This window comes from Pseudomaricurvus sp. ABR4_320 (assembly GCF_056159445.1).
Genome location: NZ_JBSWVF010000005.1, coordinates 288,357 through 346,027 on the forward strand (window position 1 = coordinate 288,357; position 57,671 = coordinate 346,027).

Genomic DNA, 57,671 nt, shown 5'->3' on the forward strand with positions numbered 1-57,671 from the left:
TCGCCGATGACCACTACCGTATCGGATTCATACCTGTAGGGTGGAACTTCAAGATTAATAGGTGCAGGCACGCCCTGGAAAACACGTCCGGCCAAATCGAACTTGGAGCCGTGACAGGGGCAAAAGAAGCCGCCCAACCATGCGGAACCGCCCAAATCTGCCGCGCCAACATCTGGACGAAACATGGGCGCACACCCCAAATGCGTACAAAGTCCGAGTATCACCGCATATTGTTCGTGACCCGGAATCGAGCGGGCTATGCCTTTGACATACTCTGGCTGCTGCGGAACTTCAGCATTCGGATCTCTCAAGCGATCGTTCAACTTGGGGAGGTTTTCAAGAATTTCAGGGGTTCGGTTGATGATGTAGACTGGCTTACCCCGCCACTCAACAACGATCATCTGCCCTGGCTCGATTTTACTGAGATTGGCTTTAACTGGAGCGCCCGCTGCTTTCGCTTTCGCACTCGGGTTCCATGACGCTACAAATGGAACTGCCGCACCGACAACTCCCGCAGCTCCGACCACTGAAGTCGCCGCCGTCAGAAACCGACGCCGGCCTACGTTGACTCCGTCACTACTCATGACGTTATTCTCCCTTAACAGCTAACAGAGGCAGTAACCACTAACCCACTGAAATTCAAAGATTTAGAGGCTTTTATAACGGTGAATTGAAAAATCGCCACATATTAAAGAAGTCTAAAGACCGATACAAGGTAATGCACGGCCCGAACTCCGCTTTACTTGATTCTGGGCAAAAAAAAGCCCAGATTGTCGAACAATCCGGGCGAATACTGCTGAGTGACACCCACAACAGGGAGCCACTGCGATTAACGCTTGGAGAATTGTGGCTTCTTACGAGCCTTTCTCAAACCAACTTTCTTACGTTCAACTTCACGTGCGTCACGAGTTACGTAACCGGCACCACGCAGAGTCTGGCGCAGACCTTCATCATATTCGATCAGCGCACGAGTCAGACCATGACGGATAGCGCCTGCCTGACCAAAGCTGCCACCACCTTTAACGGTGACTTTGACGTCAAAGTTTTCTGACATATCAACCAACTCAAGTGGTTGACGAACGATCATACGAGCCACTTCACGACCGAAGTAGTCATCCAGGCTCTTGTCGTTGACAGTGATAGAGCCACTGCCTTGAGAGATGAACACCCGCGCCGTTGACGTTTTGCGGCGACCTGTTCCGTAATATTGTGTAGCTGCCATGTGATTTCCCCTGGATTTAGATGTTCAGCGCTTTAGGTTGCTGAGCGGCATGTGGATGCTCGGCACCCGGATAGACTTTCAGCTTCTTGAACATGGCACGACCAAGAGGGCCGCGAGGCAGCATGCCTTTAACAGCACTCTGAATAGTTCTTTCCGGCGCCTTTTCGATCAGCTTCTCAAAGCTCATGGACTTGAGGCCACCAGGATATCCTGTGTGACGATGGTACATTTTGTCCTTCGCCTTATTACCTGTCACGTGAACTTTCTCAGCGTTGATAACAACGATGTAGTCACCGGTATCGACATGAGGGGTGTATTCGGGTTTATGTTTACCGCGCAGACGAGTTGCAATCTCGGCAGCCATACGGCCGAGAGTTTTGCCTTCTGCGTCGATAATGAACCAGTCGCGTTCGACTGACTCAGGCTTGGCACTGATAGTCTTCATGTTGTATTTGCCTTCGACGTAGATAAAATCGTAGATGAACCCCTAAAAAAGGGAGGCCGGATTCTAATTGGCCCGGCCTTCAAATGCAATGTTTTTATGGTTTATGAGGCCTCGCCAGATAGTCACGACTCTGCATTTCCAGCAGGCGGCTGGTGGTGCGCTCAAATTCAAACGTCAGCTTACCTCCAGCATAGATCTCCATGAGCGGTTTTGCCGAGGAAATGATCAATTTCACCCCCCGATCATAAAATTCGTCCACCATATTGATGAAACGGCGAGCCTGATCGTCCTTTTCTACCCCGAGCGGCGGAACATTTGCCAAGAGTACCGCGTGAAACTCCCGCGCCAAGGAGATATAGTCGTTCTGCGATCGCGGACCGTCGCAGAGCTCCCTAAAGTCAAACCAGACAACATCCTCGCCTTCGAATCGTGCTCTTATGGGACGCCCTTCCACATTAACGTCAACATTTGAGCGAATCTCTTCCGGGTCGGGCACCAGACTTTCGAAGCTTTTAAGCAATTTGGCATCCGTTGCCTCATCCAGAGGGCAGTGGAACAACTCTGCCTGCTCGAGCGTTCGAAGACGGTAATCCGTGCCACCATCTACATTCACCACTTGAGTGTGGCGCTTTAGCTGCTCAATCGCAGGAAGAAAACGAACTCTTTGCAAACCGTCCTTATAAAGGTTGTCAGGAACGATATTTGACGTCGCCACCAAAGATACGCCCCTCTCAAACAATGACTGCATTAAATTTCCGAGGATCATGGCATCGGTAATATCCGAGACAAAAAATTCGTCAAAACAGATAACGACCGCCTCTTGGGCAATACGATCAGCAACGAGATCAAGAGGGTTTTTCTGCCCGTCTAACTCCCGTAAATCCTGGTGCACGCGCCGCATAAAGCGATGAAAATGTGCGCGCATTTTATTTGGAAACGGCAGGCTTTCGTAAAAGTTATCCATGAGATACGTTTTACCGCGCCCCACTCCGCCCCAGAAATACAGACCTTTCTGCGGCTTTCTGACCTCGGGCTCGGAAAACCGCTGCTTCATTTTAGCCCACACACCCTTAGGCTTCTGTCCGCCTCGCCAATCGGCAACCAAGCGTTCGTACAGATCCTGCAACAATGTTACGGCGTGTTCCTGGGTCGGGTCATAACTGTACCCGTTGTTTTCAATGTCGTTGCGATAACGTTCTAGTGGGGTACCCTGCATAACTGTACCTGATAAGCCGACAACTGGGTCGGGAAACAAAATTCTGAGGAGCTAATGATGGTGGTTTAGATTACCGCGAGGACAAATCCAAGGAGAGTTCCTGCTGCAAGAGTTGCGACAAATCACTCTTCAATTCCGAGAGGTGGCCGTGAAAAAAGTGCGTCGCCTCCGGGTAATTCAGCAGTCGAGTATGGCTCTTTAACCCCGCCTGCCACTGTATGACACCAGGAACGTCAACCAATTCATCTTTATCACCAATAACAACTACAACGGGACAGGGAAAATGGCCATCCTGATCAAACGCATAACGTTCAATGGGCGGTGCGACCAACGTTAACTGGTTTACGGTTTGGCCATCCAATCTATAGGTAGCGGCTGCGGCGATTGCTGAACCAAAGGAAAACCCCGCCAGCAGTAATTTGGCATTGGGTCGCTGAGATTCGGCCCAGGCGATGACAGAGAGTAAATCGTCAACCTCCCCTTTCGCTGAATCGTGGCTTCCCTCGCTGGCACCAACACCACGAAAATTAAACGTGACGGCATTCATCCCGAGATCGCGATACACGCGCAACAGTGTTGTCACCACTTTATTGCGCATGGATCCTCCGTGCAGAGGGTGAGGATGGCAAACAATCGCCAGATAATCCTCTTCCGACACGTCACCCCGCGTTTGGGCTCCGTACACAAGTAGCTCCAACTGCCCTGCAGGACCAGGGATCAAAACTCGGGATTCCCGCTCTAAGAATGGACTCGCAGGGTTTGTCACTTGGCTACCTCATTGAACAGATGATGTAAATTTGAGCAGCCACTCGGAGATAGTCGCCCAGTTAACAAATAGGCACACATGGCTGCACAAGGTGCGTATAATACATGGTTATGCGCACGGCGTTTACTCGCCAAATGGCCAACCTGCTTTGCCATTGTCATTAAACCGAGGAGATTGATGTGTTCAATACTAGCGCCCTGATCCTGACAGCCCTTGTGGCAGTCATTGCCGGAGGTCTTATAGGAGCTCTACTGGTACGGGCTTTTCACCCCAAGCAAAAAGAAGCAAAAACCCTTGAGGCACGCCTGCAAAAAGCAGAAGAAGAGCTCAAAGAATATCAACAGGAAGTCACTGAGCACTTTGTTGCCACTTCACAGCTGGTGAACAACCTCACTCAAAGTTACAAAGATGTTCACGAACATCTCGCAAACAGTGCGTTAAAATTAACCAATCCTGACGTTAGCCGCCAATTGATCGAAGCTGGCGACGGTAAGCTCATCGAGGGTTCATCAGCCAGTACGCCAACGGAAACCTCAGACGTCATGCACAGTGAGCCTCCAAAAGACTGGGCTCCTCGCAACCCTGGCGACAAAGGTCAACTGAGTGAAGAGTACGGTCTGGATGACTCTCACAAAGAGGAGTCTGAAATCAAAAGCGGAACACATGGCTAGTGACCACTATCGCTTCATCAGCATACTGTCAGGCGCCCCGGGGCGCCGACACCACCCGTCAAAAAATCAACAGATGCCTCTTCACTCCCCCATTCGTTCATTGTTTAATTACCCAGCGGCATGGCTTCCTCTTTGGTAACCATGCCACCTAACCCCGGAAGATCGTTAGCAGGGCCGGAGTCCTAGACGTGCGTTTTCAATCATTGTTTCGTTTTGCCGGCTGGCCAGTCATAACCGGCATTTTATTTGGCATGGTCATTTTGCTTTGGCTCGGTCGGGAGCCCTCGCAACCGAGAACCGATACCGCCGATGAAGATCCAACCCCGCGCTTTCATTTCGGTGACTGGAGCCCAGGAACGGAAGAATGGGTGCCGGTCAGCTATTCCGACGCAGTTGCAAACGCAGCACCCGCTGTCGTGAATATTTATACCCAAACATCTTCTTCGGCCGAACAGCGGGCTCACCCGAGATTTAAAGACCCTCTATTTCAGCACTACTACAATAATTTCGGCCCCAACCGTCAACAGCGCATGCTCGCCGCGTTGGGCTCCGGTGTTATTATGAGCAGTGATGGTTACATTCTGACCAACAATCACCTCATATCCGGCGCAGAGCAGATATTGGTTCTACTGCAGGACGGCCGCGAGGCCCAAGCGCAGTTAATTGGGTCGGATCCAGACAGTGATCTCGCGGTACTTAAAATCGAACTGCCAAATTTAACCACCATTGAAATTGGCTCCCCGACAAAAGCAAGAATCGGCGATGTTGTGCTGGCGATAGGAAACCCCTATGGCGTGGGGCAGACAGTGACTCAAGGCATTTTAAGCGCAACCGGCCGCTATGGCGTCGGAATAAATACCTACGAAAACTACCTGCAGACAGACGCAGCAATCAATCCAGGCAATTCGGGAGGCGCTTTGATTGATACCCAGGGCAACCTCCTTGGGATCAACACCGCAATTCTCGATCAACAAGGCGCCGCCGTTGGCATTGGCTTTGCGATTCCCGCTGACTCAGCACTGAAAGTAATGCAGGACCTGGTGGACTACGGCCAAGTCGTGCGCGGTTGGCTGGGCATTGAAGCCCAGGAATTGAGCACAGAAACAGCCACAACGTTTAATTTGCATGACGTCGACGGCGTATTGGTCAAAGCCATCTATAACAATGGCCCAGCGCACCTGGCCGGCCTTAGGCCTGGCGACATCATCCTCAAAATAAACGATTCCGTAATCAGTGATGGCCGACTCAGCCGACTCCAGATTGCGGGCGGTCGCCCAGGAGACAAGGTTAAAATTGAATTCTTGCGCAATGGCCACCGTGAAACCGTCATTGTCATTCTCGGCGTCAAACCAACTACCACCTAATTGGCTCGGATGCAAAAAAATGGCGCCTCGCAGGCGCCTAATATTTCTATCCAACAGATTCGTCTGGTACGAGCCCAGTCACCGCGCAGCGGTCACCACAACCCTAAGCGATCCTCTACCTTTGGGAGCCTTCCGTAGAGGGACGGTAAACGTTAATGAGTAGCCCATCCACGCATACAGCCTTTAGCAATAAAAAAAGGGGTCCGGTCGCCTGTCCAGGTACGAAATGGACCCCTGGACACATACAATAGCAATTACAGAGAAAATCACTTTTCTGTCAGTACAGAAAACTTGACTATGAGTCCAGAAACCACCACGCTTTGATATTAATAACAACAACAAAAGTAAAAATGAGGTAGGCAAACATGCCCCGTCGCTTAGCCGCTGCCCGTGCCACACCGCGTTTATTGGTTGAAAACCGAGTTTCTTTCGCCGGCCCGCAATCTGAATTAAGCATCTATGACACCTTTCTCCCTGCGGCTGACGTTCAGCTCAGCGCAGATCAGCTGCTGTTTTGCGGAATGACCAGCGGCAAAAAAGTTCTACGGAACAACAATGGTTTTGAAGTCGACTTCTTACCCAACGAATGTTTCGTCATGTCTCCCGGATCTCGTATCAGCATAGACTTTCCCGAGGCGACTACAGACACACCTACCACCTGCCTGACCATTGAAATAACGCGCGAACGCTTGCAGCAAGTCTGCGACCATCTAAATCACAAAGCACCTCTCCAAAAAGATTACGGGGACTGGCAATATCGAGCCGAGCAGATGCTTCACACCCCTCACAACCCAGCAACACAAGCGCTCCTGAGTCGATTGATTGAGACCTTTAGCGAAGACCCCATCGATAGGGATATTTTGATTGACTATGGCATCAGTGAACTGCTGGTGCGCATGCTGCGACAGCAGACTCGCGACTTTTTGCTCCAGACAAACCTGACACTCGCAGACTCGAATGGGATAGCCAATTGCCTCCAGGACATTCAAAAAACTCTGGACAAACCACTAGATATCGATCGCCTAAGTCGCATTGCCTGCATGAGCCGAAGCCGGTTTTTCACCGAGTTTAAAAAGCACCTCGGCTGTTCCCCTGCTGAATTTCAACATCAACTGCGCTTGGACACAGCGTGCGTTCAGTTGCGTCGAGGACAATCAGTGACCAGCACCGCGTATGCTGTCGGCTACCAAAACCCAAGCCACTTCAGTCGCCGTTTCCAGCAACGTTTTGGGGAAAGCCCACGTGCTTTTCAAGAACGAGAAGCTGGCAAGACGCCACCACCAGCTTAATTCTGGGCGTCCCACAATCGCTTGTAGGCAGTGTCCAGCCCGCTCAAGCGAAGATCCGCACACTCCAGCGCCTCCCGGCCTGGAAATCTCTGCCCTGTGCGCTGTTCGTACCAGTGATGCATCTCAGATTTCAGCCGATCACGCGCTTCAACGACTTGCGCAATCTCTCCTTTGAGCCTCTCCAACCGAGACACACTGACATTTGCCAAGGCGTACCTGACCGCCCCGTCAAAAAGACGCACGCCGCCGCCCTCAGCAGCAACACGAAACGCCATATCGGGGTCGAATACCTGCACGCCAGCAAGAAAATCAATATCAAACATTGCCCAGCCGGAGAGCCAGGGCATCGACGGCCCCATCAACACTGAGACGGATTGGCGAGAAAGTTCAGCTAAGCGGGGGAAGGTTTTATTGATCAACGAAGTGGCCGTGATAAACACCCAATCCGCTTTCGGAAGCACATATTCCGCGGCAGAATCTGGCAAATCCCCCGGCCCAGGCGCTCGCTCCAGGACGGTAACATCAAGCCCCTCCAACACAGAATCCAATTTCGGATAACGTCCAATCACCACGACCTGCTTTCCCTCCAACCGAGGTCGAAAATGGCGGAACACAGCCAGGTTACCGTCTCCGGGTACCGCCAATGGCTGCGCTTCCTTCAGCAGAGAATTGTCGTCTTGATTAATCAGCGCGTTGCAGGCTGCCAGCCCAACTGCCGCACCATGCAAATCCCATGATCGAACCCAAGATGCAATTTCTGGCAGCGGACGTTCCGTCAAGGTTCCTGGCCAGGGAAGCGTTCGCGCGGCCAACCCCGGTGTTTGCGCAAAACCAATCCCTCGATCGCTTTGGCAGGCTGTCCAGGTTTGCCCCAAACACACCGAAGAGAGCTGATCCGTCTTGCTCTCAATGGCGGACTCGATCATCGAATAAGGTTTCCAGGGGTCCACAAGCACCTCAGCTAATTTTTTTCCAGACTGAGATACTGCAAAAAACCATCCCTCATTGCGGTCGTACTAAGTCTTTGATTCACAATACGGTAAATCAAACGTATCCCGATAAAGAGACAGAAAAGCCAGAAATTGTCGACTTTACGACAATGGTTCTGCGGAAACAGGCGCGTCCGCTCGCGGTTGCATAGACTGTCGCTGATCAACAGCAAAACCGGGCTTCTCTTGAGAGGTATTAATGGCACGAATGGGATAGGGAATAACGATGCCCTCCTCTGCGTAGCGTGCATGCAAGGCTTTCAAAAAGGCAGACTTAATAAAAAAACGATTGAAATACTCCTTGGCTCGTAGCATTACCGTAAAATTGATACTGGAGCTATCAAAGGTATGGAAAAGTACAAAGGTTTCATAATTCGATACCCCCCACTCATGGGTCTTTAAAATATGACGGGCAACCTCCAAAGTCACTTTTTCTACATGCTCCAGATCCGAATCGTAATGCACGCCAACCTCAACGGGGACTGACAGCTCTTTCACAGGATAGTAATAATTAATAATCTTCGATTGCGACAGCACACTGTTTGGCATAATCACAAAATTGTTGGGCAACATCTTGATCCAGGTAGAACGCCAGCCGATTTTTTCGACAAAGCCCTGTTCGCCAGATTCCAACTCAATAAAATCGCCGACACGTATGGGCTTATCAGCAATTAATTGAACACCGGAAAAGAAATTTTCCAATGTGGGTTGCAATGCTAGAGCAACGGCCAGAGAAGTAATTCCCAGCGACGCGATAACGGGAGTAACCGATATCCCCAGAGTCCCAAGTAAAACCAAAGCCCCCAGCCCAACAATCAAAATCCGGCTTAGTCCCTGCACCAGATTCTTGCTATTACGCAACATTTCCGACTGACCGGAATAGCGCTCAATACCGCCAAATGCCAAGCGATCGATAAACAAAACGACCGCCGCAACCAATATGATGCGAGCCCCAAGGTTTGCATAGTTGTTAACATCAGCATTAACGATATTGAAATGAGTCAACAAGGCAACAAAAAACAGTAGGTTGATGGCGATAACGACTAAGGTCAAAGGACGCGCTAATGCATGAACCACCAAACTGTCAAAATGGTAACTGGTCTTGTCGGTGAGGCGCTTAAGATTTGAAAGAATGATTCTTTTAATGAGAAACAGCAGAACAAAAGAGAGGGTTAACGCTGCAACAATGCCCGCCCATGCTGGCATTGCATCCAATAGATTCATCCACTCGCTAAATGGCGGCATACCCTCTCCTTAGGCTCTGACTGACATGGCTAACTCTTTCAAATAAATGACTGTGCTATGAGGTAAACCCCAAGCAGTATCGTTGCGACATCAAACCTACATGAACGTATGATGGTGAGCTTGTTACATCGTGCCTTCTATTCACCCTGCCCAGTCACAGTAGGCAGTTTTTCTGCATTTCATGACGAAACAGTATTGTTAACAGACAGCACCAACTTACCGACCACAGTATTTGACTCCAACAAGTCGTGTGCCTCACGAATCTGAGAAATCGGCAGAATTCTGTCGATTTTAGGAGAAATTTTACCCGCCTCAATTAATGGCCAAATCGTTTTCTGAAGTTGATTTGCAACATCCGTTTTAAACGCCGTCGATCTTGGTCGCAAAGTAGACCCCGTTAACGTCAAACGTTTTAGCATAACCGCCATGAAATTAACGTCCGCACGGCTGCCACGCAAATAGGCAATATTGACGATACGCCCGTCCATCGCAGCCGCCTTAATATTTCGACCGATATAATCACCACCAACCATATCGAGAATAACATCCGCTCCATGGCCATCGGTCAGCGCTTTCACGTTCTCCACAAAGTCCTGCTCGTGATAGTTGATCGCTGCAACCGCCCCCAACGCCACACAAGCGTCACATTTCTCCTGTGAACCCACTGTCACAATGACACGACTTCCCAATGCTGTCGCCATTTGGATCGCGGTAGAACCTATACCACTGGCACCACCATGTATCAGTAAGTACTCGTCAGGTTTGAGCTGTCCACGCATAAACACATTACTGTAGACAGTAAAAAACGTTTCGGGCAATGCCGCCGCTTGAGACAGTGAAAGTCCACGGGGAATGGGCAGGCATTGACCGGCGGGCGCAAGCACTTGCTCAGCATAGCCACCACCGTTTACGAGCGCACAAACATCATCACCGACAGCAATATCGGTCACGCCCTCCCCCAGACTGACAACTCTGCCCGAGACCTCGAGCCCAAGAATTGGGGATGCGTCAGAGGGCGGAGGATAATTGCCCTGACGCTGCAAGACATCCGGGCGATTAACGCCAGCAAAGGCAACATCAATTAAAACCTCACCCGCCCCCGGTGTCGGAGATTCCATTTCAGCGAGCGACATGACCTCGGAATCACCCACGCCATCCATCTTTACATACTTCATGTTATATCCAGATCTCTCGTTAGTTGGGTTTAACGACTAGGGCGACAAACGCTCAATGTGCCAGGCATCGTTCTCGCGACGATAGACAAAGCGATCGTGCAGGCGGTGCGCGCCACCCTGCCAGAACTCAATCGTATGAGGACGAATTCGATATCCTCCCCAAAAGTCCGGCAAGGGTATTTCCCCCTGTAGAAACTTATCCTTCATTGATTGGAACTGATGCATCAACAGTTGCCGTGAGCTGACCGGGCGACTCTGAGCGGACGCCCAGGCGGCAAGTTGGCTTTCTCGTGGGCGAGAGGCAAAATACTTCAACGACTCCTGCACAGGCACCTTTTCCGCGACACCGCAGACTTTGACCTGCCGTTCGAGAGGGTGCCAGGGAAAATGGACACTCACTCGCGGATTTTGCTGAATGTGACCGGCTTTTTCACTTTCATAATTGGTGTAAAAGACGAATCCCTGCTCATCCAGGTGTTTTAACAACACAATTCTCTGTGTTGGTTGTCCATCCCGATCTACTGTGGCCAACGTCATTGCGGTTGGATCCTTGAGCTCCGCCGTCACCGCCTGCTTCAGCCAAATCTCAAATTGTGAGATCGGGTCCGCAGCCAGATTGTCCCGCGACAACCCGCCTTGTAGATATTCTCTACGCAAATCCTCGAGCTTCATGTTGGTATCCTAAATTTCCACAGTGATGACAATGTCCGAGATTTTAACGATAAATTCAACGAAATTAACCGCCGTTGACAGGGCTTTCAACGTCGAGTCACGCGCACTGAGTTCGTATTAGGAGCAAAATAAACGTAAACTCACCGCAGTTTAAGGCCGCAGAGAACTCGAAGGTGACAAAAGACCTTACGCGAAAACACCCCCATCGGATTCTTGGGCTGGTACTCATGGGTGGGCAATCTCGACGTATGGGGCGCGATAAAGCCCTTTTGAAAATCGCCGGTGAACGCCTGCTCGATCGGGCGTTAACGCGTTTAAAACCTCAGGTTCAAGACCTGGTTGTCAGCGCGAACAGCCCATTAAGCGGCTTAAAAATACCGCAGCTTCCAGACCAATTTGCCGACCACCCAGGACCGCTTGCGGGGATACATGCGGCACTCAGCTGGAACCAACTCCAGCCCTCACCGAATGAGTGGATTCAAAGTTGTGCGGTTGATGTTCCCGTATTTCCTCTCGATTTGACAAGCAAGCTGCTGTCCGCCGCCGCCAATAGCAGCATCATCTGCCCGGTTACAGATCGATACCCTCAACCGACATTTGCGCTCTGGCACTACAGCCTGCTGGCACCGTTAGAGGCGTTTTTATCCTCGGCAACATCCTTCAAAGTGATGGATTTTATCCGCACACAACCCCACACCCTAGTCTCCATTGAAGAGCCACTTAATGCGCCTCTCCCCCCATTTTTCAACATCAATACTGAGGAAGACCTCAACTTTGCGCGCCAGCTTCTCAACCCATCCCATTGACGAGCTTTGTCGATGACATAAACTTAAACTACTGATATCTTTTTACGTCGATAGGGAAATCATTCACTCCCACACCGTAACATGACAAACCATGCCGCCTGACAACCTAGCAACCAAGCCGACCAGCGTGCAAGAGACCAACGACAATTCCCCGCCCCACAGCGATAGCTGCTGTCCCCGCTGCGGCAATACGATCGTAAAACTACGGCAATTGCAGCTGATGGTTGAGAGCCAACAGCGTGAATTAATTGCCTTGCGGGAAGCGGCGCAAACTGACGAATTGACAGGACTGGCAAACTATCGCCGCTTCGTCGATCTGCTCGACACCGAGATGGAAAGAACCAAACGAAGCGGTCAAGCAACCAGTTTGATTATGCTCGATCTGGATCATTTTAAAGCCGTCAATGATAATTACGGTCATGACAGCGGAAACAAAGCGCTGCAACTGACCGCTCGCCTACTTCGCCAGGCTGTACGTAAGCTGGATTATCCCTGTCGCTACGGCGGTGAAGAATTCGCCATCATACTACCGACCAGCGATTTGCTGACGGCCTCTCAAGTAGCAGAACGCCTACGCGCCCAGATTGAAACCACGCCTCTGTATACCCTGGGCCACTCCATCCCTCTGACCGCCAGTTTGGGTGTCGCGACCTACAGCGCAACAGATAATGACAGCGTCGAGGCTTTCGTTGACCGAACCGATCGTCTGCTCTACCAGTCTAAACAGGAGGGGCGCAACCGGGTAACTCTGGGCATACGCAGTGATTTTGATGACGCGTCTCACGTCGGCCAGGAAGAAAAAGCGGCATTTAACGACCTTTTTAAATCGGAGGATCAATAGCCTTCGCCTAATGGGTTGCAAGAAACCAGGCTTCAATCAGCACAATCAACAACAATAACGCGCTACAACTCTGCCAGAACAGCAACGGATTTCGTTGTAACAGAGGCGCACTCTGATGACTGGCTAACAAACGAGCGTTGGGCGTTTTAATGTCGGCGACAAACTCTCCAAATGCTTGATAGCGCCGCGCAGGCTGCCAAGCACACGCTTTCTCCAGTGCCAAATCCAACCACAACGGAACTCGATCATTGATCTCCCTTGCGGGTCGATACCGCCGCTCCCTAACTCGTCCAGGATTGCGACGATCCGCTTCGGAAGTGTTGTAAGGAAGCGCCCCGGTTAACATCTCATAAACAATGACGGCCAAAGAAAACAAATCAGATACGCTCGTGCCGCTCTCCCCTTGCATATATTCCGGAGCGATATAGTGCACTGATCCAACCGGCACCTCTTCGATCCAGGGATAACTGACCTCGTCCAAACCTTCCACTCGTACGGTGCCGAAATCGATCAACTTAATCCCACCATCCGGTAAAACCATAATATTCTCAGGTTTCAAATCCCGATGAACCATTCCCCGACGCTGAAAAACTCGCAGCGCCTGAACGATCTCGTCAACGATCTGCCTAATCTGGTCTAAATGTGCCTGGGGATGATCATCCATCCACTGGCGTAGAGTCTGTCCATCTATCCATTCACACAGATGGTAGAGAAAGCGAGACTCTTCAGGCCGAGGAAGAATTTTCATAATTTTGTGACTGTCGAGACGTCTTCCAACCCACTCCTCTCGCACAAAGCCCTCTAGATGCTGCAAATCATCAACGAAATTCTCGGAAGGAGCTTTGAGCGCGTATACCTGTCCGACACTTTCATCAACAACCCGGTACAGGTGGCTGCGGGTTCCGCTAAAGATCACCTCTTTCACCGAGAACTGGTCGATTCGATTACCGGGCTCCATAACCGGGGGAATGGCCAACTGGGTTAATTGTCGATGAGTCTCTGCCAAATCTGGCGTGGGCAGAGACAGGACTTTAACCATCAGACAACTGAGATTATCATCACTGCCCGCCGCCAACGCAGCATTTACCAAGCGCTTGGAATCGCGTTCAAGATTATCACTCGCCGCCGACAACGCATCTCTTGCCTCAGCAAAAGACAACCATTGATGAACTCCGTCACTGGTCAAAAGCAGCAGATCACCAACTTGAAGTGGAATCTGTTGATAATCCACCTCCAAATGGCTATCCATGCCCAAGGCTCTGGTTAACACCGACTGACCACCGGGAACATCCATGCTGTGATCTCGAGTTATCTGCTCGAAGCGACCATCGCGCAACAAGGTTAGCCGCGAATCTCCAGCATGGATGACGTGTGCTGTCGTGGACTTAATAATCACACTGGTAAAGGTCGTCACCAATCCTTTTTGGGACTCCTGAGCGACCATGCCCTGATTAAACAGCCAACTGTTGAGAGACGTAAGCACTCTGCCGCCTGCGTCGCGGACGGACCAGCTATCGGGCGCGCTGTAATAATCCTCTATAAACTGTATTACGCTGGTTTGACTGGCCAGCTGGGCGCCATCACAGGCACTGACACCATCGGCCAGACAGGCAACAACACCTTTATAGCTCAATACCTGCCCACTCTGGGGAACCTTCGCTGCAAACGCGTCCTCATTCTGAGTTTTGGCGCCCGCCGTGGTATACCCACCAATATCCACAACCAGAGCGTTTTTCTTTTCTGCCACCGCAGAGCGTCTCCTAAAATACTTTGTCGAAAAAAGGGTTGTGTACGAACAAAAAAGGGCCAAAAATGGCCCTCAATAACTCAAACTCTCAACTTAACCTTAAGACATTACGCTTTAGCAACATCAATCATGGTAACACTGCCATCCTCGTTGACTTCCGCAATTTGACCGGACGGCTCCTCCATAAACAGCAGAGTAACAAACCCCAGTACCGCGGTTCCCGCGATTACAAAAAAGAACGTACTGTAATCCACCATTGAGAGGACAATCAGATAGATAACCGCACCAACGTTTCCATAGGCACCGGTCATACCGGCAATCTGTCCTGTCATACGGCGCTTGATCAAAGGAACCACCGCGAATACCGCGCCCTCACCGGACTGCACAAAGAAAGAACACGCCATCGCGGCCACAACCGCCAACCATACCGACCAACTGCTGTCGACCTGCCCCATGGTGAAATACCCAACCGCGAGTCCCGCCGTCAATATCAAAAGCGTTGGCTTACGACCAAACTTATCCGACAACCACCCGCCACCAGGACGAGACATTAAATTCATGAAAGCGTAGGCAGAGGCGACCATTCCTGCAACAACCGGCGTCAACTCAAAGGTTTCAGAGAAAAACAGCGGCAGCATGGAAACAACTGCCAGCTCGCTGCCAAAGGTTGCAAAATACAGGATATTCAATACTGCCACCTGCTTAAAGCGATAGCGGTGAATCTCTGGAACCGGCGCCTGAAAGACGTGCTTGTTAACCTTCCAAACATGGCTTAAATCATAAAGAAAAACCAGCACCAAAAAGGCATAGATGGAATAAACAATGGTATCGCTTAACATTCCCAACTTAGGTGGTGACAAACGCCAGGCAAGCAATGCCAACGCGATGTACATTGGGATTTTCATGACCACAAGAAAGAAAAAATCACCTTTCGAGGTCACTTCCATTGCACCAAGGTTCTTAGGGCGAAAATAGGTGGATCCTTGCGGAGTATCAGTAACACTGCGATAAAACACAAAACCAAAAAACAGGCTGATCACTCCTGTCACACCAATTGCATAACGCCAGCCGTCCTCACCACCGAACAGCAATGCAACAGTTGGCAGCGTAAACGCCGCGGCCGCCGAACCGAAATTTCCCCAGCCACCGTAAATGCCTTCTGCAGTACCCAACTCGTTGTGCGGAAACCATTCCGAAACCAAGCGAATACCAATAACAAAACCGGCACCAATCAATCCCAGAGAAAAGCGCGCGATCGCCGCCTGCACAAAACTGTCTGCCAGAGCAAACATGAAACAGGGAATTGAGCAAATCACCAGCAGCCAGGAATACACCAGTCGTGGACCGTATTTATCGGTCAACATGCCAATCAAAATCCGCGCAGGAATTGTGAAGGCAACGTTTAGAATCAACAGTGTTTTAATTTCCGCCGTCGTCAGACCGAGCGATTCTTTTATGGCCTGCAACATGGGAGCCATATTGAACCACACCACAAAAGTGATAAAAAATGCGATCCAGCTCATGTGCAGAATCTTCATTTTCCCGGTAAAACTCAATAAATTAAATCTTTCAGTACTCATGGGACCAGCCTCTGGGAGTAACAATGACACATTGAGTGACACAGCAACCGGCCTGCCGATCAACAAGGCGGCCAGCCTGTGCTCATATGAAATAATTTGGCAGGGCTCGCGCAATGGGAACCCAAACCAGGGTGTTACGGATTAATTAGGCGGCGACCGAAGCCGCCATTTGAATCTCCACCTTGCTACCCTCGAGACGAACCGGATAAACCTTGATAGCCGTTTCCGGATCCTCGACACAAACTCCGGTGCGAAGGTCAAAGTGTTGTTTGTACAGAGGAGATGCCACCACAATGGCGTCGCCGATTGAACCAATCAGGCCACGACTGAGGACGTTCATTTCACTGAAGGGATCGTAATTGGAAATCGCAAAGAGTTCCTTTAAACGTTCACTGTAAAAAATCGCGATCTGTTCACCTTCGACCAGCGCACAAATTCCCACATTAGGCACTAAGTCACTTTCACTACACACGCTAATCCAGTTGCTCATCACTCATAGACTCCTAAGCTATCACGGTACTCCGGCATCGCGCCGGAGCAGGCATTTTTAAAATCGTTACGGATTAATCAGGGACCAACAACTTCAACAGCCTGAATTCGCTCCTCTTTCGTCGCGGGGCGCTTTTGACCACGCTCAATGACGTAAGCGAGATTATCGTCAACGGCATCAGAGTTAATGAATGTCTTAAAGCGCTTTAACCTTTCCGGGCTTTCGACAGTGGTCTTCCATTCACACTGATAATTGCCGATGTTCGCCGCCATCTCAGCTTCCAGCTCCTCGCAAATGCCCAGCTTGTCATCTATCACGACAGATTTAAGGTACTCTAAGCCACCGTCGAGATTTTCCAGCCAAACCGAGGTTCTCTGCAGGCGATCAGCGGTGCGAACATAAAACATAAGGAAGCGATCAACGTACTTAGTTAATGTCTCGCGATCCAAATCCGTGGCCAGCAGGTCCGCATGGCGCGGACGCATACCGCCGTTTCCACAGACATACAGGTTCCAGCCATTTTCTGTCGCGATAATTCCAACATCCTTGCATTGCGCCTCCGCACATTCACGCGTGCAACCAGAGACCGCAAATTTCAGTTTGTGAGGAGAACGTAAACCCTTGTATCGATCTTCAATATCGATGGCGAAGCCCACGGAATCATCGACGCCATAACGACACCAAGTGCTGCCAACACAGGATTTCACCGTGCGCACAGACTTGCCATAGGCGTGACCGGTTTCAAAACCCGCATCCACGAGTTTTTTCCAGATCGCAGGCAGCTGATGAACCTGCGCACCAAACAAGTCGATACGCTGCCCACCAGTCACTTTGGTATACAGATTAAACTCCTTGGCTACCTCGCCCAGAACGATGAGTTTTTCCGGGGTGATCTCTCCACCAGCAACCCGAGGAACCACCGAGTAAGTACCATCTTTCTGCATGTTGCCAAGAAAGAAGTCATTGGTGTCCTGCAAACCGGCATATTTTTCATCGAGGATATAATCATTCCAGTAGGACGCCATAATTGACCCGGCAGTCGGCTTGCAAATGTCGCAACCTAAACCTTCGCCGTGGGATTCCAATAACTCGTCAAATGTCTTGATTTTTTTCACTCGGATAATGTCAGCCAACTCCTGGCGCGAGTATTTAAAATGCTCGCAGAGATGATTGGTCACCTCATAGCCGAGATTAGCCAACTCTGAATCAAGAACTTGCTTAACAAGTGCTGCGCAGCCACCACAACCTGTGGAAGCAGCTGTCGCACCTTTGACTGCGCCCATATCCATGCAGCCAGATGCCACAGCCTCTTTAATTTGGCCTTTGGTGACGTCGTAACAGGAACAGATCTGAGCGGTATCTGGCAGAGCCTCTACGCCGAGTCCCGCGGCCACTTCGCCATCAACCGCGGGTAGAATTAGCGCTGCAGGACTTTCTGGCAGGGTCATGTCGTTCAACATCATCTGCAACAGATTACCGTAAGCAGACACATCACCGACAAGGACTGCACCCACAACTTTTTTGCCATCTTCAGAGACGATCAAGCGCTTATAGACCTGCTCGATTTCATCATTGTAGGTGTAAGATTGAGAGCCAGGTGTGTTGCCATGAGCATCACCAATACTCGCCACATCAACACCCAGGAGCTTGAGCTTGGTGCTCATATCGGCACCACGAAATTCCTCGTCGCCACCGACGATATCGGTAACCGCGACCTTTGCCATCGTGTAACCGGGCGCGACCAACCCAAAAATACGCCCCTCCCAAAGGGCACATTCGCCAATGGCGTAAACATCATCGACTGCCGTTCGACAGCTATTGTCGATGATAATACCGCCACGTTCACCAATAGGAAGGCCACACTTGCGTGCCAGCTCATCTTGAGGGCGAATGCCGGCAGAAAACAGGATCATGTCGGTTTCCAGGTGAGAACCATCCGCAAAGTTCATGCGATAGCGACACTCTTCGCCCGCAACAATTTCCGTCGTCGCTTTCTCGGTATGAACTCGAACCCCAAGGTCTTCAATTTTGCGACGCAGCAGCTTGCCGCCGCCATCGTCGAGCTGCACAGCCATCAAGCGTGGCGCAAATTCCACGACATGAGTTTCGAGACCCGCCTGCTTGAGCGCATTCGCGGCCTCCAATCCCAACAAGCCGCCACCAACAACGACACCAACGCGACTGTCCGCCGCCGACGTACTAATGGCTTCAAGGTCTTCAATGGTGCGATAGACCAGACAGTGCTCCTGGTCATTACCGGGAATAGGCGGAACAAACGGATAGGAGCCCGTAGCCAGGATTAGCTTGTCATAACCTTCTCTGCGACCACTGGCGGTGATCACGTCACGGTTGTCAAAATCCAGATCCACAACTTTATCGTTAAGCACGTAATTTACACCGTGCTCTTGATAATAAGCTTCACTCGTCAAAGCCAGGTCATCGGCCGTAGCTCCGCTGAAGTAACTGCTCAACTGTACCCTGTCATAAGCCAGACGAGGCTCTTCGGAGAAAGTTACGATATCAAAGTGCTCGGCTTTTTCGTTCTGCAACAAGTTATCAATAAACTTGTGCCCTACCATGCCGTTACCGACAACGACAACGCGCTGCTTACTCATGTCGACTCCTCAAATCAGGCTGATAATTTTTGAATGGGGTGTAGCGTTTTTTTCTGATGATTTTCTTCGGCGCTGGCGATAAATCCGTCCACGGATACAAACCAGCTCAAGCGATCGGTTAACGAAACCACCTGACCAACAACAATCAGAGCGGGCGCTTGAACATTGGCGCGAACAGAAAGCTCTTGCAGCTCATCAAGCTCGCCGATGACCACTCGCTGCTCTGGCGTGCAACCCTGCTCAATAAATGCGGCTGGCGTGGAACCAGAAAGTCCTCCTTCCATCAGCTTGTCGGCAATCCATCCTGCCTTGCTGACGCCCATGTAAAACACCAAGGTGTGCTCCAATCGGGCAAGGGCAGACCAGTCAACGTCCAAGGTCTTTTCAGCATGTGCCGTGATAAACGTACAACCCTGCGCCAGCCCTCTGTGGGTTAATGGCATACCCGCATAGGTCGTACATCCAGATGCAGCTGTAATGCCGGGCACGACCTCTACGCGAATACCCAGAGACCGAAGATGCAACATCTCTTCACCGCCACGACCAAATACGAAGGCATCGCCGCCTTTAATGCGGCAGACATTCAATCCCTGCCGTGCTTTAGCCGCGATAAATTCATTGAGTAATTCCTGAGCAATGGAGTGCTCGCCTTTGCGTTTGCCCACATAAAGCGCCGGCACATGTTCAGGAAAAAGCTCTCTTATGGCCGGGCTGACCAGCGCATCAAACAGAATGACGTCGGCCTCGCGAATACGATTCATCGCTTTGAGGGTTAACAACTCTGGATCGCCAGGCCCAGCTCCAACAAGAGCAACCTGACCAAGGATGGCATCGTGATTCTGATCTGCTGGCATTTGCGAACGCCCCATTCAGGAAGTTAGGAAAAAGGTTTATTTTTAAACAGCAAACTCAATGCCATCACCGCCCCAAAATGATGAACTTTTACTTTTTATATAATTATCAACACCTTAAATTCCATTGGAGAAAAATACGTTCGGATAACTGAATACTTGCCTAAGCATCACAGAAATTTAATGCACCCTTTAAATGCACTATCGCACCAATATGCACCTATTAAATCCACTAAAATCCTATTTAATTGCCTAATCAATATTATTAATAGCCGCAACACCTAATTAAAATGCACTTTTTTGGTTCATTTATGATGTTTCCAGGACTATACTGTCCCCAGAGCCCTTATTCTGAGCACATCAATGCCGGCAATGATTAATTTGACGCCATCGCCCTTCGTTTATGAGTTGAATGGCTTGCATCTTGCTCACCAGGACCTAAAGAATTCGTAACAACGCCTTACACTCTGCTTTACTGGAGCGAACCGTGACTGATACTGCGACATCCCCTTGGATTAAAAGCACCTGCCCCTATTGCGGCGTAGGCTGCGGTATAGAAGCAAAGCGCACAGCCAATGGCCTGCTGGATATTCGCGGTGACAAGAACCATCCAGCCAATTTTGGGCGACTGTGCTCTAAGGGTATGGCGCTTGGAGAAACGGTCATTCCAGACGGTCGACTGCTGCATCCCTCTATAGATGGAATGAGAACAAACTGGCCCACAGCTCTGGATCATGTCGCGAGCAGCTTTCAACAAACTATTGCAGAACACGGCCCAGACTCTGTGGCCTTTTATGTCTCCGGTCAGCTATTGACCGAGGACTACTATATCGCCAACAAACTGATGAAGGGCTTTATCGGATCGGGCAATATCGACACCAATTCACGTCTGTGCATGTCTTCAAGTGTTGCGGGACACAAAAGAGCGTTCGGCACAGATACGGTTCCCGGTTGCTATACAGACCTTGAACTAGCGGACATGCTCGTGATCACCGGGTCAAATATGGCATGGTGCCACCCCGTTCTTTTCCAACGCGTTAAAGCCGTTAAGCAACAGCGCCCCGATTTGAAAATCGTGGTCATTGATCCACGCGCGACAGACACCTGTGAAATCGCCGATCTCCACCTCCCGCTAAGGCCTGGTAGCGATGTCGCTCTATTTAACGGCCTATTAAGTTATCTGGCATCGAGGCAGTTGCTCGACGAAGCGTTTATCGCTGACCACACCGATGGATTTAACGCAGCATTGATGAGCGCCATGGAAGATGGCAGCGATATCGAGCAGTTAGCGGCACAGCTGCGACTCCCCGCTGAAAAAGTCACTCAGTTTTTCCGCTGGTTTGGCGAAACTCGAAAAACCATGACGATCTATTCGCAGGGAGTGAACCAGTCCACCAGTGGCGCAGATAAAGTCAACAGCATTATCAATTGCCACCTGGCGACCGGCCGTATTGGCGAGCCGGGTCTAGGCCCCTTTTCGATCACAGGGCAACCCAATGCCATGGGCGGACGGGAAGTCGGCGGCTTGTCCAACACCTTGATATCTCATATGGAATTTGGCAACGCCAAACACCATAGCTTGATCAGCAAATTTTGGCATACAGAGAACCTGGCAACGCAGCCCGGCTTAAAAGCTATCGACCTTTTCGATGCGATCGACAACGGCAAAATTAAAGCCGTATGGATCATGGCAACCAATCCCGTGGTGAGCCTGCCAGATGCTGACAAAATTCGCCGCGCGCTACAAAAATGTCCGCTGGTCGTCGTATCGGATTGCATCGCCGACACCGACACCACTCGCTGTGCCAACGTACTGCTTCCGGCGCAAGGCTGGAGCGAAAAATCTGGAACCGTCACCAACTCCGAACGGCGTATTTCTCGCCAGCGCCGGCTTCTGCCAACCCCTGGGGAAGGTAAGCCCGACTGGTGGATTATGTGCGAAGTTGCCAAGCGAATGGGGTTTGGTCAGGCGTTTGATTACTTCCATGAGGGGGAAATCTTCGATGAGTATGCTCGCTCTACGCGTATTGACCTCTTGGATAGCCACAAACGCCCGCAACGGGATTTAGACTTGAGTGGGCTGGTCGGCTTGAGTGCAGGTGAATACCACAATTTAACGCCACAACAGTGGCCACTGCGGCAGAAAGACAACCAAATTTCGCACAAGCGCCTGTTCGCAGATGGGCGCTTCTTTACCCCCAATGGCAGAGCACAGTTTTTGGCCGTCAAGCATCGACAACCCGCATCCGCAATCAGTCAGGCGTTTCCCTTAAGCCTGAACAGTGGCCGCATCCGCGATCAGTGGCACACCATGACGCGCACAGGGCTGTCAGCTCGACTGGGCGCCCACCTGCCAGAGCCCTATGTCTCGATCAGTCCCGAAGATGCGGCCAAATACGATCTCGAAACCGGAGCCATCGCCACCTTGCACAACGCATGGGGACAGGCGCAAATTCGCGTTGATGTCTCCTCGAAAATTGTGCCGGGACAACTTTTCATGCCCATTCACTGGACAGGGGTCATGTCCAGCGCGGGACGTGTCTGCAGCCTGGTAAGCCCCGATACAGACAGCGTATCCGGGCAACCCGAGTTTAAATTTACCCCCGTTGCCATCCAAGCCTGGGAATTTGCTGCAGAGGCGATGCTGTTAACCCCCTGTGTCGTTGACGCCAGCCCGTTTGACTACTGGGTGCGCCAGAAAGTCGCTGGCGGCTATCTATATCGTATCGCCAGCCAGTCAGATCCAGAAACACTTCACGCCCAACTGCAGGCATGCTGTGACGATCTGCCCGGAAGACAGCTGCACTTCGACAACAAAGCCAGTGGCCAGTACCGACAAGCGGCGATCCGGGAAAATGCGTTGATCTCCTGCTACATCATTGCGCCCAGCCTGAAAAATCAAGACCTCGACTGGATGCAATACCTACTGGACCGCCCTCTCGATGCGGAAATCCAAACCTCGCTGTTACTGGGAAGCGCCCAGGGTGCCTTGGCCCAAGGTCGCACCGTCTGCGCATGCAAGCAGGTAGGAATCAAAACCATCTGCGGAGCAATTCGCGATGACAACCTCGAAACCGTGTCAGAAATTAGCGAGAAAACCACTGCGGGCACCGGCTGCGGCAGCTGCCTGGGGGAACTGCAGCAAATACTGGATGAGGAACTACAAAAAACGCCTCTATGAATTTTGGTCATCAATGAACCAGTGGCATCTGGAGTGAACTTGGATCAGAATGGCGCCATGACACTATCAGATTCTTTTGGCCGACATATATCCTACCTGCGATTAAGCGTAACGGATCGCTGTAACTACCGCTGCGTCTACTGTATGGCGGAGGATATGACCTTCCTGCCCCGCGCCCAGGTATTGACCATTGAAGAAAGCGCAGAGATATGTCGAGCGTTTGCGGAACTTGGTGTGACCACATTACGCCTAACGGGTGGAGAGCCCCTGGTGCGCCGAGGTATTGAGACCCTACTTCAGCAAATTGGCGAAATTGACCAGCTCAACGAAATTACGCTGACGACCAATGGATCACGTCTGCAGGAATTGGCGCCAAGACTGGCGGGCATCGGTGTAAAACGCATCAATGTCAGTCTCGATACCCTTGATCCTGCACAATTCAAAGAAATTACCCGCACCGGTGATCTCGCAGATGTTCTGCGAGGAATTCAATCAGCGCGTGCCGCCGGCATAGAGACCATTAAATTAAATGCCGTGATTCTACGCAGCCGTAATCTTGACCAGGTTCTACCTCTGGTATCGTTTGCGAATCAAGAAGGCCTGGATATCAGCTTTATCGAGGAAATGCCTCTCGGCCAAATTGATGGCCACACCCGCGAGGATGAATTTTGTCCCAGCGCCGAACTCAGAGCGCTGATCGCCAGTGTCTACCCCCTGGAAATGAGTGACTATTCGACATCTGGCCCCTCCCGCTACTGGCAAATACCTGGAGGTTCAACGCGCATCGGCTTTATTTCTCCCCACAGTGACAATTTTTGTGGTGACTGCAACCGCGTGCGCGTCACTGCCGAAGGCCGCTTACTCCTCTGCCTCGGCAATGAGCACTCCGTCGACCTAAAAGCCGTAATTCGCCGCTACCCGGGAGACCGAGAAAAACTCAAGCAGTCCATTGTTGACGCCATGAATCGCAAACCCGAAAAACATCATTTTTACGAGGCAGACACCCCTCAAATTCTGCGCTTTATGAATGCCACTGGCGGCTGACCCCCAGCCTCAATTACATCCGAATCAACACAGAGCCCTTGCGCCCCATGAGCGAATCCCTGATCCCTCTTAACCTGACCGTACTGACCGTCTCAGATACCCGTACCGAAGCCAATGACACCTCTGGACAACTGTTGCGTGACGCCTTGCTTGCCGCAGGACACAGAAATGTGGATCACCGCATCGTGAAGGACGACATCTATCAGATCCGCGCAGTCGTGTCCGAGTGGATTGCCAATGGAGAGATTCATGGCATTCTAATTACCGGTGGCACTGGATTCCACGGCAGAGACAGCACCCCAGAAGCCGTCGAGCCACTGTTCGATAAAACCATCGACGGTTTTGGCGAACTGTTCCGTCAAGTCTCATTTGACCAGATCGGCAGCTCAACCATTCAATCACGGTGTGTGGGTGGTATCGCCAATCGCACCGTGATCTTTTGCCTGCCAGGATCTAACAACGCCTGTCGCACCGGTTGGGAAATGATCATCGAACCTCAACTGGACAGCCGCCAACGCCCCTGCAATTTCGTAGGCTTATTGATGGGTGAGAAATAATCACGACAATCGTTCATAGTCGTTCATTCGTGGTTCAGTGAAACTGGCAGATGATAGAGGTGAACATACGCCAAAGAGGTTCACACAATGAAAAGACTGCTGCTCACTACTGCACTAATCACTGGGACACTCCTTGCTGCCAACCAGGCTAGCGCCGCCGACGTGACGGTGATTTATAGCACCAAAGACGTCAACCGCCATCACCATCACCACGGCAAATACCGCCACTACGGCGTTGAAAAGAAATCACCGCTACGAATTCAACATCAGTTCCGCGGCAACCACTACGGCCAATGGCATTATTTTCATGGTCTGCGAGTCATGCCTCACATGAATCGAGACCACCACCCACACGACCGTTTCCGTCACGATGATCATCGCCGGGATCACCACTGGGACAACCGCCATGATCGCCGGGATTTTTCACGGGATAGGCACGATGACAAACGCCACGACGGCCGTCACCACGACGACGGGCACAGAAGCCGAGACCGACACGGAGAGAGAGACGCAGGACGCCACCACTAGATGGAAAACTACTCGGAACTGATCAGCACCTTAGCGCTGACCCTGGGAGCCTCCTGGGCGAGTGGCATCAACCTCTACGCGGTGCTGCTGGTAATTGGCCTTGGAGGCGCAACAGGTGCGATCACCCTGCCAGAAGGCTGGCAAGTTGTCACTGAGCCTTCCATTATCGCCGCCGCTGCGATCATGTTTGTCATCGAATTTTTTGTCGACAAAACACCTGCCGCAGACTCCGGGTGGGACGCACTACACACCTTTATCCGTATTCCTGCCGGCGCTTTGTTGGCGGCTGGCGCCGTCGGCGACATAGCGCCTTCAATGGAGATAGCCGCAGGCATTCTCGGCGGCAGTGTCACGGCGGTGACCCATGCAACCAAGGCCGGCAGCCGCGCTCTGATCAACACCTCTCCAGAACCGTTTAGTAACTGGGGGGCATCGCTCGCCGAAGATATTGCGGTATTTGGTGGATTATGGGCGGCGCTAAACCACCCATTGATCTTTATCGGCGCCTTGGTACTTTTTTTACTCATGGCAATCTGGCTGCTCCCCAAACTACTCCGGACTCTCGCCAGAATGTTGAGCAAGATCGGTCAGTGGCTGGGCCTCATAGATCGCTCTACTCCCCCAAATGCCATTGCGGAAACCACAGAGAGTGATAAGCAAAACGCTAAGACAGCAGGCTGCCAGGTGAGAAGGCAAACATAGAATATTTATGCTTAACGAGAACACCCTGTATTAACCATTAGAAATAAAGAAAACAGATTCTTTTCTGTGAAATCGTTCTTTTCGTCGTTATCGTACAAAAAACGACGCATAAATAATTATTTTGAGAAAAGGCCCGAGGAGAAGCCGGTATCAACCACCTGACCTCAAAGGAGCCCCGGTTTGAGTTTCTACAGATATCGAATATTTTTTAAAGAGGCCGCGCCTAATTGCTCAAGGATGTTTACGGTCTTGCTTCTTATTCTCGTCTCATGGAATAAGAGTGCAAGAATTGGCGTCTATTGCGGGTCTGGTTGTCAGGTCAAAACACATAGTTGGCACCCCCATCTGCACGGTCCTGATAAAAGCCTTCGACAATGAAAAAAACGCCATGGAGCTGAAAGAAAGTCCATGCCATTTTTTCTGAAATACGGTAGATTTTCTAAAAATCCATCATTTTCATTGGTGATTGGCACTGGATTTAGACCAAAAGGAAGTTCGCGCTCGTTCTCTGTAGACTTTATCGACTGTACAGCTATGAATGAATTTTCACGTCGTTTCGCCATTTCCGTTCGACTCTGCACCGCACTGATGCTGCCCGGTTGCTTGGTCGTGGCCACTCAGACATTCGCTGACGGCGAAACGGTAAGCAATCCGGATGCTTTAAAGACATCCGCACACACTCAACCAGAGTCAGCGAAGACCTCCCTGGCGATGGCTTTGACACCGGCGGCGCCTTCTCTCGATTCCAGCAACCAGCCAGGCCCAGACAGCGAACTGTCTTTATCCGATTCAGAAGCTGCAGCCGAAGCCTCTGCTGCACAACTCTTATCCCATACTGAGAACTATCGAGACGCCATAGACGCTCTGGAAAGTCAGTACGGCCCCTACAGCAACGAGTTACCGGAACAACTGCTAGGGCTTGGAATACACCTGCAACGCAATGGGCGCTATCAGGAAGCCCATGACGTTTTTAAACGCGCAATCCATGTAGACCGTATAAATCAGGGACTCTACAGTCTGTCACAAGTACCAATGATCGAAAAAATCATTGAGAGCAGCGTTGCCCTCGGGGATTGGGAATCCGCCAGCGATATACACCAATATCTGTATTGGCTACACAAGCGCAATTTTGCCTCAAACGATCCACGCATGCTGCCGGTGATCACGAAACTCAGCAAATGGCACCTGAATGCCTACAGTTTGGAAGCTGGCAGTGGACTGTTTCAGCATCTGATTAACGCCCACAACCTCTATTCACTTGCCGTCAGTATTATCGATCGTTATTACGGTGATAACGATATGCGCTTGATCGAATCTCTGAAAGGTATCACCCTGTCAAATTATTACCTGGCAACGTATCAAGCCCAAAATCAGGAGCGCCCGACTGGCTTTCAGACTGATTTCAACGGCTCCAATCGCAGCGAAGATGAACGCTTACGGTTGGAACAGTACATCCTTCGGAGCTATTCCAATGGCAAGGAAGCGATTACAAGAATTGAAGAAGTTTATAACAACAATCCGGAAGCGCCCGTGGGCGCCGCCATTCAGGCCCGGATTGAGCTGGCGGACTGGAATATGATGTTCGATCGTCCCTATACCGCGCTGGATCTCTATCAAGATGCCTACCGAGAAATGACGTCTACACCGGGTATGGAAGAACAGCGTGATCAGCTCTTCGGGCAACCCGTCGCCCTACCGGATATGAATCTTCTCGGCGATGATCTCGCTGAAAATGAAGACGGCAGTGAATTTGTTCTGGTTAAATTTGATGTAACGTCTAGCGGCAGAGCCAGGAACATACAGTTTGTTGAAACCAGCCCCGACAACAGCGTAAGACTGCGCAGTCGGGTAAAAAGCTCATTGAGAACGACCAAATTTCGGCCTCGGTTTGCTGATGGTGAAGCGGTCGCCACCAAAGACGTGACTCAGAGGTTTGTTTTTTCGAATTAATACACCAATGGTAACGTCCAAGTAACCATGGACGACATATGCAGGAGCCTGTCGTGCGTATCCGCAACGAGTCTAGGGAAACACCAAACGGACGCCTCTTTCGTGTCCTTATTCTAAGCCTTGCCTGCAGCAGTAGCCTGGTCTTGAGCGGTTGTTTCGAGTCCTCATCCAGTTCGAGCAGCAGCTCTTCCAGTTCGAGTAGCTCATCCTCTAGCAGCTCTTCGTCAAGCAGCTCAAGTTCCAGCGGCAGTTCCGGCTCCAGCGGCTCTAGTAGCCCAAGCAGCCCGAGCAGTGGTAGCCCCAGTCAAACTCAAGGTTCCACAGGCACCTCGGGCAGCAGCTCACCATCAGGAGCCAGCTTTCCCTCCTCCAGTCGCAGCGGCAGCAGCACGCCGTCGGGTACCTCTTCCAGCTCATCTGGCAGCACTGGCACAACCGTGTCGACCAGCACGGGTTTACCCGATTTTGGCGACAGTGGCTCGAGCAGCAGCCAGCCCTCAAGCGGTTCTCCCGGCAGCTCGAACAGCTCTGCCAGCACAGGCTCGGAGCCTTCCAGCGGCGGCCTCCCCCCATGGCAGACAGGATCTGGCACAGGCACAGGCACAGAGGATGGATCGGAAACAACCGCTACGCAATCCGGACAAGGGGCTCTGCCGGGTGAATCAAGCGAAGACAGCAGCAATGACATCGATTTTACCGAAGCATCGACCGGAGGTAACGGGACGCCAGCGATGACCAGTGCAGAACAGGTGTCCGTGTTGGACGAGCAGTTTGAAGCGTCGATGGGTGAGTATGACGGTATGATGCAACGGGAAAGAGATTATGCACTTTCCCGCGGAGGACAGGGCGATGACTCTGATGAAGGTCCAGATTACGAGGGCGTTCCCTATGACGAGACCGGTGGCAGCCAGGGTCCTTCCGAAGAAGGCGCCGGCGATGGAGAGGTGACGATCGCCGATGCCCCCCCTATTCCAAGTGGCGGCGGTTCTGCCCCATATGAGGAAGGGCCAGAGGGCGCCGCAGGCGGAGGTTATCGCCCACCGGGTCCCGGTGACGGCCGAGAGGGGGATTACAACCACAGCGGTGGCGCTGCAGCTCCCCCTGAAGATATTCCTGACGGCAGCGACGACGATGTGGTCGCCCGACAAATTCGTGAAGCCGCAATGAAAGAAACGGACCCGGATTTACGGGAAAAACTTTGGGAAGAATATCGCAAGTACAAAAATGAGCAGCAATAATTTGTACAAAGCGTCCCGGCATATGACAGGTACTGGCAAACTATGAACGCCCACCGAACTCACTTCGCGAAACGCCTGACGTTTCCACTATTGGCGGCCGCCGTCCTATTCGTACTCGGCGGCTGCGCTAGCCATACCGTTAAAACCACGGCCGTCACCCCCCTGGAACGGGAGAGTCAGGAGCTGCCTGAGGCGGAGCTGCTCGATGTCGGCATCTATTTGTTCGATCCCGGCCTGGACAGTGCCAATGATGACGATGAAATGATCTTCCCAGAAGTACGCAACGCCGAAACCCGGTACCTGCCCTTTCATATCATGGAATCACTACAGTCCAGTGCCGCCTGGGGCGCGGTAAGAGTAATCCCCGCCTCTGTTGAAACTATTGATGTCTCTGTCGCGGGCGTCATTCAACAGTCTGATGGCGAACAATTAATCATCGATCTCACGGTTTCTGACGCCACTGGCCGCGAATGGTATCAAAAGACCTACAGTGGGCTGGCAAGCAAATATGCCTACGGAACTGAAAAACGTAAGCGCCTTGTCAAAGAACCCTTTCAGGATGTCTATAATCGAATTGCCAACGACATGCTGGAATACCGTCGCCAGCACTTCGATAGCACGGCTCTAAGATCGATTCGCACCACCGCAGAACTGCGCTTTGCCCAGGATTTTTCACCGGAAGCCTTCGGTCAACATGTATCCAAAGGCGAAGACGGTCGCTTTGAAATCAATCGACTGCCCGCCAGCAATGACCCGATGCTGGCGCGAGTGCGGCAAATTCGCGAACGGGACTATCTATTTGTCGACACCCTGCAAGATTACTATGGCAATTTTGTCCGCGAAATGAATTCGCCCTATCAGGAGTGGCGCAGTCAGAGCTATAAAGAAGTGGTAGCGCTGCGCGAACTGAAACGTGATGCCCGCCGTGACACCATTTTAGGCTTGGCAGCCATTATCGGAGGTATTGCCGCAGCGGGCGGCGGAGATGGCGCCACTCGCACCGCTGGAGCAGTGGCAGTCGGTGGTGGCGGTTATCTTATGAAAAGTGGTTTCGACAAGCGCGCTCAGTCGGATATGCACGTTGAAGCCCTACAGGAACTGGGCGACTCTTTAGAAGCGGAAATCGAACCGCAAATAATTGAACTGGAGGATCGTACCATCACTCTTTCAGGCACTGTTGAAAATCAGTACGACCAGTGGCGGGATCTGTTGCGACAGATTTATACCGCGGATACCGGACAATAATTCACCACGACCAGAAGCGGCGATTACCAACAAAATCTGGTCGCTGATGTCCCATACCGTTCCCGTGTTTGAAAAACACCTCGTTAATTTGTTGCCTTAAAAGTCCAATTTTTGAATGTCTGAACCAGAAATCAAACCAGAACCCCCCAATACCGCTTCCAGTAAATGGGACGACAGTGATTTTCACCCCACGGCGGCCCCCTCCTGGTGGCAGCGCCACTGGCGGCAAACTGCCATGTTCAGCGCTCTGGCAGGCGTGCTATTGCTGGTTCTTTTCTGGCTTCCCAAGCAGACACCGGTCACCCCTGGTGACGAACCCGCCCCGCAACAAACCGCAGAAAGTGGTGAAGATACAGCGATTGAAAGTGACGGTGCTGCCGCCCAATCCAGCGCCCCCGGTAAAACAGAATTGGAATCTCCCTGGGAGCAAGCGCAACTGGCAAAAGCCCGTCGAGAAGCTCAGGAAATTCTAGCGAAACTCCTGGATCGACAGTCCGATCTCGAAGACTTGCATGTTTTGGTCTGGGCAAAAGATGACTTTTTATCCGCGCAAGAACTGGCCAGTGAAGGTGATGAGCTCTATCGGCAACGCCAGTTCAGCGAAGCCCAACAGAGTTACACCAAAGCACTTGATGCGATGGATCAACTGTTATCGAGTGTTGAAGACCGCTATGCAGCGGTACTACAAACCGGTCACGATGCCCTTGACGCAGGGAATGCGGAGAAAGCAACTGAGTCTTTTGAGCTGGCCCTGCAACTGCAGCCGGACAGTCCAGCGGCCACCGAAGGACTCGCCAGAGCAAAAGTGCTCGACGATGTAAACCGACATCTGCTCGACGCAGAAAATTTTCTCGCGCGCCAGCAGCTCGAAGACGCCAAGATCGCCGCGACATCGGCGCAGGATCTGGACGCCAAATCTGTTCGAGCTCAGCAGATGTTAGCGACCATAGACCAGCGCCAACGTGAACAAAACTACAGCAGCGCCATGGGTGAAGGTTTCGATCATATGCAACAACAGGCTTTCGCCGAAGCCGCTCACTCTTTTGAGCAAGCCATCGCCATCAAACCCGGGGATGATGCTGCCACCAATGCCCTCGAGAACGCAAAGCGGCGCGAACAGGAAAACAAAATATCACTGGCCCTCTCCCAGGCCCAATCTCTGGAACAGCAGGAGAAATGGGAGCTGGCCCTGCAAAGCTACCAACTTGCGCAACGTCTTGACGCCAGCCTGGTGGCAGCCCGCGTCGGCGTGTTAAGAACGCAAGTCAGAGCGAAACTGGATCGCGATCTGGAACAAATAATTGACGACCCTTTGCGACTGGCCGACAGCGCCGTTTACGCGCAAGCCCAGGAGCTTTTAAAAAACGCCAACTCAGTAAAACCGCGTGGCGAGCGTATCGAACAGCAGGCACACGCGCTTCAACAGGCATTAAATGCATCGACACAGCCGATCGCCGTCACGATTCAATCCGACAACCAGACTCGCGTTACCTTGTATCAAATTGGTGAACTAGGTACCTTTTCAGAACAACAACTCGACCTTAAACCTGGCCACTATACTGCCGTCGGCAGCCGAGATGGTTTCCGCGACGTTCGCGAAGAATTTACGATCGCGCCAGGACAGGTTCAGAGTTCAATCATCGTTCAATGCACGGAGAAAATTACCTTTGGCGGCTGAAGAAACTGACCGTAAACCGGCAAATGCCGAAGTTGCCTTTGACGTCATAGAGTTCGAGCCGACTGCCACTGAAACGTCCTCTACCCCAGAGGAGCCAGGCAGTGGTCGAGGCAAACAGCAGCGCTTCTGGATTCTCGGCAGTGTTGCCATCGCAGCCGTGCTACTGGCATACCTTTTAATGGCACAAACGGTCAGCCTACGACTGCTGGATGCAACGGACGGTTCACACATCGACCCGCAACAACTTGCGGGCGACATTGCGATCGACGGCCTACTGACACTGACGCTGGGTGATCGATTTCTTCTTATCCCTGGCAGCCATCAAATCACAGTTGAACTCGCGGGCTATGAACCTCAGGTTGTCTCCGAGGAGATCAATGCGGACACAGGCCCAGAGTTAAGTCTAACGCTCAATCGGCTACCGGGCTTTGTTAAAATCTCCTCCAATACCCCAGCGCAAGTTCATGTTGAAGGTCTTCTGGCCGGTTTCAGCGACGAGCCCTTGGGACCGCTTCCCCCCGGAGACTATACCCTCAGCGTGACGGCAGATCGCTATCAGACACAGACCCAAGCCATCACCGTACAAGGGCGTGATCAAACCGAAGAGCTGCAGGTGGAACTGCTCCCTAATTGGGCGGATATTACACTCTCCAGCTCTCCCGCAGGCGCAGAAATACTGATTGATGGGACGCCATCTGGAGCAACACCATCCACCCTCTCCTTACTGGCCGGGACCCGAGAAATCACCCTGAGGTTGAACGGCTACCAGGACTTTCATCAATTGCAGCAGGTTGCCGCTGGCGAACCACAAGAGCTCGACACGATTCAACTGATTGCCGCTGCCAGGATGCTGCAGGTTACGACCTCCCCCGCCGCTGCAGAGGTCACCCTGAGCGGGCAATACCTCGGAAGCACGCCGCTGCAAATTCCCTTAGCAACCGAGGCTTCAGCCACCCTGCAAGTATTCAAAGAGGGCTATCAACCCTATCGCCAGCAGGTGTCACCAGACACACTAACTGACGATACTCTGGCCATCACCCTGCAGCCGGTACTCGGCAAAATCACCGTGTCGGCACAACCCAGTGATGCACTGCTTTACGTCGATGGCCGCCTGATGGGACGCGCCGCTCAAACACTCACCCTGCCCGCCCACGAGCATGATATTCGTATTACCGCACCGGGCCACGCCGACTACACAGCAACCATACTGCCCCGCTCAGGATTGGAGCAGAGGGTAACGGCGCAACTGCTGACAGACTATGAATATCGCTGGAAAAATACGCCCAAGACCATCACCACCAAAGCTAACCAGAACCTGCTGTTATTTCGCCCTGACGTGGAATTTACCATGGGTGCATCACGTCGCGAGCAAGGCAGACGCGCGAACGAAGCGCAATACACGGTAAAGTTACAACGGGCGTTCTACCTGGGTGAAAAGTTGGTAACCAACCGTGAGTATCGCCGCTTCTCAGCTGAGCACTCTTCCGGACACGTTCAAGGTGAAAGTCTCAACGGCGACAACCAGCCCGCTGTTAATGTCTCCTGGCAGCAGGCTGCAGCTTACTGCAATTGGTTGTCTGAGCAGGAAGGCTTAACGCCCTTCTATGTCAGTACCGAGAATCAAATGACCAGTATCAACGCTGATGCCAATGGCTACCGACTACCGACAGAAGCCGAATGGGCCTGGGCAGCCCGCTTTGAGGAAGGCCAGATGCTAAAATACGCCTGGGGTGATCAACTCCTGCCGCCGGCCAATTTTGCCAATGTCGCAGATCGAAGTGCCGCTGCCGTGGCGCCTACCGTCCTGAGTCAATACAACGATGGCTACGCGGTAACCTCCCCGGTTGGTCAATTTCCTGCCAACACTAAGGGCCTTTTTGATCTGAGCGGCAACGCCGCCGAATGGATCAACGATCGCTATGGCATACGCACAGCCTCTCTCTCGCTCAAAGCTGATACCGATCCCTTGGGCCCGGAAACCGGAGACTATTACGTTATCCGCGGCAACTCCTGGGCTCAGGCGACAATGACAGACTTACGACTTTCTTTTCGCGACTACGGCAGAGACCCGCGCAATACCGTTGGTTTTCGTGTCGCTCGCTATGTTGAATCTATTGATGAGGACGCACAAACACCATGATGTTAACGTGGCAGCAACGCATCAAATCGATTGGCAAGCTGGCATGTGCGATTTTTGTACTGGCCACTGCCACAGTAATCCAGGCTCAGGATGACGAGGACACACAAACCGATGCTGCACAACCGCCGCAAACAGCGAACAGTGCTGAGCAGGAAAAAGCAGAAACATCCGACGACGAATCCGAATTTACCCCAACAGAAGAAATATCCCGCGATCTGTCTGTATCTTTCCCCGTGGATATCTAGAGCCTTGCTGTCTAACCTTCAACAACAATTACAATCACTCCGCCAGGAACATCCCGCCCCATGAAACAAAACCAAGGCTCAGAATTTTTCTATCAATTGATCGCACTGTTGATTGCGGTCATTGTTGTCCACTCAGCCTATGTGACCTGGATTCGCCCCAACGCCGATACACTTTTGCAACAGCAGGCAGAGCGTGAAGCCGCCGGAGAGCCCTACGTCGCCGAACGCAGCTTGTATATCGTTGTGAAAGATTTTGAACAGGAGGCGTGTTTTATACTGATGCTCTGGGCGATGGCGATCATGGCCCGCAAAGCCGTCCAGGCCATCGGAGAGCGACAGTTGCTGGACATGCCACTTCTCAGAGTGAGAGACGGCACCAGTATATTACCGGACGATACCATCGAATTCTCTCGTCCCATTGAAGCACTGCCCCAGGATCAGCAAGATATGCTGATCCCCCGCGCCCTCAAAGCGGCGCTCACACGATTTCACGCCACCCATAATGTCGCCGATGCAGGCAATGCCGTGAGTGAGATCTGTAACACCGAGGGAGATCGATTGGACAGCGAACTGGCCATGGTGCGCTATATCGTGTGGGCAATCCCCTCGATCGGCTTTATTGGTACCGTGCGCGGTATCGGGGAAGCGTTAAGTCAGGCCCACAAAGCCGTGGCGGGTGATATTTCCGGCGTGACAGCCAGTCTTGGCGTCGCGTTCAATTCAACCTTTGTCGCTTTGGTCATCAGTATTTTGATTATGTTTTTGAGCCACCAATTACAGCTACTGCAAGAGCGACAAGTACTGGATGCCCAGCGATATTGTGATGATAGACTGCTACGCTACTTGCGTCCCGCGTAAGAGTTTTCGCCATGCCTTTACTACTTCACGTTGACGATGCGCAACTGGTACTGATCCGGGATGATGGCTCAGTGATCAAAAGCCCAGGCGCAGCTTTGGCAACACCAGACAACATCATTAGTGGCTCACCTGCACTGGCTCAAAGCCGTATCCAACCAACGAATTTCTATACCAACCATTGGTCTGCAATAAACCTGACACCCGTTTCTTGCATCAACCCGGGTATTCGACACCATGGCGACCTGGTGTATCAGCAGCTGCAACAACTGCTGAGCTCAATTCCACACGATGAACAAGATAGCCTTACCCTACTGATCGATGGCGATCGACCGGCTCAAGAACTGGGCCTGCTGTTTGGTATTTTACGACGCTGCGGAAGTTACCGACTGACGTTACTTGAAGACAGTGTCGCGCTTTCGACGGCCGTATCGGCGACACAGATTGCCTACATTCAGATAGGACTTGCTCAAACACGATTGGATTGGGTGTCGGGCAATCAAATGGAGCTGTACACAGATACCACCAGGCGCTTTCCCGACCTGGGACAACTGGCTCTGATGCAAAAACTGGTGCGCCAAGCCTCGGAACTCTTTATCCATCAAACCCGATTTAATCCACGCCATCACGCCAGTACAGAGCAGCAACTGTTCGATCAACTTTCGACGTGGCTTGCAGATACAAGTGATAGCGCTCAACATTCTATACAACTCAACGACCACGCACTGAATCTCTCTAGCAACCAACGACAAGACTGGTTACTGGCGTTTTTTCAACCGCTATTAGACGCCCTGGAGTCTCTTCCCGAAGCCAGAATTCTGCTGGCACCACCGGCGACAGCCCAGCTACTTTACAGGCTGCCATTGCGTCATATGGTCGTCGTCGTGGATGATAACCATTTGCTGCAGACGCTCTCTCAGCTGACGCCATTTATTGATGCAGCAGGCAAAGATCCCAGATTGATCCGGCGCTTACCGTTAACGACGCAGTCGGGCGAATCCCAGCGGGAGATTGAATCACCAATCGCGACCCATCTTCTCATCGACGACCGAGTCTACAGGCTCGCAGGGCGTCGCTATTTTTTGCGTCGCTCAGAACACTCCCTGCACTTTGAGCGAGATTCCAGCCAGCATGATGTCGCCGTCCTCGACAATGGTCACTGGCAAAGCCAAGGCGAGGTTTTTCATCTCAATGGCTCACCATTGGATAAGGCTCATCGTCTGCGTTTCGGCGATGAGCTGACCCATCCCTCTCTGAACGTGAACATCCGTACAGTCGAGGTCGTGGACTGATGGCTCGAAAACGTCGCTTTTCCACGTTTAGCCTATCGTTTCTGGATATTATGTCCTGTGGTTTTGGAGCGGTGGCCCTGGTTTTCCTTATTATTAAACACGATGTTGATTCCCAACAGGGTATTACCAACCAGGACCTTAGCGCTGAAGTCAATTTGCTGGAAGAGGACATTCGCAGCGGGGAAGCCGATAAAGTCCGGGCGCGCAACACCCTTTCCGCTCTAGACCAACAGATGGCAGAAGCCGCCGGACAGGCCAGCCGCATCACTGAGGACATCAAATCTGCCCGCCAACGTATAGAGACACTTTTGGCAGATCAACCGCAGGAATCCATTACAGAGCTGCGCGAACAAGTCAGCGAACTCGAACAGGAAAAAGCGCGTCTCGAAGAGGAAGAAACACGCCGCGGAAATGACACGAGAGCCTATACCGGCGTCGGTAACCGCCAATACCTGACTGGACTGAAACTGGATGGAACACACCTTTTGGTTCTGCTTGACGCCTCTGCCAGCATGCTGGATGAACGGCTGGTCAATATCATTCGCAAACGCAATATGGATGTGGATACACGGCGCAGCTCCGGCAAATGGCAAAGGGCCTTGGCGACCGTCGATTGGCTGAGCACCCAATTTCCACAACAGAGCTACTATCAAATACTGACCTTTAACACCGGCACACAGGCGGCCATCCCATCCTCTGGCGGCGCTTGGCTGGAAGCAGCAAACGAAGCGGAACTGGAACAATCTTTATTAAATTTGCGGGAAACCGTTCCCGGCGGCGGCACCAGCCTGGCCCAACTCTTCCAAAGCGTCAGCCGCATGAACCCCCTGCCCGATAATATTTACCTTATTACCGATGGGCTGCCGACTCAGGGTTTGGTTCCCCCGAAATCCAATACCATTGACAGTCGCGCCCGCCTCAAACTGTTTAATCAGGCGGTTGAACTGCTCCCCCAAGGCATTCCAGTCAATGTTATTCTCGCCCCCATGGAAGGAGACCCCCTCGCAGCGGCCGCTTTTTGGGAGTTGGCGCAGGTTACCAACGGCAGCTTTATGAGTCCGTCGAAGGACTGGCCATGAGACGACGTCGGGAATCTGAAGAATTTAACCTCTCTTTTCTGGACGTCATCTGTTGCGGCTTTGGTGCCTTGGTGCTGCTTTTGCTGATCACCAAATCCTCGGCACCAACCGGGCTGGAAACCGCCGAGCAGGATCTCAATGGCAAACTTAAAGCTCTGCAGGAACAGCTGTTTGAGCTGCGTGGTGAGACCACGGTTTTGAACCGTGATCTAACGGCCAAACATGAACAGCTTTCAAATGAAAAACAACGTATCGCCATTCTTCGCGCTCAGTTAGACGACCTTGAAGCCGATTACGCACGACTGTCATCTGCCGCCTCCGATGAGGGTGACGAGCGGGGCAAGCTCTACTTGGCGCTACAATCTCTGACCGCAGAAATGGAGCGACTGCTGGGTCGCCAACACCAGCGAGTGAACAGTGTGATAGGCGGAATTCCCGTCGATAGCGAGTATATTGTGTTCATCATCGATACGTCCGGCAGTATGTTTAACTATGCTTGGGAGCGCATGCTGGACGAACTGATCGCCACCCTACAAATCTACCCCCAAGTGAAAGGGATTCAGATCATGAACGATATGGGCGACTATATGTTTTCCAACTATCGCGGCGACTGGATTCCGGATACCCCGGGACGTAGAGACATTATTATCAAGCGCCTGCGCAGCTGGAACCCGTTCAGTAACAGCAGTCCGGTTGAGGGAATCCAACGAGCCGTGCGTTCATTTTACGACCCAAACAAAAAAATCAGTTTGTATGTACTTGGCGATGAATTTACCGGCCCGTCGATTCAAACCGTGGTTGGCACCGTTGACCGCTTAAACCGCCAACGGCAAACTGGGGAGCGCATGGTTCGCATTCACGCCATCGGCTTTCCTGTTCAATTTGCACGAGCCCAGCATCTCCAGGGCACAGGTATTCGGTTTGCCGCATTGATGCGCGAACTGACCTACCGCAACGGTGGCACCTTTGTGGGACTCAATGACTTCCGACCACAATAGCCCTATGATTTATAGATAGCCATGTGCCACTTTCACTCAACAGCACGCGATACCCGATAGCCCAACCTATGAAAAGCGACTGCCAGAGAGTTTTCAGAAACCCCCTATCCACAATGTGCCAGACTTGTCGTTACCTGGCTCGCGCGTTAACCCGCCCGAAACTGTGGCTCATCAGCACCCTGCTCGTTGTAATGTCCGGCTGCACCAACAGCCTGGTGGTCGAAGGACGTTACCCGCATCCCCTGGTGGAACCGCTGCCCCTGTCGGTTGCCATGGTCTACGATGACGACTTCCGCCAGTTTACTTACGAGGAAAAAGCCAAAGAGCGAGGCAAGTGGATCATCGCCGCCGGCAAGTCCCAACAAGACCTGTTCGACAGCGTCTACGGCACGCTGTTTACCGAGCTCAAAACCTTAAATGAACTACCGGCAGCAGATCAGCCCAGCACCAGCGATCTGGTGATCAAGCCTGTGAATGTTGAATTTCAGTATTCTGTGCCTCGGGAAACCCGGTTCAACGTTTATGAAGTCTGGCTTAAATACAACATCAGCGCGTTTGAGGCCGACGGTGAACCCGTCGCCGACTGGATCGTCACGGCCTACGGCAAAACCCCCACAGCCTTTATGCGTTCTGGAGAAGATGCCATGAATGCTGCTGTTGTTGTTGCACTGCGAGATCTCGGGGCCAATCTGACCCTAAACACCTTTCGTGTTCCCGAAATGCGCCGCTGGCTCAAAGACAGAACGCCAACGGACAACGACGTCGTCGAAGGGGAATAAATCATGCCATCCACCCTGCCACGTCTACTGATTTTCGCAATGATGGTATTGTCCGGATGCACCACCATTACCGTTGATGAATATCGCGCGCAACAGGATATCCGTATTGGTGATGGTGAACAGGTGGTGATTCTCGGGCGCCGCCACTCCAGCGAGTACGAAACCGAACCTGAGCTCGTCAATTGCATCGGATCCTCACTGACAGAGGCTGAGTTATCGGTTATTCCTGAACGTGAGTTTGTCGACTCCCTCTACCCTTGGTTTGAACCCCGCACAGCTCCAATGCGTGTAGAGGAACTTGGTCGATTACTCAACAACCCTCCCGTTGCAGAAAAGGTCGCCGATTTAAACATTCGCTACCTTGTCTGGGTAGACGGCAGCACCCAAACCACCGACAGCAAAGGTTCCATCGGTTGTTCGATCGGCGTCGGAGGTGCAGGCTGTTTTGGTTTCGGCACCTGGGAAAAAGAATCCGATTATGAAGCCAACATCTGGGACTTCCAGCATCAACGTAGCCTTGGACAAATCAGTACCGATGCTTCAGGAACTTCCTATATGCCAGCAGTCATAGTTCCCATTCCAATCATCGCCCGCGTCCAGAAAAATGCCTGTAAAGCAATGGGCGCTCAGCTGCGCAGCTTTTTTGACAACGACTTATGAACCACAGTAAAGATATTCCCAACACCTCCAATCGTGTTAACGAGACGGCGTCGATACGCACTTCTCGCTTAAAATCCCTGCTGCTAGGAGCCAGCTTATGTGCTGGCGCTGGCGGATTGCTGCTAACGAGCGGTTGCGCCGTCAACCCTGCGACAGGAACACCAGACTTAGTGTTTATGAGCGAGAGTAAAGAACTTGAGCTCGGCAAAGAACTTCACGAACAGTTGATGGCAAGTACACCGGTTTACGCCGATGAAACTCTGGTCGCCTACGTTGAAAAAGTCGGACAGAAAATGGCCAAAGCCAGTCATCGAACAGATATCGACTACACCTTCACCATCATTGATAGTCCGGACATCAACGCCTTTGCGCTGCCAGGCGGCTTTATCTATGTGAATCGTGGGCTGCTCTCTTATCTCCAGTCCGAGGCGCAGCTCGCTGCCGTGCTGGGTCACGAAATCGGCCACGTCACCGCACGTCATGCTGTCCGGCAGGATACCGCTCGCAAAGGTTCAGGAGCAGCAACCGTCTTATCTGTTCTGGCAACGGGCAGTACCGTTGTTGGTGACGTTGCTGATCTCTATGGAACAGCAGCGGTTAGAGGCTACGGTAGAGACATGGAATTAGAGGCAGACAGTCTCGGAGCAGAATACCTTCACAACGCGGGTTATAACCCTAATGCCATGCTGGATGTCATTGGCATCTTAAAAGATCAAGAACGGTTCTCCCGACGCCAGGCGCTCGACACAGGTAAAGAGCCCGTCAGCTACCACGGTGTATTTTCCACCCACCCTCGCAACGACAAACGTCTACAGGAGGTTGTCGGAAAAGCCAGTGAGCTTTCGGATAAACAGCAAGGTGTCGATAATTTTGACGAATATCGACAGCATATTGAAGGCATGGTCTACGGTGTCAACTTTCAGGCGCAAACTGCCGCTCAAGCCGCCAAAAATACTTACAGTCACAGCAAATTAGGGTTCAGCATTGATTTTCCCAACGAATGGGAAACGGAAAACCTGAAAGAAATGATTCTTGCCAAGGCTCCAGATGATCATGCCCAAATGACGATAAAAGTCGATTTGCTAAAAAAGCAAATGTCCCCAGCAGACTATATCGAATCCGTCCTGGGCATCGAAAAGCTGGATCAATCCCAAGCCTTTAACAGCAATGGGCTACCTGGCCACACAGGACTACTCCCTCCACTGACGACCGCTAACAGTGAGCCAAGACGGTTAGCGGTCATTTTTCAGGGCCGGCTGGTTTACATCATTGAGGGAGAAACCACCGAGACAATCACCGCGCAAGAAGAAAAAGAAAACTCAAAGGAAAAAGACCAGACAACGCACCCCGACGATAAACTCTTCGTCGCCAGCATTCGATCGTTTCGACCGACAGCAGCAAGTCGCCAGCGGTCAGGTAAGAATAAGGAAATTCACTTTGTGAAAGCCAACCGACAAACGACGTTTGCCGCACTGGCAGATTTTCTTAAGCTGGGAGAATACGGAGAAGAACAGTTGCGATTGCTGAATGGATACTACCCAAGGGGAGAGCCTGAAGCCGGCGACTGGGTAAAAATTGTCATGTAATACATCACCGCCCCACTCCTTTCGCTGGAAACGATTACGGGCAGTGATAACTGAAGGAAGCGCTTTTTAGGCTTCCTCTTTCAACTCATCAGATAACTTTTGAACAACGGTTAAGGTGTTTTTCAGTTCAGATGCACTGATTTTTTTGCTCAGCGTGTCTGCCCAAGCATTTTGCACCGGAATCAAAGAGTCATACTTCTTCTTACCCGCTTTTGTCAGTATCACTTTACGTGACAAGGCGTGGGCAGGATTCTCTTTAAACTCTACGAGACCTTCCGAGTTCATGTCATGAATGACGCGCTGTACAGATTGCTTCTTCTGATGAATCAGTTTTGCAATCTCAGGCACGGTCATAGGATCCTTCGATTTCACCAAAACCCCCAGCATACGCCAGCGCGCAGGCGTTATACCCGCCTCTTTTGAGATTTTGGCATTTTCGTTCAGAAACATGACGCCATTGAGCTGATAGAGCTCAGTCATCAATTGATTGAATAATTCGCTTTTTTTCAACTTGGTTACCTGTATCTGTTCGCCTGGAGGAACAAAAATCCGTTTGCTATCCAAAGCCTAGACGGGCTCCAGATAAATGGCAACATTATAAGACGGCAACAAATCCCAATGGTTTCACAAAAGATGAAAAAATTTTACCTCTTTAGGAACATTGACCTAAAGACCTTTGAGAAAAGGGACTGCCAAATCCCAAATACCGCTCGCCAACGAAAAAATTGTCGCGTTTACGGCAGGAAGTCTGCTGGCAGAAAGTTTACCTTTTTGTGGACTGAAGCACAAAAAGAGGAAGGGAAACGCCAGCGGCACGACAGGCCGCTGGCCAATTGCGATTAGGAGTGCAGCTGTACGCTGGCAGTTGAGGAAGCGTCTTTATCTGCATCCGTCACCCTGCTGTCATCTCCAAACTGCAATTCCGGACGGCGATATTTTCGAAAGTTCTGTATGGGCATATCCCGCTCCATAATGGGAGGCATTGGGAACTTGCGTAGCTCGCCCGAAACCAGCATAGGACGGGCAACAGAATTTCGATCCACATCAATGAGCGTTTTGTGGGGAAACACTTCATTAGGGCAAAGAAACAATCCTTTGGCGCGCAACATCTTACCGAAGGTCAAACTACTGGAATAACGGACAATTGCCGTACTCAATAGCAACCCGAGCAACACTGGGCACATCCAGTAAAAAAACACGGGTGAAAAATACCAGGTCACGCTTCCCCATATTAATGCCGTAGCAATCAAATAACGTGTACGTCGGAAAGATTCGCTCCAAGACACCATTCGACCTTCACGAGGCTGAGCATTCCAACTCACTTTGCGTCCCAAAAAGACGCTGATAACAAAGTAGGCGTGGAACAACATCATTAAGGGTGCGATCAATATTGCAAAGATTGTTTCAAACACGGAACCTGCGATAAGACGAGCAGCACCACCATACTCTTCCCGCTTATGAACCAGCGCGACAATAACCCCCAAGATCTTCGGCAAAACAAGCATGGCGACCGTGATAGAAATCAATGAGAAAATCAGAGAAGTCTTGGCAATCGGCCAATCAGGAAAGAGTTGATACGTTTGAGTAAAATAGCTTTTGTTCCCAACGGCCCGGCTAACCGCATCCACCGTGCTTAACATCAACATGGATAGCCAAATGACCGACGAGATATACGCTGTGGCACCCAGTAAAAAGTGCAAACGACTGATTACCCTCGCCTTAGCCATGCGCAGCAGTGCTAAATGCTGAATGTTACCTTGTACCCAGCGACGGTCGCGCGTTGCATAATCAAGAATATTACTGGGAACTTCCTCATAGCTTCCTTCAAGATCAGCCAGCAGTATCACGTCCCAACCGGCTCGACTCAATAAAGCCGCTTCCACAAAGTCATGACTGAGAATGTCTCCGGAGAATGGGCCTTTGCCAGTCAGACTGGGTAAGCCACAGTGATCACTGAACGCTCTGACTCGGATAATGGCATTATGCCCCCAGTAGTTCGCATTATCTGTCTGCCAAAATGCCAGACCTGTTGCCAACATCGGACTGTAGAGAGTGGCAGCAAACTGGAGAAACCGACCGAAGAACGTATCCTGGCGTACGGGGATCGGAACCGTTTGAATTAAACCCGCTTTAGGGTTGTCCCGCAGCGCACGAGCGAGAGACAGCATACAGTCGCCAGTCATAATACTGTCAGCGTCAAGGACAATCATGCCCTCGTAAAGATGTCCCCAGTTTTTGCAAAAATCTGCAAGGTTACCCACTTTACGCTCAGTATTCTTTTCACGGCGCCGATAAAAAGCCTGTTCTTTTAGAGGCCCCAGACGACGTAAAAGAGCAGCCCAAGCGTCGCTTTCCTTTTGTGCGATCTCGGGATCTTGAGTATCGCTCAACAAAAAGAAATCGAAATTACCGATTTCACCTGTCTCTTCCAGCGAACGCATACTGGATTCGAACCCGGCAATGACCCGTTGAGTGTCTTCGTTATAAATCGGCATCACTACCGCAGTTCGTACTCCTCGAACGGGACCGGGTTCAGGCGTGCTGGAGCGACGCGTCAAACTCATCGGATCAATCCGAAACAACTGCAGCAAAAAGCCAAAGATCCCCGTCCAAAATGAAATGGTGATCCAACCGAATGTCAGTGAAAACAAGAATAACAGTACCGCTTCTAATAGCGTTGTGCCGTTAGCACTCAGAATTTCGTGCATCATGTAGACGCCGCCTAACGTCGACAGTATGACCAAGGTCATAAAGCCAAGTAGGCGCAGCCGCCTAAACGGCATACGTATTTCTGCGGTACGGCGCCGTTTTACCAGCGCTCGTTTTTCACTGAATGGTGTTTGGGTTCCAAACATAATTCCATACCTCGCTCAAGCGTTGGTTTCTCAGTGTCAGGTACAGCCGCATATCGACCGGCTGATCAGATTCAGGTGTCAAAATAAAGGAAGCCCGCCAAACATCACCATCGGGCAGTTGCGTCACGCGAACATCACTGGCTTGGCCTCGGGAAACCGAAAGGCTTGCCTGTACGGGAACATCAGAAGCAACATCTCCCAAAGCATCAGCTTTGAAGTCGATCGTAATGCGGCGCTGAGATTCCGGCGGTGGATTGCGCTGACCAGCGACAGCGCTACGGCCAACGCGGGTACGAATCACTTTCGCGACCTCTCCCGGGATAACATCGCCGTCGACACTGCGAATTCGATAGGCGAACGACCTATCCTGCCCCTTTTGAAGAGGTGCTTCCGGCACCCAATAGGCCACCACATTGTCATTGGTTTCAGACGCAGTGGGGATTTCGACCAATTCGACACGTCCTTTTCCCCAGTCACCCAATGGCTCTACCCAGAAGCTGGGGCGTTTTTCATAGCGCGCACCCAGATCCAAAAACGAGTCAAAGTCTCGGTCACGTTGCAGTAAACCAAAACCGCGGGGGTTTTCCATGACTGAAGACGTAATCTGCAGCGACGCAGGATTGGTCAATGCCCGCCAAATCCACTCGTCGGCATTGGTGCGCATCTGTAAGCCATCGGAGTCGTGAACCTCTGGACGATAGTCGTCGAAAAAGCGGCTGCTGTTTTCCCCGTGAAAAAACATGCTGGTTAGAGGCGCCATACCCAGTTTGTTGATGTCCTGGCGCGCAACTAAGTAGGACTTAACTTCCATACCTAATGACAGAGATGCGTCGACCTTGAACTGATAGGCTCCCACTACCGAAGGGCTATCCAACATGGCCAATATGTAAAGGCTGCTGGCGTTTGGGTCTGGCTTGATTAGCCAGAAATCGGTAAAGATCGGAAACTCCTCCCCCCCGGCTTCACCCGTATTAATTGCCAGTCCGCGCGCGGATAACCCGAAGGTTTGTCCTGGTCCGACCAAACGAAAGTAAGAGGCCCCCTGGAAAACAACCACTTCATCTTTGTAGTGGTTATTATTAATGGGGTAGTGAACGCGCAACCCTGCAAACGACAATCCGTCAGAGAGTTCCTGCGGCAGGGAGCGAACACTGTCTCCATAATTGAAAAGGTCGCCGTTAAACGATACATCAGACAGCAAAGAGTCCGGCGTTACGACGTGAACATTGACGGGCCTGTTGTAGAGAAACCCTGGATGAAATAACTGGATTTCAAAAAGTGATTCGCCTCGCCAAAGCGCTGCCTCTGGCCGAAAGCGAATATCTTGATACTGTTCAAACGAAAGGTTACGTAGAACTTCCGGCGCGCGATTACCTGGCGGAGAAAATGATTTCTTAGCCATGGCCCGAGAGCGCTCTTTGAGAATATTAAACAGGACCTCTTCCGGTTTACCATCCGGCAACTTGTTTTGTTGAGGTTTGTTCGAATCACCTGTAGAAGCCGCTTCCGGCGTTGGCTCACCACCGCCCGCCTGATTCTCGGCAGATACCGATTCATCTCCACCTTCTTGAGCAAATCCCAGAGGCGCGAAAGACATCGCGCTGATCAAACCGATACAAACAGCCATCAGCAATTGAGCTGACGGGCGTTTGCGGTGCTCGGTCACACGCATTGAAGAGATCCTCTCTGCAGAACCCTTAATTGGGCTAGAGAGGAATGCCAGAGCTGTAGAGCGCTGCGCCATTTAACAACCTTACTTTCCTTACCAAAAAATATGCAATCCAGTGGCAAACCGGAACCAAATACAACGGAAAACCGTAAACGGCCACCCTCTCATTGAGAACTGTTATCGATTGGTTCTGGAGCCACAGGCATCGACAGGGCTTCCCTGATTGATCACCCAACTCAAGCATGAGTCGCAGCTACTTTCCCTCGGAAAGACGCACCAGCCTTGATAAACATGAAATCTGCAATAACTTTGCCATGCAGAGAAAAAGAAATGTAAGCTTCGAATTCCCTTTCTTGAGTTGTGACTTTAGACCACGGGCAGGCAGGGTGAGTTCGCTGAAACACGGCCAATTTTCTCTGAGTCTTTCTAAGCCCCATTTATCTGTGATGTACGCCGTCAAATTCCCCTCGCCTCAACCACACATCCGGCAACACAAATTGCTGACAAGGCAGAGGGATTTGTACAGGACCAACGTTCATTGATACCACTGATGAGGGATCTCTAAGCTAACCATCTTTGGCACCATTTTCATCAAACAACTGTATGAATTACTTCGGCTCCGTAAAAGTTACAAGACGACAATCAACAACGAACAGAACACTAATCGATCAAGACTAGAAGCACGGATTTCGACAGAAGACGGACAAGAACACGATTTAGAAAATATCAATACTGCGGAAAAATAGAAGGTCGTTAGACATCACTCAGAAACGGGGTACCCTCGAGATGCAGGGCACTATAACAGAACACCAAAATAACGCACGAGAATTCCAGGCCGCCCAAAAGCGCACCAAAAAGGTCTATTTATATGTCAATGCGACCTTTTCTCATAAACCCTGCAACGGCGCTGAAGCCAAGGCTTTAAGGCTTGGCCCTCTCAAAGACCACAAACCAGTCCCAAATTTCTTCATCTGCCCACGGGTAGTGGCCGTAGCCGAATTTCTGCGTCAGCGCCCATGGATAGTAGACTTTAGTCGGACCTTCTACGACAGCCAGTCCCGCCAGAGAGGCCTCATTTAGGATAGATTCCGGGGTGTGGTAGCACTGAATATGAAGGCCATCATCGGCAAATGCCAAAGACCTTTCACATAAGCGGCGACGCCGATTGAATGCACGTTCACTATGCGCGACTCGGGATTCTGGCAGCCCTTGCGCCCGCAAATGGTCGCTATTCAACTCTCTCAGATACAGGGTTGTATCAAAAGAGGGCATTATCGCTAACACTCTCCCCTTATCGCTCAACAGATCAGCCAAGCGCTTTAAGATACGGACCACCTCCCCTCGCGAATCCGGCAGGATGGAATTTACACTGACGATGACATCAAAGTCGTCATTGAAAGTCTGCTTGACCAATGGGTTCACCAAACCGACAAACGACTTTATCCCTAACCGTTCCGCCTTCGATCGCGCAATATCGATCGCTTTAGCGCTTAGATCAATCCCCGTTACCTTGCCGACGTCTTTTGGCAGAAACCTCAATAAGTTTCCGGGGCCACAGCCAAAATCCAATAAACGGCAACCTTTCAAAGATGTGGCCTGTTGCCTTAGCCAGTTAACCAGGGGATTTCGGCATGGACCTGTGTCTTTATCTGGCGCCACCATAACAGGCGCAAACGGACTTAGAATGTGCTCAAAATAGTTTACCGCCAGTGCATCCCAGTCGATGCCCCCATCACAGCTGGGCACCCCTGAGATCACATCAACGCCGATTAACTTGTCCATGAATTTCCCGCTCTCTCACCCTGCGAAACTACACTTACAGAACGCCAGGGCCTTCTTGGCTCGAATGACGTATATTCCAAAGGCTGTCAGCAGTCTGACCTCTTTACAGCACGCCCCAATGCCCCATAAGACATAAATGAAACTTCCATGCATCATACCGAACTCCTGATTGCCGCTATTTTGTTACTCGCCATGTTCTGCCAATGGGCCGCGTGGAGGGTTGGGTTGCCAGCCATTCTGTTTTTACTGCTATCGGGATTGATCACCGGACCAGTGCTGAACTGGGTAAACCCGGATCAATTGCTCGGCGACCTGCTAATGCCTATGGTAGCACTGTCTGTTGCGGTCATTTTATTTGAGGGCAGCCTTACGTTGAAGGCTCGCGAGCTGCGCGGCGTTGGTCGCGTCGTGCAACGGATGATCAGTATCGGCGCCCTCGTCACCTGGATAATCGTCGCCTCCGCCACCCACTGGATCATGGGCTTTAGCTGGCAAATCAGCGCTCTCTTTGGAGCTATCGTTATTGTGACCGGCCCGACCGTTATCGTGCCCATGCTGAGAACGGTCCGCCCGAACCGCAAGATTGCCAATATTCTGCGCTGGGAGGGCATCGCGATTGATCCCATAGGTGCACTCATGGCAGTACTCACCTACGAGTTCATCATCGCCAGCGTAGAGCAATCAGCCATCCCCCATGTGCTGCTGGTGTTTTTACAGATCATTGCCATTGGCGGCCTGGTTGGAGTCGTTGCCGGCTATTTGCTGGGCCAGCTTTTGTCGCGCAACGCCATTCCCGAGTATCTGCAAAATTTGGCCACTCTCAGTGTCGTTCTCGTGGCCTTTGCAGGCACGAATGCACTGCAAGAGGAGTCCGGACTTCTCACCGTAACGGTCATGGGAATGTGGCTCGCGAACAAGAAAGATGTCGACATTCACCCTATTCTAAACTTCAAAGAAAATCTCAGCCTGCTGTTGATTTCTGTCCTCTTCATTCTATTGGCCGCACGCATTCCCCTGGAGCAAATGCTCGATATCGGCTGGAAGGCGCTTATATTGCTGGCGGTTGTTCAGTTTATTGCCCGTCCGGCGAAAATTCTGGTTAGCACTTGGGGGCTCGACATCACTTGGCCAGAAAGAGGCCTGCTGTCATGGATTGCACCACGGGGTATTGTTGCGGCGGCTATTTCCGCGATCTTCGCCGAAAAACTGGTCGCTAATGGTTACGAAGAAGCGTCTCTACTGGTGCCCCTAACCTTCGCGATGATTATCGGTACAGTCGTTCTGCAAAGTGCCACCGCCGGTTTCGTCGCCCGCAAACTCGGTGTTGCCGAGCCACTGCCCCGGGGTTTTTTGATCATAGGTTCCAATGCATTTTCCCGTGCGATCGCTTCGGAATTAAAGAAGTATGATGTTCGCTGTGTGATTGCTGATTCCAGTTGGGATGCCATTCGTCAGGCAAGAATGGCAGGCCTGGATACCTTTTATGGCAACCCGGTCTCCGAAAAAGCAGATACCCATCTGGATTTAAGCGGCATTGGTTCACTGCTGGCACTATCAGCGCAGCGTTACATCAACATCATTTCTTCGGTTCATTACCGCACCGTGCTTGGTGTTGAAAACATTTACAGCATCGGCAACTCCACAGAGAAGAACCAAACCGACAAACATCAAATTAACGGCCACTATCGAGGACAAAAACTCTTTGGAGAAGATGTCGCCTATTTTGATCTCGCCAGTCTAATCAGCCAAGGACACAGCATCCGCAGCACAACGCTCTCCGAAGAATTTAACTGGGCAGCCTATAAAGCCAAATACGAAGATCGGAGATTGCCACTTTTTATTATTAAAGACAAAAACAAAATCCAGCCCATCACCGCGGCCGGAAATCACTCCCCGGCGCCAGGCCATACCATATTGGCATTGTCCCTTGTTCCGGATGCACCCGCAGAGGCACCATCGAACGCAGCAAGCGTTACTCTGCCTGCTTAGAGATACTTTTGTGGGATCCTATCCTGGGTTCGTCTTTGTCGTATGCCTGCACTCGAAGATAATAGAAGCTCATCTTTGGTTGTAGGCCCAATCAGTAACCCCGAGGATAGGACTCTATGCCGTTATTCACACCGCGCCTGGGAACAGCACTCTTTGCTGCTGCCCTAGCCGCCTGTTCAACCAACGACCAGCAAGCACAGACTGTTTCAACACCGATGGATGTCGAGCGATTGGAATCCCACATCGCAACACTGGCGTCCGATGATTTTGAAGGCCGGCTTCCCGGGACGCCTGGAGAAGACAAAACCGTTGACTATCTGGTCAATGAGTTCAAAAAGCTCGGGGCTGAACCTGGTAATCCTGACGGCAGTTATGTCCAAAAAGTGCCTCTGGTCGGCATCACTGGAGAGCCAACGTTATCGTTAACGGCTGGCGGCAAAGACATTCCCATGGCGTGGCGTAAAGACTATGTCGCAAGCACATCTCGGTTCCAGCCCGAAGTGTCCATTGCTGACTCGCCTCTGGTTTTCGTTGGCTACGGAGTGCAGGCGCCGGAATACAACTGGGATGACTACAAAGGGGAAGATATGCATGGCAAGACGTTGGTTATGCTCATCAACGATCCCTCCGTTCCAGATGCAGCAGACCCTAGCCAGTTGGACGCTGACATGTTTGGTGGTAGCGCCATGACCTACTATGGGCGCTGGACGTACAAATATGAAATTGGCTCAGCCATGGGTGCCGATGCAGTCTTAATCATCCATGAAACCAAACCCGCCGCCTACGGTTGGAACGTAGTTGAACATTCCTGGAGTGGAGAGGCGTTTGAACTGGCCAACCCCAACGGCAACAGCGATCGAATCCCCATTCAGGGCTGGTTGACCCGAGAAAAAGCTCAACAGCTTTTGGCCGCCAGCGGTCAGGACCTGGATGCTCTAAAAGCCCAAGCGATACGGCCAGACTTTAAACCCGTTGCTCTGGATGCCACATTAAGCGGAACCATTAAAAACAGTGTTCGCGAAATTGAATCACAAAATGTCGTCGCCAAAATACCTGGCGCGGATCCCGAACTGGCAGATGAGTATGTTTTGTATTCTGCGCACTGGGATCATCTTGGCAAAGATACCAGCCTAGATGGCGACCAAATCTACAATGGCGCCCTTGATAATGCGACGGGTACGGCGGGGCTTTTGGAGATCGCAACAGCGTTTAAGACCGCGAAGCCCGCCTCTCCCCGCTCCCTGTTGTTTCTGGCGGTCACTGCAGAAGAGCAAGGTCTACTGGGTTCAAAGTTCTACGCCGAAAATCCCCTCTACCCGCTGACAAAATCTCTGGCCGTTATCAATATGGATGCATTGAATGTCTGGGGGCCAACACGTGACGTACAGGTTATCGGCTATGGGCAAAACAGTCTTCAGGATAACTTGAAAGCCGTTGTCAACGCAGAAGATCGCATCATTGTTCCCGACGTGGCTCCGGAGAAAGGCTCCTACTATCGTTCAGATCAATTCAGCTTTGCGAAATACGGCGTGCCGGGACTCTATGCGAAGAGCGGCAAAGAGATCATCGGCAAACCGAAGGGTTATGGTGCCCAAAAACGCGCGGCCTATGACGCCAACGATTATCACGGGATCAGCGATGAAATCCATGACGATTGGGATTTATCCGGCACCCTGACCGACCTGATGATGTACTACAAAACGGGGCTTTCGGTAGCATTAGATCCCGCATACCCGACTTGGTCAGAATCGTCTGAATTTCGACGGGTTCGTGAAGAAAGCCTTAAGAGCACGCCCAATCACTGAGTCCAAACTCGGGAGGTTTCTAACGATCTGACGAGCGATCACCCAACCTTATAGAACGGCACCCCACATTGATGAGGTGCCGCGCCAGTGAATTCGGTATGCTCTGGTTCTTGTTGATGAGGTCGCCGACAGCAGGAAAAATGATTGCAAAAACGCGGTTTACCCAAGGAACAATGAGCAATCTTACGCCACCTTAACGGCGCACTTCATTTACTAGAGACTCTCCAGGGTCTGCACGCAATAACTGACGAGGTATCCCCATCACTCTCACCACCTGGCTTCCCGCCGTTCTCGATCCAGTAACCGCACTGCTTCTGGTTTTATTGTCCGCTCTGACTTCAATGATGACCGCGTGCTTAGGCGCAGGTGGTGGCATCTTATTGTTGACCGTACTTTCAATTTGTCTTCCCGCCCAAGCCATTATTCCCGTGCATGGAATGATTCAATTAGGATCGAACAGCGGCCGGGCCTTAATGGCCTGGCGTCACATTCATTGGCGAACCATCCTCTGGTTTATACCGGGTTTAGTTATCGGCGCTCTGATTGGCTATCCTCTGCTGATCCAGCTACCCGCCAGTGTCTGGCAATTGGCCATTGCGTTTTTTGTTCTCTATCTCTGCTGGGGGCCACCCTTGCCAGCGGTAGTCACAGGCCCCAAAGGGATCGCTGGCGTCGGCGCGCTCACCACCTTTCTCACATTATTCATCGGTGCCACCGGGCCGCTGATCACCGCCTTTTTCAAGCGCCTGTACGAGCAACGTTTTGTCGCCGTCGCGACCGTGGCTACTGCGATTATGTTGCAGCATTTAGCAAAGGTTACCGTTTTTGGACTGTCCGGCTTCCAATTCAAGGAATGGATAGGATTTATTTTGGCCATGGTTATCAGTGGCGCTTGCGGGACCTGGGTAGGATTAAAACTACTGCACAAAATCTCTAATAAACGCTTTCAACTCTGGCTAAATATTCTGCTGACGCTGCTCGCGTTACGATTGATCTGGCAAGCACTGATCAACTGATTGGCATTTAAAAAATCTATTGGTTTATAACCATCACAAGTGACTGGATATTAATCTTCCAAAATCCCGTCAGCATGCAAAATTATTTCTCTTAAAGCGATCGATAAAAAACAATCACGCAAGATAGCACCACCCCCGAAGCACGGTATTGATAGATCCTTTCGAACTTCGCCGCGATCTTATGCGCCACCGACAGCATGAAGCAATTCAAACTCCCCTCGCGCCAAGACTCTTCTATACTGACATCAAGTAAATTGGCCAAATTCTACGTAATCAGGCCTCATAACAATCAGATCTATCAACGGCTTTTTTCGCTACCGAAGTATCCCAACGGGATGGCAGCAATTTGGTTTAGGCAGCAAGGAAACCCAGTATGTCATGGTTTAATTTCGGGACTCAGTCCAGAACAAGCAACCCAAACAGCACCTCACCACTCGAGGATGTCGTCAAAGTGCTGAGTCTGCGTAGCAGTGAAATCAGCTCTGCCACACTGAGTAGACTTAGCCGCAACGGAGAAAACGTTCCTCTTGTCTTGGCCTTTATTTCTCCTCATTTAGATTTTGAACAGGTTCTGTCCGCACTGAAGAGAGATATCCCTTTCACAACACAGTTAATCGGCATTATGACGGCAGGAGAGCTTAGCAGCCACAGCGGTACGCTCTATCACGGCGCAGATGGCAGCTGGGACAACATTGTATTACAAGCATTTAGTGAAGACGTGATCGCCAATGTCGCTGTCAGATCGGTACCGCTGCATTGCGACGATATTCATTCCGGCAACATTCGCCTTTCGGTTAAAGACCGTATCGAAGCCATTCGCAATGAAATTCAAAACATACGAATTCCTTTCGAAATTAACTTTCAAGACTCGCTTGCATTGACGTTTTTCGATGGGCTTACCGCCAGCGAAAGTTTCTTTATGCAAGGTCTCTATGCCAGCAATCGATTTCCCTGCTTTTTTATTGGTGGTTCAGCGGGCGGAAAATTGGATTTTCAAAAAGCCTACGTCCACAACGGTGAACGCGTTGCGCATAACCAAGCCGTTATTATTTTTATAAAACTGCAACCAAATATTCGCTATGGCATCTTGAAAAGCCACAACTTCGAACGGTCGCCGATTTCCTTTCGGGTCGCCGAATCGGATCTGCCCACGCGTACGGTCTTTAGTGTGTTCTCTGACAAAGGCAGCGAACTGGTCTCGGTGGTTGATTATTTGGCAATGAAATTTCAATGCTCTCCCGACCAACTCAGCGATCGGCTTGGCAAAAGCTCTTTCGCAGTTGAAATTGGTGAAGAGTTGTTTATCCGATCCATTTCCGGGATCGACCTTGACAAAAAAAGTATCAGTTTTTTCTGCGATTTAGATTTTGGTGACGAAGTACATCTGGTTCATCCCAAAGATTTCGCAGGAACGACTCGCCAAGCCTTCAACGACTTTATGCGAGGTAAACCCGGCCAGCCGCTGGCGATGATCGCAAACGACTGTATCTTGCGCCGGTTAAACAATGCCGATCAACTGGGCAACATAAAAGAATTCAGCAATATACCAGCAGCGGGATTCTCGACATTCGGCGAGCTTTTAGGCGTTCATATGAACCAGACACTAACGGCTCTCTTTCTCTTTGAGAAAAAACCCGGGCAGGAATTTCGAGACTTTTACGCAGACAACTTTCCTATCCACTATGCACATTTTCGCGAATACTATTTGACGCTACAGATTTCCAATCTGGAACATATTAATGCTCTGCAAAATACATTGGTTGAATACCTTGCCGAGTACCGCTCTCTCCTTCAATCTGTGGGCGACATTTTTACAGAAGTCAACAACTATGCCGATCAAACAGGTGAGTTCCTAAGTGATGTCCAAAATAAGTTCGGTGGTTTCATTCAGGAAATCGAAATGAAGAGCGATGAGCGACAACTCCTGCAGCAAACCGTCGGCTCATTAAAAAATAGCTCTGAAGAAGTACTGAAAATTCTGCATTCCATCTCAGGAATTGCGGACCAAACCAATTTACTGGCACTCAACGCCGCCATTGAGGCTGCTCGGGCCGGTGAGGCAGGTCGTGGATTCTCAGTGGTTGCCGATGAAGTACGACAGCTGTCGCACAGAACGCAGGAGAGTCTAAATAAGACAGGCAATACGATCAAAGACGTCACAAACTCGGTTGACAGTATTGATTCTGCCATTCAGCAAACAGAAGAGTTCCTATCCAAAATCGGAAATGACAGCACACTTTTAAGCGGCGATATTGGAAAGCTGGTTCAAACGTCGATTGAAGCGGGCGGTCGCGTCAGAGAGAGTACCGCTTATATTCAGAAGATGATGAGCAATATGAATCAGATAGACGAAGATGTTGAAGCCATTCAACGACTAAAAGCACTGAGAAAATAACCCTTGCGAAACCCGTACTCTGAACGACGCTCTCGATAAAGGTTATGTTTCAGAGTACGGAAACCATACACTGCCCCCTATATAACATTATTTTGATACAGATCAAGATACAAACTGCTATCAAAAGACAACAGAATGGCGACAAGTTGGTGCATAACCCAAAAGAAAATCTACTAGAATTGTGCACGGGATTTTTTTTGAGCGTCGAAAAATCACGCTGCAAGATTACCGCCTTTACCTCTGCCCTATTTTTTACCAAAAAAGTGAATTCCTGAATTAAATCGCTAACGATATCCAAATCAGTGCATTCATTTTGATTATTTTTTCACTGATGAAAACTAATGGTGCTTCCCCAGGGGATTGCCAATAAGCGTTTCAATTACTAGCATGGCGGCATCCGTTCTCAGTCAGCTTTGGGAGACCAGCCATGTCAAAAATAGGGATATATTGCGGTAGCTCTACAGGGTCTACCAAAATCGTTGCAGAGAAAATCATTGAAGCGCTCGGTGACGATCGCTGTGACTTTTTCGATCTTGAAGACGATTATATGGACATCGAAGATTGGCTTGATTACGACGTAATTCTGCTCGGCTGCTCAACGTGGGGTGCAGGTGAGGTTCAATATAACTGGGTAGAGCCCTTACAGGATCTAAGCATACAAAAGCCGGATTTTTCCGGTAAAACCATGGCGTTATTTGGTGCTGGCGACTGCAAGGATCATAGCGAGCAATTTGTTAGCGCGCTCGGCGTTCTCTACGATAAGTTTTCGGAACGTGGAGCATCTTTCATCGGCGCCTTTCCAACGGAAGGCTACACCTACAAATATTCGAACGCAGTGCGCGACGACAAATTTGTTGGCTTTCCATTTGACCGGGTCAACGAAGATGAGAAAACCGATGAGCGACTTTCGCGCTGGTTAGACGTTTTGCAAGCGGAGCTGCCATAACAATAGCCCTTAGCTTTCCTGCCCCCAATCAAGTGCGGCACAAATGTACCGCACGCTCCGGGGGATATACTAATCCGTTGAAATCAGTAAATACAAGACACCTTTATCGACGGCAAACAATAACCGCTGTCGCATTGCTGTCATTTCGATCAATAACTTTTGCGGATTTCCAGCAGGCTTGACGCCACCAACTCACCTTCATCCGACGCTCTCACCATACGGTACTGAGCTCCATCCATTAAAACCGGTTCGCCATCGGGGCCGTACGCGACAATATTATCGGTAGGATTTAACGTGCGCAGGTATTCCCCTCCCATAGCCTGATTAAAATCGGCGACGATACCTGCATGAGGCGGATGACCAACCACTTCCCACCAGGCCGGTTGTGTTTCATGGGACCACTGCTCACCAATCGTCTCCGGAGGTAAAAAGCGTTCCACCAAAACACCGCCGATAACCGCATGCTGGTGACGACCCGAGGTACTGACAGACTGTCCATTTTTGGGATCACGATACTCTAGTATCGCCTCATTGATGTACGCTTTTTCCGACTCCAATAAGCGATATTTATTGCCGTCCAACTGATTGTGTTCAAACATTTCCCTACTCCTTTATGGCTAACGGTGTTTAATTCGCGGTCAACCCTAAGCGAATGAAAGCTCCTGAAGCTCGCCATCGCTGTCGAGAATTTCAGCTTTGCATAACTTGCCATCGGCATCGTATTGGTAGCTGTGGTGGAGTTCTATTTCGCCGTACACCACCTTGTGAACCAGTATCAGATGCCCATCTTTATCAAGGCAGGCACCAAAATATGTGTTGCGATTTTCTATGCCGTCGCTTTCCAGCGGGGACACTAACTTGAGCGGCAAACTAACGCCGCTATAACTTAAGAAATATTGATCGTATCTCTCTAAAGGTTCCATCGTTTTCCCGTGTTGTTGTGCTCTGCTTAACCCTTGGAATCTCATTCTGCTTTTCGTCACGAAATCATCGAAGTATCGTTTTCAGGCTGGCAGAAGGGTTTCCCTTATTTTGTAGAGTGATGCGCTCTTCACATTAGAAAGACGACGTTTTCAAAATGCATTCCAACTTACGAAATATTCGTTCGAACAAAGACCCCACGTTTAACGGTGCAAAACACAGCATCCGCCGAAACGGCTTCAATGGTTGGGGGATGATTGTGAGACTTCGAACAAACCAATTGCTCGAATCGTGGCACTTGGAACAGAGGACAGTTTGCGCAGATCTACGCCAACCGCCATACTGCTGACAAACCCGCGTGTACTGCAGCCATATCATGACTCAAGCTTTACTGACTCTCATCACAGCTTCAACCATCAGCCTTTCCCTCATCAGTGTGTCTACCGTCGCAGAGACAGAAGCGAGCACGCAAAAAGGCCCCACCGACAAAAAAACGCAACCTCTTTGGGAACTGGGTGCAGGTATTGGCGCCCTGTCCTATCCACACTATCC

Annotated in this window: 50 protein-coding genes and 1 pseudogene (2 of these 51 cut by a window edge); 29 read left to right on the plus strand and 22 right to left on the minus strand. The window is 51.1% G+C overall.

Annotation, left to right across the window (positions count from 1 at the left end):
* From petA to ACXAFR_RS12785, 5 genes are all read right to left on the minus strand, one after another.
* Positions 1-584 carry the 5' portion of a ubiquinol-cytochrome c reductase iron-sulfur subunit gene (petA, locus tag ACXAFR_RS12765; protein ID WP_475177417.1) on the minus strand. Its footprint begins 16 nt before the window's first position, so the window shows 584 of its 600 coding nt (coding positions 1-584); it begins with the start codon at positions 582-584; its stop codon lies beyond the left edge, outside the window.
* Between the two features lie 245 nt (positions 585-829).
* On the minus strand, positions 830-1,222 hold the full coding sequence (gene rpsI / locus ACXAFR_RS12770; protein ID WP_475177419.1) for a 30S ribosomal protein S9: 393 nt from the start codon (positions 1,220-1,222) through the stop codon (positions 830-832).
* Positions 1,223-1,238: 16 nt separating this feature from the next.
* Positions 1,239-1,667 (minus strand): 50S ribosomal protein L13, encoded by a 429-nt coding sequence (gene rplM, locus ACXAFR_RS12775; RefSeq protein WP_475177421.1) that lies wholly within the window; start codon positions 1,665-1,667, stop codon positions 1,239-1,241.
* Positions 1,668-1,761: 94 nt separating this feature from the next.
* A complete protein-coding gene (gene zapE / locus ACXAFR_RS12780) occupies positions 1,762-2,883 on the minus strand; it encodes a cell division protein ZapE (protein ID WP_475177423.1) in 1,122 nt (373 codons plus the stop codon).
* 70 nt (positions 2,884-2,953) lie between these two features.
* Entirely contained in the window at positions 2,954-3,649 is a 696-nt protein-coding gene (locus ACXAFR_RS12785; protein WP_475177425.1) for an alpha/beta hydrolase, read from the minus strand.
* A 179-nt stretch (positions 3,650-3,828) separates the two neighbouring features.
* Here ACXAFR_RS12785 and ACXAFR_RS12790 point away from each other — a divergent pair, with 179 nt between their 5' ends.
* The 3 genes from ACXAFR_RS12790 (at position 3,829) to ACXAFR_RS12800 (ending at position 6,973) form a co-directional block, all read left to right on the plus strand.
* Positions 3,829-4,320 carry a Z-ring associated ZapG family protein gene (locus ACXAFR_RS12790; RefSeq protein WP_475177427.1) on the plus strand — a complete coding sequence of 164 codons (492 nt, stop codon included), beginning with the start codon at positions 3,829-3,831 and terminating at the stop codon, positions 4,318-4,320.
* 188 nt (positions 4,321-4,508) lie between these two features.
* Positions 4,509-5,684 carry a S1C family serine protease gene (locus ACXAFR_RS12795; protein WP_475177430.1) on the plus strand — a complete coding sequence of 392 codons (1,176 nt, stop codon included), beginning with the start codon at positions 4,509-4,511 and terminating at the stop codon, positions 5,682-5,684.
* Positions 5,685-6,049: 365 nt separating this feature from the next.
* The gene (locus ACXAFR_RS12800; protein ID WP_475177431.1) at positions 6,050-6,973 is read left to right on the plus strand and encodes a helix-turn-helix domain-containing protein; all 924 of its coding nucleotides are present in this window, start codon (positions 6,050-6,052) and stop codon (positions 6,971-6,973) included.
* Here ACXAFR_RS12800 and ACXAFR_RS12805 read toward each other — a convergent pair.
* The 4 genes from ACXAFR_RS12805 to pdxH all read right to left on the minus strand — a co-directional run bounded on the left by ACXAFR_RS12805 (position 6,970) and on the right by pdxH (position 11,054).
* Positions 6,970-7,899 (minus strand): Rossmann-like domain-containing protein, encoded by a 930-nt coding sequence (locus ACXAFR_RS12805; protein WP_475177434.1) that lies wholly within the window; start codon positions 7,897-7,899, stop codon positions 6,970-6,972. The genes ACXAFR_RS12800 and ACXAFR_RS12805 overlap by 4 nt on opposite strands.
* A 165-nt stretch (positions 7,900-8,064) precedes the next feature.
* Positions 8,065-9,207 (minus strand): mechanosensitive ion channel family protein, encoded by a 1,143-nt coding sequence (locus ACXAFR_RS12810; RefSeq protein WP_475177435.1) that lies wholly within the window; start codon positions 9,205-9,207, stop codon positions 8,065-8,067.
* Positions 9,208-9,386: 179 nt separating this feature from the next.
* Positions 9,387-10,382 carry an NAD(P)H-quinone oxidoreductase gene (locus ACXAFR_RS12815; RefSeq protein ID WP_475177438.1) on the minus strand — a complete coding sequence of 332 codons (996 nt, stop codon included), beginning with the start codon at positions 10,380-10,382 and terminating at the stop codon, positions 9,387-9,389.
* 36 nt (positions 10,383-10,418) lie between these two features.
* The gene (pdxH, locus tag ACXAFR_RS12820) at positions 10,419-11,054 is read right to left on the minus strand and encodes a pyridoxamine 5'-phosphate oxidase (RefSeq protein WP_475177439.1); all 636 of its coding nucleotides are present in this window, start codon (positions 11,052-11,054) and stop codon (positions 10,419-10,421) included.
* Positions 11,055-11,227: 173 nt separating this feature from the next.
* Between pdxH and mobA the strand changes: the two genes are divergently transcribed.
* Both mobA and ACXAFR_RS12830 read left to right on the plus strand, forming a co-directional pair.
* Complete coding sequence (gene mobA / locus ACXAFR_RS12825; RefSeq protein WP_475177442.1) at positions 11,228-11,860, plus strand: molybdenum cofactor guanylyltransferase; 633 nt, start codon at positions 11,228-11,230, stop codon at positions 11,858-11,860.
* A 91-nt stretch (positions 11,861-11,951) separates the two neighbouring features.
* Positions 11,952-12,701: a GGDEF domain-containing protein gene (locus tag ACXAFR_RS12830; RefSeq protein ID WP_475177445.1), complete on the plus strand. Its 750-nt coding sequence runs from the start codon at positions 11,952-11,954 to the stop codon at positions 12,699-12,701.
* Between the two features lie 7 nt (positions 12,702-12,708).
* Here ACXAFR_RS12830 and ACXAFR_RS12835 read toward each other — a convergent pair whose 3' ends face one another.
* The 5 genes from ACXAFR_RS12835 to cobA all read right to left on the minus strand — a co-directional run bounded on the left by ACXAFR_RS12835 (position 12,709) and on the right by cobA (position 19,987).
* Positions 12,709-14,448 carry a bifunctional protein-serine/threonine kinase/phosphatase gene (locus ACXAFR_RS12835; protein WP_475177447.1) on the minus strand — a complete coding sequence of 580 codons (1,740 nt, stop codon included), beginning with the start codon at positions 14,446-14,448 and terminating at the stop codon, positions 12,709-12,711.
* 107 nt (positions 14,449-14,555) lie between these two features.
* On the minus strand, positions 14,556-16,028 hold the full coding sequence (locus ACXAFR_RS12840; protein WP_475177449.1) for a NarK family nitrate/nitrite MFS transporter: 1,473 nt from the start codon (positions 16,026-16,028) through the stop codon (positions 14,556-14,558).
* Positions 16,029-16,173: 145 nt separating this feature from the next.
* The gene (nirD, locus tag ACXAFR_RS12845; RefSeq protein ID WP_475177450.1) at positions 16,174-16,518 is read right to left on the minus strand and encodes a nitrite reductase small subunit NirD; all 345 of its coding nucleotides are present in this window, start codon (positions 16,516-16,518) and stop codon (positions 16,174-16,176) included.
* Between the two features lie 77 nt (positions 16,519-16,595).
* The gene (gene nirB / locus ACXAFR_RS12850) at positions 16,596-19,133 is read right to left on the minus strand and encodes a nitrite reductase large subunit NirB (protein WP_475177452.1); all 2,538 of its coding nucleotides are present in this window, start codon (positions 19,131-19,133) and stop codon (positions 16,596-16,598) included.
* A gap of 14 nt (positions 19,134-19,147) precedes the next feature.
* Positions 19,148-19,987 carry a uroporphyrinogen-III C-methyltransferase gene (gene cobA / locus ACXAFR_RS12855; protein ID WP_475177455.1) on the minus strand — a complete coding sequence of 280 codons (840 nt, stop codon included), beginning with the start codon at positions 19,985-19,987 and terminating at the stop codon, positions 19,148-19,150.
* A gap of 484 nt (positions 19,988-20,471) precedes the next feature.
* Between cobA and ACXAFR_RS12860 the strand changes: the two genes are divergently transcribed.
* The 6 genes from ACXAFR_RS12860 (at position 20,472) to ACXAFR_RS12885 (ending at position 27,946) form a co-directional block, all read left to right on the plus strand.
* Entirely contained in the window at positions 20,472-23,165 is a 2,694-nt protein-coding gene (locus ACXAFR_RS12860) for a molybdopterin-dependent oxidoreductase (RefSeq protein WP_475177456.1), read from the plus strand.
* Positions 23,166-23,222: 57 nt separating this feature from the next.
* Positions 23,223-24,209: a GTP 3',8-cyclase MoaA gene (gene moaA / locus ACXAFR_RS12865; RefSeq protein WP_475177459.1), complete on the plus strand. Its 987-nt coding sequence runs from the start codon at positions 23,223-23,225 to the stop codon at positions 24,207-24,209.
* A gap of 47 nt (positions 24,210-24,256) precedes the next feature.
* Positions 24,257-24,766, plus strand: coding sequence for a molybdenum cofactor biosynthesis protein B (gene moaB / locus ACXAFR_RS12870; RefSeq protein ID WP_475177460.1), 510 nt, complete (start codon positions 24,257-24,259; stop codon positions 24,764-24,766).
* An 87-nt stretch (positions 24,767-24,853) separates the two neighbouring features.
* Positions 24,854-25,294 carry a hypothetical protein gene (locus ACXAFR_RS12875; protein WP_475177463.1) on the plus strand — a complete coding sequence of 147 codons (441 nt, stop codon included), beginning with the start codon at positions 24,854-24,856 and terminating at the stop codon, positions 25,292-25,294.
* Positions 25,295-25,996, plus strand: coding sequence for a DUF4126 domain-containing protein (locus ACXAFR_RS12880; protein ID WP_475177465.1), 702 nt, complete (start codon positions 25,295-25,297; stop codon positions 25,994-25,996).
* 534 nt (positions 25,997-26,530) lie between these two features.
* Entirely contained in the window at positions 26,531-27,946 is a 1,416-nt protein-coding gene (locus ACXAFR_RS12885) for a hypothetical protein (RefSeq protein ID WP_475177466.1), read from the plus strand.
* A 310-nt stretch (positions 27,947-28,256) separates the two neighbouring features.
* Here ACXAFR_RS12885 and ACXAFR_RS12890 read toward each other — a convergent pair whose 3' ends face one another.
* On the minus strand, positions 28,257-28,634 hold the full coding sequence (locus tag ACXAFR_RS12890; protein ID WP_475177469.1) for a hypothetical protein: 378 nt from the start codon (positions 28,632-28,634) through the stop codon (positions 28,257-28,259).
* A gap of 43 nt (positions 28,635-28,677) precedes the next feature.
* Between ACXAFR_RS12890 and ACXAFR_RS12895 the strand changes: the two genes are divergently transcribed.
* From ACXAFR_RS12895 to ACXAFR_RS12950, 12 genes are all read left to right on the plus strand, one after another.
* Positions 28,678-29,184: a hypothetical protein gene (locus ACXAFR_RS12895; RefSeq protein WP_475177471.1), complete on the plus strand. Its 507-nt coding sequence runs from the start codon at positions 28,678-28,680 to the stop codon at positions 29,182-29,184.
* Positions 29,185-29,226: 42 nt separating this feature from the next.
* Positions 29,227-30,429 carry a hypothetical protein gene (locus ACXAFR_RS12900; protein ID WP_475177472.1) on the plus strand — a complete coding sequence of 401 codons (1,203 nt, stop codon included), beginning with the start codon at positions 29,227-29,229 and terminating at the stop codon, positions 30,427-30,429.
* 115 nt (positions 30,430-30,544) lie between these two features.
* Positions 30,545-32,107 (plus strand): tetratricopeptide repeat protein, encoded by a 1,563-nt coding sequence (locus ACXAFR_RS12905; RefSeq protein WP_475177475.1) that lies wholly within the window; start codon positions 30,545-30,547, stop codon positions 32,105-32,107.
* The gene (locus tag ACXAFR_RS12910) at positions 32,097-34,247 is read left to right on the plus strand and encodes a PEGA domain-containing protein (RefSeq protein WP_475177476.1); all 2,151 of its coding nucleotides are present in this window, start codon (positions 32,097-32,099) and stop codon (positions 34,245-34,247) included. Before ACXAFR_RS12905 ends, ACXAFR_RS12910 begins: the two co-directional genes overlap by 11 nt.
* Positions 34,244-34,492, plus strand: a complete 249-nt coding sequence (locus ACXAFR_RS12915) for a hypothetical protein (RefSeq protein WP_475177479.1) — start codon at positions 34,244-34,246, stop codon at positions 34,490-34,492. Before ACXAFR_RS12910 ends, ACXAFR_RS12915 begins: the two co-directional genes overlap by 4 nt.
* 60 nt (positions 34,493-34,552) lie before the next feature.
* Positions 34,553-35,350: a MotA/TolQ/ExbB proton channel family protein gene (locus ACXAFR_RS12920; RefSeq protein WP_475177480.1), complete on the plus strand. Its 798-nt coding sequence runs from the start codon at positions 34,553-34,555 to the stop codon at positions 35,348-35,350.
* Between the two features lie 11 nt (positions 35,351-35,361).
* Complete coding sequence (locus tag ACXAFR_RS12925) at positions 35,362-36,639, plus strand: hypothetical protein (protein ID WP_475177482.1); 1,278 nt, start codon at positions 35,362-35,364, stop codon at positions 36,637-36,639.
* Positions 36,639-37,718: a vWA domain-containing protein gene (locus ACXAFR_RS12930; protein ID WP_475177484.1), complete on the plus strand. Its 1,080-nt coding sequence runs from the start codon at positions 36,639-36,641 to the stop codon at positions 37,716-37,718. Before ACXAFR_RS12925 ends, ACXAFR_RS12930 begins: the two co-directional genes overlap by 1 nt.
* The gene (locus tag ACXAFR_RS12935; RefSeq protein WP_475177485.1) at positions 37,715-38,716 is read left to right on the plus strand and encodes a VWA domain-containing protein; all 1,002 of its coding nucleotides are present in this window, start codon (positions 37,715-37,717) and stop codon (positions 38,714-38,716) included. Before ACXAFR_RS12930 ends, ACXAFR_RS12935 begins: the two co-directional genes overlap by 4 nt.
* Positions 38,717-38,829: 113 nt before the next feature.
* Entirely contained in the window at positions 38,830-39,495 is a 666-nt protein-coding gene (locus ACXAFR_RS12940) for a hypothetical protein (protein WP_475177488.1), read from the plus strand.
* A 3-nt stretch (positions 39,496-39,498) separates the two neighbouring features.
* The gene (locus ACXAFR_RS12945; protein ID WP_475177489.1) at positions 39,499-40,155 is read left to right on the plus strand and encodes a hypothetical protein; all 657 of its coding nucleotides are present in this window, start codon (positions 39,499-39,501) and stop codon (positions 40,153-40,155) included.
* Complete coding sequence (locus tag ACXAFR_RS12950) at positions 40,152-41,741, plus strand: M48 family metalloprotease (protein WP_475177492.1); 1,590 nt, start codon at positions 40,152-40,154, stop codon at positions 41,739-41,741. Before ACXAFR_RS12945 ends, ACXAFR_RS12950 begins: the two co-directional genes overlap by 4 nt.
* A gap of 66 nt (positions 41,742-41,807) precedes the next feature.
* Here ACXAFR_RS12950 and ACXAFR_RS12955 read toward each other — a convergent pair whose 3' ends face one another.
* The 4 genes from ACXAFR_RS12955 to ACXAFR_RS12970 form a co-directional block, all read right to left on the minus strand.
* Positions 41,808-42,305, minus strand: coding sequence for a MarR family winged helix-turn-helix transcriptional regulator (locus tag ACXAFR_RS12955; RefSeq protein ID WP_475177495.1), 498 nt, complete (start codon positions 42,303-42,305; stop codon positions 41,808-41,810).
* Positions 42,306-42,580: 275 nt separating this feature from the next.
* A complete protein-coding gene (gene mdoH / locus ACXAFR_RS12960) occupies positions 42,581-44,596 on the minus strand; it encodes a glucans biosynthesis glucosyltransferase MdoH (RefSeq protein WP_475177498.1) in 2,016 nt (671 codons plus the stop codon).
* On the minus strand, positions 44,568-46,268 hold the full coding sequence (locus tag ACXAFR_RS12965; protein ID WP_475177500.1) for an OpgD/OpgG family glucan biosynthesis protein: 1,701 nt from the start codon (positions 46,266-46,268) through the stop codon (positions 44,568-44,570). Before ACXAFR_RS12965 ends, mdoH begins: the two co-directional genes overlap by 29 nt.
* Positions 46,269-47,186: 918 nt before the next feature.
* The gene (locus tag ACXAFR_RS12970) at positions 47,187-48,047 is read right to left on the minus strand and encodes a class I SAM-dependent methyltransferase (protein WP_475177501.1); all 861 of its coding nucleotides are present in this window, start codon (positions 48,045-48,047) and stop codon (positions 47,187-47,189) included.
* A gap of 147 nt (positions 48,048-48,194) precedes the next feature.
* On the opposite strand from ACXAFR_RS12970, the gene ACXAFR_RS12975 reads away from it, so the two are divergent.
* The gene (locus ACXAFR_RS12975) at positions 48,195-50,036 is read left to right on the plus strand and encodes a cation:proton antiporter (RefSeq protein ID WP_475177505.1); all 1,842 of its coding nucleotides are present in this window, start codon (positions 48,195-48,197) and stop codon (positions 50,034-50,036) included.
* A gap of 116 nt (positions 50,037-50,152) precedes the next feature.
* Positions 50,153-51,841, plus strand: coding sequence for a M28 family metallopeptidase (locus ACXAFR_RS12980; RefSeq protein ID WP_475177508.1), 1,689 nt, complete (start codon positions 50,153-50,155; stop codon positions 51,839-51,841).
* 193 nt (positions 51,842-52,034) lie between these two features.
* Here the strand turns inward: ACXAFR_RS12980 and ACXAFR_RS12985 are convergent, their stop codons facing one another.
* Positions 52,035-52,217 carry a hypothetical protein gene (locus tag ACXAFR_RS12985; protein WP_475177664.1) on the minus strand — a complete coding sequence of 61 codons (183 nt, stop codon included), beginning with the start codon at positions 52,215-52,217 and terminating at the stop codon, positions 52,035-52,037.
* Here ACXAFR_RS12985 and ACXAFR_RS12990 point away from each other — a divergent pair.
* The 3 genes and pseudogenes from ACXAFR_RS12990 to ACXAFR_RS13000 all read left to right on the plus strand — a co-directional run bounded on the left by ACXAFR_RS12990 (position 52,186) and on the right by ACXAFR_RS13000 (position 56,198).
* Positions 52,186-52,857, plus strand: a complete 672-nt coding sequence (locus ACXAFR_RS12990; protein WP_475177659.1) for a sulfite exporter TauE/SafE family protein — start codon at positions 52,186-52,188, stop codon at positions 52,855-52,857. The genes ACXAFR_RS12985 and ACXAFR_RS12990 overlap by 32 nt on opposite strands.
* A gap of 373 nt (positions 52,858-53,230) precedes the next feature.
* Positions 53,231-55,171 (plus strand): annotated as a pseudogene (locus tag ACXAFR_RS12995) (methyl-accepting chemotaxis protein); the annotation flags it as partial.
* Between the two features lie 508 nt (positions 55,172-55,679).
* Entirely contained in the window at positions 55,680-56,198 is a 519-nt protein-coding gene (locus ACXAFR_RS13000) for a flavodoxin (protein WP_475177510.1), read from the plus strand.
* 149 nt (positions 56,199-56,347) lie between these two features.
* Here the strand turns inward: ACXAFR_RS13000 and ACXAFR_RS13005 are convergent, their stop codons facing one another.
* Together ACXAFR_RS13005 and ACXAFR_RS13010 are read right to left on the minus strand one after the other, a co-directional pair.
* Positions 56,348-56,797, minus strand: a complete 450-nt coding sequence (locus ACXAFR_RS13005) for a hypothetical protein (protein ID WP_475177512.1) — start codon at positions 56,795-56,797, stop codon at positions 56,348-56,350.
* 45 nt (positions 56,798-56,842) lie between these two features.
* The gene (locus ACXAFR_RS13010) at positions 56,843-57,121 is read right to left on the minus strand and encodes a DUF6156 family protein (RefSeq protein ID WP_475177514.1); all 279 of its coding nucleotides are present in this window, start codon (positions 57,119-57,121) and stop codon (positions 56,843-56,845) included.
* Positions 57,122-57,495: 374 nt separating this feature from the next.
* On the opposite strand from ACXAFR_RS13010, the gene ACXAFR_RS13015 reads away from it, so the two are divergent.
* On the plus strand, positions 57,496-57,671 hold the 5' end (the start) of the coding sequence (locus ACXAFR_RS13015; protein WP_475177517.1) for a MipA/OmpV family protein. It continues 697 nt past the right edge of the window; the window shows 176 of its 873 coding nt (coding positions 1-176); its start codon is at positions 57,496-57,498; its stop codon lies off the right edge, out of view.

What these genes read in the sequence shown, in the direction of transcription:
- ACXAFR_RS13005 (WP_475177512.1), bottom strand. Translation starts at nt 56,797, where the DNA reads ATGTTTGAACACAATCAGTTGGACGGCAATAAATATCGCTTATTGGAG.
- ACXAFR_RS12890 (WP_475177469.1), bottom strand. Translation starts at nt 28,634, where the DNA reads ATGTCATTGCTGCTGTCTTCGCTTGATTCACCCGGCAGAGCCCCTTGT.
- ACXAFR_RS12925 (WP_475177482.1), top strand. Translation starts at nt 35,362, where the DNA reads ATGCCTTTACTACTTCACGTTGACGATGCGCAACTGGTACTGATCCGG.
- ACXAFR_RS12895 (WP_475177471.1), top strand. Translation starts at nt 28,678, where the DNA reads ATGACCAGTGCAGAACAGGTGTCCGTGTTGGACGAGCAGTTTGAAGCG.
- ACXAFR_RS12840 (WP_475177449.1), bottom strand. Translation starts at nt 16,028, where the DNA reads ATGAGTACTGAAAGATTTAATTTATTGAGTTTTACCGGGAAAATGAAG.
- rplM (WP_475177421.1), bottom strand. Translation starts at nt 1,667, where the DNA reads ATGAAGACTATCAGTGCCAAGCCTGAGTCAGTCGAACGCGACTGGTTC.
- ACXAFR_RS13000 (WP_475177510.1), top strand. Translation starts at nt 55,680, where the DNA reads ATGTCAAAAATAGGGATATATTGCGGTAGCTCTACAGGGTCTACCAAA.
- zapE (WP_475177423.1), bottom strand. Translation starts at nt 2,883, where the DNA reads ATGCAGGGTACCCCACTAGAACGTTATCGCAACGACATTGAAAACAAC.
- ACXAFR_RS12990 (WP_475177659.1), top strand. Translation starts at nt 52,186, where the DNA reads ATGACCGCGTGCTTAGGCGCAGGTGGTGGCATCTTATTGTTGACCGTA.
- nirD (WP_475177450.1), bottom strand. Translation starts at nt 16,518, where the DNA reads ATGAGCAACTGGATTAGCGTGTGTAGTGAAAGTGACTTAGTGCCTAAT.
- ACXAFR_RS12980 (WP_475177508.1), top strand. Translation starts at nt 50,153, where the DNA reads ATGCCGTTATTCACACCGCGCCTGGGAACAGCACTCTTTGCTGCTGCC.
- ACXAFR_RS12965 (WP_475177500.1), bottom strand. Translation starts at nt 46,268, where the DNA reads ATGCGTGTGACCGAGCACCGCAAACGCCCGTCAGCTCAATTGCTGATG.
- ACXAFR_RS12815 (WP_475177438.1), bottom strand. Translation starts at nt 10,382, where the DNA reads ATGAAGTATGTAAAGATGGATGGCGTGGGTGATTCCGAGGTCATGTCG.
- ACXAFR_RS12800 (WP_475177431.1), top strand. Translation starts at nt 6,050, where the DNA reads ATGCCCCGTCGCTTAGCCGCTGCCCGTGCCACACCGCGTTTATTGGTT.
- rpsI (WP_475177419.1), bottom strand. Translation starts at nt 1,222, where the DNA reads ATGGCAGCTACACAATATTACGGAACAGGTCGCCGCAAAACGTCAACG.
- moaB (WP_475177460.1), top strand. Translation starts at nt 24,257, where the DNA reads ATGAGCGAATCCCTGATCCCTCTTAACCTGACCGTACTGACCGTCTCA.
- ACXAFR_RS12970 (WP_475177501.1), bottom strand. Translation starts at nt 48,047, where the DNA reads ATGGACAAGTTAATCGGCGTTGATGTGATCTCAGGGGTGCCCAGCTGT.
- ACXAFR_RS12810 (WP_475177435.1), bottom strand. Translation starts at nt 9,207, where the DNA reads ATGCCGCCATTTAGCGAGTGGATGAATCTATTGGATGCAATGCCAGCA.
- ACXAFR_RS12830 (WP_475177445.1), top strand. Translation starts at nt 11,952, where the DNA reads ATGCCGCCTGACAACCTAGCAACCAAGCCGACCAGCGTGCAAGAGACC.
- ACXAFR_RS12880 (WP_475177465.1), top strand. Translation starts at nt 25,295, where the DNA reads ATGGAAAACTACTCGGAACTGATCAGCACCTTAGCGCTGACCCTGGGA.
- nirB (WP_475177452.1), bottom strand. Translation starts at nt 19,133, where the DNA reads ATGAGTAAGCAGCGCGTTGTCGTTGTCGGTAACGGCATGGTAGGGCAC.
- ACXAFR_RS12950 (WP_475177492.1), top strand. Translation starts at nt 40,152, where the DNA reads ATGAACCACAGTAAAGATATTCCCAACACCTCCAATCGTGTTAACGAG.
- ACXAFR_RS12975 (WP_475177505.1), top strand. Translation starts at nt 48,195, where the DNA reads ATGCATCATACCGAACTCCTGATTGCCGCTATTTTGTTACTCGCCATG.
- pdxH (WP_475177439.1), bottom strand. Translation starts at nt 11,054, where the DNA reads ATGAAGCTCGAGGATTTGCGTAGAGAATATCTACAAGGCGGGTTGTCG.
- ACXAFR_RS12940 (WP_475177488.1), top strand. Translation starts at nt 38,830, where the DNA reads ATGTGCCAGACTTGTCGTTACCTGGCTCGCGCGTTAACCCGCCCGAAA.
- ACXAFR_RS12875 (WP_475177463.1), top strand. Translation starts at nt 24,854, where the DNA reads ATGAAAAGACTGCTGCTCACTACTGCACTAATCACTGGGACACTCCTT.
- ACXAFR_RS12805 (WP_475177434.1), bottom strand. Translation starts at nt 7,899, where the DNA reads ATGATCGAGTCCGCCATTGAGAGCAAGACGGATCAGCTCTCTTCGGTG.
- ACXAFR_RS13010 (WP_475177514.1), bottom strand. Translation starts at nt 57,121, where the DNA reads ATGGAACCTTTAGAGAGATACGATCAATATTTCTTAAGTTATAGCGGC.
- cobA (WP_475177455.1), bottom strand. Translation starts at nt 19,987, where the DNA reads ATGCCAGCAGATCAGAATCACGATGCCATCCTTGGTCAGGTTGCTCTT.
- ACXAFR_RS12900 (WP_475177472.1), top strand. Translation starts at nt 29,227, where the DNA reads ATGAACGCCCACCGAACTCACTTCGCGAAACGCCTGACGTTTCCACTA.
- ACXAFR_RS12935 (WP_475177485.1), top strand. Translation starts at nt 37,715, where the DNA reads ATGAGACGACGTCGGGAATCTGAAGAATTTAACCTCTCTTTTCTGGAC.
- mdoH (WP_475177498.1), bottom strand. Translation starts at nt 44,596, where the DNA reads ATGTTTGGAACCCAAACACCATTCAGTGAAAAACGAGCGCTGGTAAAA.
- ACXAFR_RS12905 (WP_475177475.1), top strand. Translation starts at nt 30,545, where the DNA reads ATGTCTGAACCAGAAATCAAACCAGAACCCCCCAATACCGCTTCCAGT.
- ACXAFR_RS12945 (WP_475177489.1), top strand. Translation starts at nt 39,499, where the DNA reads ATGCCATCCACCCTGCCACGTCTACTGATTTTCGCAATGATGGTATTG.
- moaA (WP_475177459.1), top strand. Translation starts at nt 23,223, where the DNA reads ATGACACTATCAGATTCTTTTGGCCGACATATATCCTACCTGCGATTA.
- ACXAFR_RS12920 (WP_475177480.1), top strand. Translation starts at nt 34,553, where the DNA reads ATGAAACAAAACCAAGGCTCAGAATTTTTCTATCAATTGATCGCACTG.
- ACXAFR_RS12985 (WP_475177664.1), bottom strand. Translation starts at nt 52,217, where the DNA reads ATGCCACCACCTGCGCCTAAGCACGCGGTCATCATTGAAGTCAGAGCG.
- ACXAFR_RS12915 (WP_475177479.1), top strand. Translation starts at nt 34,244, where the DNA reads ATGATGTTAACGTGGCAGCAACGCATCAAATCGATTGGCAAGCTGGCA.
- ACXAFR_RS12885 (WP_475177466.1), top strand. Translation starts at nt 26,531, where the DNA reads ATGAATGAATTTTCACGTCGTTTCGCCATTTCCGTTCGACTCTGCACC.
- ACXAFR_RS12930 (WP_475177484.1), top strand. Translation starts at nt 36,639, where the DNA reads ATGGCTCGAAAACGTCGCTTTTCCACGTTTAGCCTATCGTTTCTGGAT.